Below are 55,713 nucleotides of genomic sequence, written 5' to 3' on the forward strand. Positions count from 1 at the left end.
TTCGGACGGCGGTTGTCAGGTATTCCTGACAACGTCGCAGGCATGACGCAACCGCTCACAGGAAAGATCGCGCTCGTCGCCGGTGCCACCCGAGGTGCCGGTCGGCAGATCGCCGTTCAGCTCGGCGCGGCCGGGGCCACCGTCTACGCCACCGGCCGCAGCACCCGGGCCGGTCGCTCCGAGATGGACCGGCCGGAAACCATCGAGGAGACCGCCGAGCTGGTCAGCGCGGCCGGCGGCACCGGCATCGCCGTGCAGGTCGACCACCTGGTGCCCGAGCAGGTCCGCGACCTCATCGCCCGGATCGACGCCGAGCAGGGCCAGCTCGACGTGCTGGTGAACGACATCTGGGGCGGCGACCCGCTGGTCACCTGGGACAAGCCGGTCTGGGAACAGCCGCTGGACGCCGGCTTCCGCACCCTGCGGCTCGCCGTCGACACGCACATCATCACCAGCCACTTCGCCCTGCCACTGCTGATCCGCAAGCCCGGCGGCCTGGTGGTGGAGATGGGCGACGGCACCAAGGCGTACAACGACGAGAACTACCGGCTTTCGGTCTTCTACGACCTGGCCAAGGTCTCGGTCAACCGGCTCGCCTTCAGCCAGGCACACGAGCTGAAGCCGCACGGCTGCACGGCGGTGGCGCTCACCCCCGGCTGGATCCGCTCCGAGGCGATGCTTGAGCACTTCGGCGTGACCGAGGAGAACTGGCGCGACGGTGCTGCCACCGACCCGAACTTCCTCATCTCGGAGACCCCGGCCTTCGTCGGCCGCGCGGTGGCCGCGCTCGCCGCCGACGAAGAGAAGGTCCGCTGGAGCGGCAGGTCCGTCGACGCTGGCACGCTCTCCAAGGTGTACGGGTTCACCGACCTCGACGGCAGCCAACCCGAGGGCTTCCGCTACATCACCGAGGTGGTCGACGCGGGCAAGCCGGCCGACGTGACCGGCTACCGGTAGAGCGCGCCGAGCCGCTCGGCGCTCTCCGCGAACAACTGCCGCAGCTCGGGTGGACCGAGGACCTCGACCTCGGGGCCGAGCCCCAACAGTTGGTGGTACGCCACCTGGACCGACTCGACGGGCAGCCGCGCCACCACCCAGCCCTGCCCGTCGGGTTCGCTGGCGGCGGCGACCAGCTCGTCGTACACGGTGGGGGCATCGACCAGGTGCCGGAGCTGGCGCAGGCCGGCGGGGCTCAGCCGGACGGTGACCTCGGCCCGCAGGATGGTCCGCAGGAACGACCCGGCCTGCTCGCGCCAGTGCCCGGCCAGGTCGAAGCCCTCGTCGCGGTCGAAGTGCTCGTCGCCCACCTCGACCCCGGTGACCCGGTCCACCCGGTAGGTGCGCACATCGTCGCCGACCCGGCCGACCAGATACCAGACTGCGCTCTTGAGCACCAGGCCGTACGGCTGAACCTGGCGGGTCACCTCCCGATCGCCGCGTCGGTAGCGCAGCTCCACCACCCGGTCCGCCCAGACCGCCCGGGCCAGTTCGGGGAGCCAGAGCGGCGGCGTGGTCTCCCGGAACCAGCCCGGCACGTCCAGGTGGAACCGCTGTCCGGCACGGGCCGGCGCGTCGCGCAAGGCCGGCGGCAGCGCGGCGAGCACCTTCAGCTCGGCGGACGCCACCGCGTCGGCGAGTCCCATATCGCCGGCCGGTCCGGGCAGCCCGGCGAGGAAGAGCGCCTCCGCCTCGTCCCGGGTCAGCCCGGTGAGCCGGGTGCGGTAGCCGCCGAGCAGGCGGTAACCGCCGGCCCGCCCCCGGTCGGCGTAGACCGGCACACCAGCCGCGGAGAGCGCCAGGACGTCCCGGTAGACGGTCCGCTCGGAGATCTCCAGCTCCCGCGCCAGCTCGCTCGCGGTCATCGACCCGCGCGCCTGCAACAGCAACAACAGCGAGATCAGTCGGGAGGCGCGCACCCGCCCATCCTGCCCTGCTCATCGTCAGGCGGATTCGATCACCGCTCGCTAGGCTGCTCGATCGTGGATGTCAGCAAAATCGCCAGCCCGGTGACCGGGGCCGTCGGACGCTTCTTCGCCGGGGCGGGTCTGCTCCTGCGGGGGCTGGGCCTCTACGTTCGTAGCCCGGGGTTGATGCTGCTCGGCATCGTACCGGCGTTGATCTCCGGCGTGCTCTTCCTGGCCGCGCTCGCCACACTTGTGTACTTCGTGGACGACCTCGCCGCGCTTGTCACCCCGTTCGCCGACGACTGGTCGAGCACCGGCCGCAGCCTGGTCCGGGTGATTGCCGGGCTGGCCTTCCTGGGGCTCGGCGGCCTGCTCGGCGTGCTCACCTTCACCGCGGTCACCCTGGTCATCGGCGACCCGTTCTACGAGAAGATCTCCGAGCAGGTGGAGCAGCGGTACGGCGGCACACCCGGCGCGGTGGAGGTGCCGTTCTGGTCGTCGCTGCGCCGCAGCCTCGCCGACTCGGTACGCCTGGTGGCGCTCACGGCGCTGGTCGGCATCCCGCTCTTCCTCGCCGGCTTCATCCCGGTGATCGGCCAGACGGTCGTCCCGGTGATCGGGGCGGCGGTGGGCGGGTGGTTCCTCGCCGTGGAGCTGGTCGGCGCACCGTTCTACCGGCGCGGAATGCGGCTGCCGCAGCGCCGGACGATCCTGAAGGCCGACCGACCCGCCGCGCTCGGCTTCGGAGTGGCCGTCTTCCTCTGCTTCCTGATCCCGCTCGGCGCCGTGCTGATCATGCCGGCCGCGGTCGCGGGTGCCACGCTGCTGGCCCGTCGCTCGATGGGCCAGTCGATCGAGGAGAGCTGACATGGAGATCACCCTGGTCGAGGGGGACATCACCACCCAGCGGGTGGATGCCATCGTGAATGCCGCGAACTCGTCCCTGCTCGGCGGCGGCGGGGTCGACGGTGCCATCCACCGGCGCGGCGGACCAGCCATCCTGGCCGAGTGCCGGGCGTTGCGGGCCTCCCGCTATGGCAAGGGCCTGCCCACCGGACAGGCGGTGGCGACCACGGCAGGTGACCTGCCGGCCCGCTGGGTGATCCACACCGTCGGGCCGGTCTGGTCGGCCAGCGAGGACCGGTCGGCGCTGCTGCGCGACTGCTACGCCAACAGTCTCCAGGTGGCCGACGAACTTGGGACGTCCACTGTGGCGTTCCCGCTGATCTCCGCCGGCATCTACGGCTGGCCGCTCGACGACGCGGTCGGTCAGGCGCTGTCGGTGCTGCGCGCGGCCACCCCGGCCACGGTCAGCGAGACGCGCCTGGTGCTCTTCGGCGCCGACACCCACGCTGTAGCCCGCCAGGTGTTCGAGAAGCGCCCCGCCCCTTGATCACTTGCCGCTGAGTAGTCCCCGGGGGGGCGCGCTGACTCGTCGATCATGGAGTTGTGGTGGGTGACAAAGCGCCCTTGCTCCACCAAAGCAGGCACCATAACTCCATGATCGACGCGTTCGGGCTCGCCCATTCCGCGATCTTGCACTCTCTGTCGCGGCATAGTGGGGCATTTCACGCATTCCGGCGACAGGAACTGCAAGATCGGCGCCGGGGTGGGGAATCACTCTCGACTACTCAGCGTCAAGTGATCACGGCAGGCCAGCCGAGGCGAAGTCTGGACAGGCGTAATCGCGCGGCTTGACGCGGTTACGGTTGCTCGGAGAAGTCCGCGATGAAAGCGCGCCAGGCTGCCGGCCCGAAGGTCAGAGTCCCGCCATCACGGGCCTTGGAATCCCGGACCAGCACGACGCCGGGCAGGTTGTCAGCGACCTCGACACAGTTGCCACCGTTCGTCCCGGACTTCGTCGACTTGCGCCAACGGGCGTCGGTCATGTCCATGTCTTCGCCGCTTCCTTGATCAGATCTAGAGAGGGTCGGCGGGGGAGTGCGTCTCGCAGGACGGCCTCCCACGTCTTTTGGAGCGTAGCAATCTCGCCCGCGCCGCTGACGGTCTGCGATCGCACCTGGTAATCCGTATGCCCGACGACCGTGTCGTCGGGCATCGTGGCGAGGATGAACCCGCCTTGAAGGCCAGGGTAGAGCCCCGCATCATCCGGCACGACATGAATTTGTACGTGCGGCAGCTCGGCGACGGCTGCGAGGTGTTCGAGCTGCTCACGTATTAGCGTGCGGTCGTCGTTCACGGTCCGTCGGAGCACTGCCGCGTCAAGCACGATCACCACGTGAGGCGGGTCCTCGCGATTGAGTACCGCCTGCCGGTCCATCCGCGACCGGACCCGCTGCCTAGTTTGTTCAACGGTGAGAAGCCCACCGGCTTGAAGTGTCGCCCGCGCATATGTCTCGGTCTGCAGAAGCCCAGGTACGAAGGCCGGCTCGTACCACCTCAGGGCCTTCGCCTGATCCTCGAAGGTGATCCATTCCCGCAGCCATACAGGAGCCATGTCGAGTGCGGCGAGCCTTTCGAGTAGCCGCACGAAGATCCCGCCCGTCTTCAGTGCTTTGTCGATGGCGGCTACGTAGTCGCTGGTGGGCGGGCGGGCGCCGGTCTCTACGGCACTGACATGAGTGCCGGAGTAGCTGATGAACCTGCCGAATTCGTCTTGGTTCATTCCCCGGACGGTCCGCGCATGGCGCAGCTCGTCGAGCAGGATTTCTGCCGCCGTAATGCTCACGTTCCCCAACCCTCCCCCAACCTGTCAACCCGGCCCCTCGTGGGTCCTCATCAGCGGCAACGCATCCGGCCGAGGCCGCTCCATCAGGGCCCATTCGCTATCGAGGTTAGGCGGTTACCGAGAAGAGTTCCATGAACAGGACCGCTTTCGGAGAACTGGCCGGGACGGTCCCCTCTGGATCTGCGGATAGGGGGATCCCTTGCCCAACAACGAACCCGGATCTGTGGGTGAGGTGAAGTCGGGCGATGTCTTGCACCTGACCCGCGCGGCGAGTGTGCAGTTCCTCCGGCCGATCTTCGTCCGCGTGATCAGGCTTCCCGACTGGGTGACGTATGACGGCTGGCTCTGGATTGAGGGCTACGAGTTAGGCCCGAAGGGTGAGGCCGTTGTCCGGCGGTCGCTGTTCGTGCAGAAGGCGGGCCTGATCTGGCAGGCCCCTCCGGCACCGGCTGCCGGGCCGACGGCCCGCCGGCAGGTACGCCGCGGACCGGTGCGGGTCGGATGACCGCCCGGCCTCGGCCGCACCTGCCGATGCGTCCCGCATGGCTGTGTCGCAACTGCGCTGCGCCGTGGCCCTGCGGTCCGGCTCAACTCGACCTCATTGCCGAGTTCTACGGTCACTCGATCGCGCTGGCGTTCTACCTGGCCTCGTCGATGCAGGAGGCCGTCGATGACATGTACGGCCTGGGCGGTCGCCCGGATCCCGCCGTGATGCACGCCCGCTTTCTCGGGTGGCTGTCCCTGGCCCGTCGACCGCGCCGGGCAGGGTGATTGATGGTCAGGTCAGGTCAGGTCGGCTAGGCAGGTCCATTGGGATGCCACCGGGCGGTAGCCCAGCCGGGCGTTGATCGCGAGCATCGGCGCGTTCGCCTCGTCGTTCGAGGTGTACGCGACACGCACGCCGTGCGCGGCAGCCAGGTGCAGCGCGGCGGTCTTGGCCAGCCGGGCCAGCCCTCGACCCCGGTACGCCGGGACGGTGCCGGTGTAGTCCGACCACATTCGGTCGCCGTCCCGTTTGACCAGGCTGAAGGCGGCCACCTCACCATCGATCTCGGCGGCGATGCTGGCCGCCTTGTCCAGGCCGAGGTTGTCCCAGACGTCGTACTGCCAACTCTCGTAGCTCTTGCTGTCGACCGGCACGTCGCTCGGCTCGTCGACGGCCGAGGCCACGTCAGCCGCGTACAGCAGGTGCGGGTCCAGCTCGGCGATCGGGCGCAGCCGTACGCCCGGGGGTGGGTCGGGTAACGCGGGTGCCGGATTCAGATCGAGCGCCGAGTAGCGCACCTCGCGGCTGGGCTCGTAGCCGTGCCGACGCGCGAACGGCAGCGCCTCTGGTTGTGCCACGGCACGCACCCGGCGGATGCCCAACGGGCGGAGGTAGTCGGTCGCGGCGGTCAGCAGCGCCGTGCCAACGCCGCGCCGCCGATGTTCCGGGTGTACGTGCAGCAGGTTGATGCCACCGACGTTCGCCATCGACGTCGAGCCGATTCGTTCGGCGGACACCCAACCGACCACCCGGTCGCCGACCTCGGCCACGAAGGCGGTCCAGTCCTCCTCCGGCGGGGGCTCGGCGATCATCTTCCGGGTCGACTCGACCCCGCGCACCAGATACGGGAAGACCGTCGCTCGAAGGGCCACCACGCCCGGTGCGTCGTCCGGCTGCGCCACTCGGATCCGCATGTCAGGCCCCCATCCGTACGGCGGCGACCGCCTCGACCTCGACGAGTTGATCGGTGTAGCCGAGCACGGCCACCCCGAGCAGGGTGCTGGGCGGGTCGTGGTCGCCGAAGAAGTCCCGTACCACCTCCCAGACGGTCACCAGGTCAGCCTGTTTCGACGACGCCACATAGACCGTGGTCTTGACGACGTCGGTCAGCCGCGCGCCGGCCGCGTCGAGGGCGGTCGCCAGGTTCGTCATCACCTGCCGGGCCTGCGCGGCGTGATCGCCCGGCGCAACCGTGCGCCCCTCGGCGTCCAGCGGGCACGCCCCGGCGGTGAACACCAACCGGGCGGGTGGCTCGACAGTGGCCGCGTACGCGTACTCGGCTGTGTCGGAGAGGGCGGGGACGTGCAGCAGCGCGACAGGATCCGGCATGTCGGCGAGGCTAACCAGGATCGCCCGACCGAGCGACGCATTAACCACGCACTCCCGCAGCCTGCGCGACCGACCAGCAGGCAGCAACTTCAAGGAAATAGTGGCTTCCCGGCGCGCGGAGGCCACCATTTCCCTGAAGTTGTGCGGATCTTGCCCCGCGCCGGGCGCCGCGCGTCAGGCCGACGCGCGGCGGATCAGCTCGGTGGGGAGCATGACTGACTGCTCGATGGTCTCCCCGGCGGCCAGCCGGAGCAGTTGCCGGGTCATCCGGCGGCCCAGCTCCACGATCGGCTGCCGGACGGTGGTCAGCGGCGGCTCGGTGTAGGCGGCGGTCTCGATGTCATCGAAGCCGACCACCGCCACGTCCTCGGGCACCCGCCGACCGGCCTCGCGCAGCGTACGTAGGGCGGCGTGTGCCATCAGGTCGGAGGCGGCGAAGACGCCGTCCAGGTCGGGGTGCTCGGTGAGCAGTCGGCGCATCGCGGCCGATCCGGATTCTCGGGTGAAGTCACCGACGGCGATCAGTTCGGGCAAGCCCGCGTCGGCGACCGCGCTGCGGTAACCACGCAGCCGTTCGATTCCGGCGACCATGTCCTGTGGCCCGGCGATGGTGGCGATCCGTCGACGACCGTTGTTGATCATGTGTCGGACGGCGGCGGTCACCCCGCCGACGTGGTCGACGTCGACGTACGGGACGGGCACGTCGCCGAGTGGCCGGCCGCTGACCACCACCGGGATGCCGAGTCGGGCCAGCGTGCCGGGCAGCGGGTCAGCGCCGTGCAGCGACGCGAAGAGCACGCCGTCGACGTGCCGGCCGGTGGTGTACCGCTCGACCCGTTGGTGCCCGGCCGGCGAGCCGGCGAGCATCAGCACCAGTTGCTTGTCGGCCGCCTCCAACTCCTGGCTGACGCCCCGGATGATGCCGGGGAAGACCTGGTCGTCGGAGAAGACCCGGGTGGCCGCCTCCGGCATGACCAGGGCGATCGAGTCGGTGCGCTGGGTGACCAGGCTGCGGGCGGCGAGGTTGGGGACGTACCCCAACTCGGCGACCGCCCGGGTGACCGCCTCGCGGATCGGTTCGGCGACGGTGGTGGAGCCGTTGACCACCCGGGACACGGTCGCTCGGGACACCCCGGCCCGCGCCGCCACCGCTTCGAGCGTCGGCCGCTGCGCTGTCGTCATCGCGCCTTCCCCCCCCCGCTCGTCACAGCCCGTTCCGGGAGATCACCTCCTGGTACCACCGGGCGCTGGCCTTCGGTGTGCGCCGCTGGGTCAGGTAGTCGACGTGCACGATCCCGAACCGCTTGCGGTAACCCTCCGCCCACTCGAAGTTGTCCAGGAATGACCATACGAGATACCCACGCAGGTCCACGCCCCGGGAGATCGCCTCGTGCGCCGCGCGGAGGTGCCCGTCGAGGTAGGCGATGCGATCGGCGTCGATCACCTGCGCCGGAGCGTCGGGCGAGTCGACGCCCGGCTTGTCGGGGAAGGCCGCGCCGTTCTCAGTGATCAGCAGCGGCACCCCGGGGTAGTCGGCGGCGATCCGCTCCAGCAGCCGGGTCAGCCCGGCTGGCTCGATCATCCAACCCATGTCGGTGAGCGGCCCGGCCGGTGGCAGGAAGTGCACCGCACCCTCGGTCCCCGGATAGGCGGCGTTGCCGGCGCCGTCGGGCCGACCGGCCACGTAACTCGGGGCGTAGTAGTTGATGCCGAGCAGGTCGATCGGGGCGGCGATCAGCTTCTCGTCGCCGTCCCGGATGAATGTCGGCTCGACGATGCGTGCCACGTGCTCGCGGACGTCGTCCGGGTAGCCGCCGGCCAACAGCGGGTCGAGGAAGATCCGGTTGTGCAGGCCGTCGACCAGGCGGACCGCTGCGGCGTCGGCCGCGCTCTGTGGGTCGGCCGGGCGTACGTCGGCCGGGTTGACGGTGATACCCACGCTGCGCGCGCCGGCCGCCCGCAACGCCCGCGCCGCCAGGCCGTGCCCCAACAGCAGATGGTGTACGGCGGTGAAGGTCGCCGCCGGGTCCTGCTCGCCCGGAGCGTGCACCCCGTTGGCATAACCGAGGTAGGCCGAGCACCACGGCTCGTTGAGCGTGGTCCACACGTCGATCCGGTCGCCGAGGCGCGCGTACACCGCCGTGGCGTAGGTGGCGAAGTGCTCGGCGGTGTCCCGGTTGGTCCAGCCGCCCCGGTCACCCAGGGCCTGGGGCAGGTCCCAGTGGTAGAGGGTGACTATCGGGTCGATGCCCCGAGCCAGCAATGTGTCGGTGAGCCGGTCGTAGAAGTCCAGCCCCCGTGGGTTGGCCGGGCCGGTGCCGTCCGGTTGGATCCGTGGCCAGGCGACCGAGAACCGGTACGCCCGCAGCCCCAGCTCGGCCATCAGCGCCACGTCATCGGCGTACCGGTGGTAGTGATCGCAGGCGACGTCGCCGGTGTGGCCCTGGTAGACCTTCCCCGGCGTACGGCTGAAGGTGTCCCAGATGGACGGACCGCGACCGTCGTCGCGGGCGGCACCCTCGATCTGGTACGCGGCGGTGGCCGCCCCCCAGAGGAAGTGCTCGGGAAAAACGATCTCATTCACGCCTTGACCGCACCTTCCATGATCCCGCCGATGATCTGCCGGCCGAACAACACGAAGACCAGTAGCAGGGGCAGCGTCGCGATGGCTGTCCCGGTGAACACCTGCGACATGTCCTGGTAGTACCCGTCCGAGAGTGCCCGCAGGGAGAGTTGCACTGTCGGATTCGCCGGATCGTTCAGCACAGCGTACGGCCACAGGAAGTCGTTCCAGGTAGTCATGAACGTGAGCAGGCCGAGCACTGCGGCGGCGGGGCGCAGGGCGGGCAGCACGACGTGCCACCAGATCCGAGCGGTGCCACAGCCGTCCATCCGGGCGGCCTCGATCAGCTCGTCACTTACCGCCTGGCCGGCGTACTGCCGCATCATGAACACCCCGAAGCCGGTGACCAGGGCCGGCACGATGACCGCGGGCAGCCGGTCGTTCCACTGCAATTGGGTCATCAGGAGATACAGCGGGATCACGCCGAGTTGGGTCGGCACCATCATGGTCGCGATGATGACGAGCAGCAGGGCGTTGCGGCCCCGGAACCGCAGCTTGGCGAAGGCGAACCCGGCCAGGCTGGAGAAGAACACCACGGACACGGTGACAGTGGTGGCCACGATCGCCGAGTTGATCAGGCCGGTCAGGAAGTACGCGTCGGTGTTGTCGAAGAGCCGGGCGATGTTGGCGCCCAGGTTGCCGCCCGGCGTCATCGGCGGCGGCAACTGCCCCATCGCGTCGCTGGATCGGCTGGCCACCACGAACATCCACCAGATCGGAAAGACCGACAGGCCGGCGGCGACGACCAGGGCCAGGTAGGTGAGCGGGCTGGCCCGCCAGAGTCGGCTCATCGTGCCGTTCCCTTCCGATGGCGGTCCGAGCCGCCGAGGCGGCGCAGGAGCAGCACGTTGACCGCCGCGACGATCGCGATGAGCGCGAAGAGCAGCCAGGCCACGGCCGAGCCGTACCCGAAGTTGTAGTGCGGCGCGAAGGCGTTCTCGAACATGTACATGGTCAGCGTCTGCGACTCGCGCATCGGCCCGCCCCGGATCGGGTTGGTGCCGGAGTGGAACAGCCGGGGCTCGGTGAAGAGCTGCAAGCCGCCGATCGTGGCGATGATGGCGCAGAAGATGATCGTCGGTTTGAGCAGTGGCACGGTGATCGACCAGAACTGTCGGGCCCGGTTGGCGCCGTCGATGGATGCCGACTCGTACAGGTCGCGGGGGATGGCCTGCATCGCGGCCAGGAGGATCAGCGCGTTGTAGCCGGTCCACCGCCAGTCGACCATCGCGGAGATCGCCACCCAGGAGGCGAACCGGTTGGACTTCCACCCGATCGCGTCCAGCCCGACCAGGTCGAGCAGCCAATTGATCATGCCGAACTCGCGGCCGAAGATCACCCCGAACACGATCGCCACCGCGGCGGTGGAGGTGACGTTGGGGACGAGCACCGCCATCCGCCAGCCGGTGCGGGCTCGTAGCCCGCGGTTGAGCAGGTTGGCCAGCCAGAGCGCGGCGAGCAACTGCGGGACGGTCGAGATGACGAAGATCCCCAGCGTGTTGACAAGCGCGTGCCAGAAGTCGGCGTCGGCCAGCAGCCGGGTGTAGTTCTCCGCCCCCACGAAGGGGTGGTCGGCTCCGAGCAGGTCCCAGTCGTGCAACGAGACCCAGAAGGTGTACGCCAGCGGGTAGACCCCGAAGACCGCGAAGAGCAGGAAGAACGGGGCGATGTAGAGGTACGGCGAGAGCCGGGTGTCGAGCCGGCTGAGCCGACCTGACGAGCGTGCAGGTGCCGGTACGACCGGCGGGCGGGCGTCGAGCTGGACGGTCATGCCCGGGGACTCCTTTCCGCCGTACGGGCGGGACTCCGGTCGTCGAAGCCCGCCCGCACGCTGGTTTGGGCTACTTGGCGGCGGCCTTCTTCGCGTTGCTCACCGCGTCGGTCCAGCCCTGCGCGGGGCTGCGCTGGCCCAGCTCCACGGTCCGTACGGCGTTCTCCACCTCGGTCCGTACGGCCTGGTTCTTCGGGCCCATGTAGACCGGCTTCAGGCTCTTCGCGCCGGTGCCGAAGATCGCGCCGACGGGTGCCCCCGAGAAGTAAGCGTTCGTCGCGCCGGTGATCGCCGGGTCGTCCAGCGCCTGCGGCGAGGAGGGCAGTGGGCCCTTGGCCTTGAACGCCCCGATCTGCCCCTTGGCGCTGGTCAGGAACTTGGCCAGCGCGATCGCCTCGGCCTGGTGCTTGCTCTGCTTCGGCACGGCAAGGTGCGACCCACCCCAGTTGCCGCCGTTGCCGGGCACCCGGGCGATGTCCCACTTGCCCTGGGCGGCCGTGCCGGCGTTGGCCTCGATGACACCCGTCATCCAGGCCGGGCAGGCGATGGTGGCGAACTTCGACTGCTTGAAGGCGGAGACCCACTCCTCCGACCAGGAGCCGTACTTTCCGGAGAGGCCCGAGTCGATGATGTCCATCGTGGTGTCCCACGCCTGCCGTACCGATGGGTTGCTGTCGACGACCAGGTTGCCGCTGGTGTCGTAGTAGCTGTAGCCGGTCGTGTTTCCAGCGGTCTGTAGCAGGATCGTGTTGAAGGTGTTGGTCGCCGCGTCGAGGAAGGACGCGCCGGTCTTCGCCGCGGTGAACCGCTCGCCGGTGGCGATGTAGTCCGGCCAGGTCGGCCAGAGCTTGGAGACCTCGTCCCGCTCGGTGGGCAGGCCAGCCTTGGAGAAGAGGTCCTTGCGGTAGCAGATGGCGATGCCGCCGACGTCGGTGCCGAGGCCGATGAGCTGCTTGCCGTCGGCGGTCAGGCCGGCGTTCCACTTCCATTCCAGGAAGTTGCCCTTGAGATCGGCGGCGCCGTGGTCCAGCAGGTTGACGAAGTTCGCCGGGTTGGCCTTGTACTCGACAAGCAGCCCCTCCTCGATGGCCACCACGTCGCCGGCGCCCCGGCCGGCGGCGAGCCACTGGGTCAGCTTCGGCGAGTACTCGTCGAGGTTGGTGCCGGTCCCTCGCTCGACGATCTTCACGTCGGGGTTCGCGGCCATGTACTCCTGGTAGAGCTGCTCGTAGCCGAACTGGCCGAAGACGTCGACGGTCAGGGTGACCGGTCCGTCGCCGCCCTCGTCGTCGCCGCCGCAGCCGGCGGTGACGAGCAGGGCGGTGGCGGCGACGAAGGCCATCGCGGCGAGGCGGCGGCGCGGGAAGACAGCCATGGATTTCGACCTCTCTCAAAGGTGGACGGGGTCAAGAGAGCGCTCTCACGACAGCGTGGTGGGTGGCTCAGCTACTGTCAAGAGAGCGCTCTCTCCCGCCACCTCTACCCGGACGCGGACGAGGGCGTCACCCCGGTTGGGGTGGCGCCCTCGTGGTCGGTGAATCAGTCAGCCGGTGCGCAGACCGTTCAACAGGGTGCGGTCGCCAGCGATGTCCAGCGTCTCGAAGCTCACCCGGCCCCAGAGGGCCAGCAGCAGATCGCTTGCGGTGCCGCTGACCTGGGCGCGGGCATGGTGGTCGTCGTGGTCGAAGATGGTCGCGGTGTCGAGCAGCGCCACCCCCTCGCCGCGCAGCCGCAGATACCACTCCTGAGCCGCATCGGTCGCGGACAGCTGCACCACCCCGTGCCAGTCACCCGGCACCTGCCGCCGGCCCGCGGGCAGCCAGGTGTCCAGCACCTCGCTCACCCCGTCGGCCGCGAGCTTCGCCTCCACCGGGTCACCAGCCCCGATGGCGAGCTGGGCGTCCCAACGGTGCACAGCCGTCTCGTGCGCCATCCGACGCGGCCAGAAACCAGCCTTCTTCGGCTGCGGGGCCCAGTTCCACGCCGGTGCCTCCGGGTCGAGCCCGTCGAAGAGGGCCATCAGCCGGTCGTACCCCTGCTGCCACAGCTGAAGCGGGCTCACGCCCGGGTCCGCCGCGACCTCCTCCCGGCGGGGTGGCTGGGTGGTCAGGCCGGAGCCGGCGAACGACGAAACCCAGTGGTAGATGCCGGCCAGGTGCAGGGTGAGGTCGTTGACCGTCCAGCCCGGACAGGACAGCACCGGTGTCTCCGGCGGCGCCTCGGCCACCGCCGCCGCGAAAGCCGGACCCTCCGTCCGGAGCGCCCCGATCCAGAAATCCTTGCTGCCCTGCAGTCTGCTCATCGCCATCCTCCCGGGGGTGCCGGGCGACCAGTGGGTGCCACGGCTATTTGTCAGCCTAAGGTGAAGGGCGTGCCAGACGCCTCCGCCCAGCCGACAACCGACGCCGATCGTGCCATCCCCGGTCCACTCGCCGGCTACACCACTCTACGAATGGGTGGGCCAGCCGAGCGGATCGTGGCCGCCGACAGCGCCGACGAGATCGTCCGGGCGGTCCAGGCCGCCGAAGAGCCGGTCCTGATCCTGGCCGGGGGTAGCAATGTGGTGATCGGCGATCTGGGCTTCCCTGGAACCGTCGTCCTGGTGCGCTCTCGTGGCCTGCGGGTCGTCGCCGAGGACGCCGGGTCGGTCACCGTACGGGTCGACGCCGGTGAGCCGTGGGACGACCTGGTCGCCGCCACCGTCGCCAACGGCTGGGCCGGGTTGGAGTGCCTCTCTGGCATCCCCGGCTCCACCGGGGCCACCCCGATCCAGAACGTCGGCGCGTACGGCCAGGAGGTCGCCGAGACGATCACCGGCGTCGAGGTGTACGACCGGGTCGAGGGTGTCCGCCAGGTCATCCCCGCCGCCGACTGCGGGTTCGCCTACCGGGGCAGCATCTTCAAGTACGTGGACCGCTGGGTGGTGCTCTCGGTCGACTTCCGGCTCACTCGGTCCCCGCTCTCCGGGCCGGTGCGTTACGCGGAGCTGGCCCGAGCCCTCGGTGTCGAGGTGGGCGACCAGGTGCCGCTGGCGGACGCCCGAGCTGTGGTGCTGCGACTGCGTGCCGGCAAGGGCATGGTGCTCGACGCCGCCGACCCGGACACTCGCTCGGTCGGCTCCTTCTTCACCAACCCGGTGCTCGACCGTGCGACGTACGAACTGCTCCTGGAGCGCTCCGCCGAGCTGGGCGACCCGCCCGCCTGGCCCGGGGCGGACGGCCTGGTCAAGGTGAGCGCGGCCTGGCTGATCGACAAGGCCGGCTTCAGCAAGGGCCACCCCGGCGAGGGTGGAGTGGCGATCTCCAGCAAGCACACCCTGGCCCTGACCAACCGCAGCGGCACCGCCCGCACCGCCGACCTGCTCACCCTGGCCGGCACCATCCGCGACCAGGTCCACGCCCGCTTCGGCGTAACCCTCCACCCCGAACCGGTCCTAATCAACTGCACCCTCTGATCCCGCCCTAACTCTCCACCCCGCCCACCCGCCCCGCGATCTTGCACTTTCTGCGGGGTGCGGGTGCGGGGTTAGGGGAGGGGCCAGGGGAGGGTTAACTCGCCTTGGCGCCAGCGGGTGGGGTTGTCGCGGATGGGCCAGCCTGTCTCGCGCAGGCGGGTCACCGCTCGCAGCCAGCGTTGGCGGGGGCCGAAGGTGGCGTACGGGGCGGCGGCCTGCCAGGCGTCGTCCAGTGCGCGGATCAGGTCGTGCACCGGCTCACCGGGGACGTTGCGGTGAATCAGCGCCTTGGGCAGTCGCTCGGCCAGCTCGGCGGGGCTGCCCAGCGTGGTGAGCTTCGCGGCCAGGGTCAGCGTCCGGGGTCCGTCGGCGTCGATCAGCAGCCAGCTGGCGAGCCGCCCCAACTCGTCACACGTGCCCTCGACGAGCAGTCCACCGGGGGCGAGCGCGGCGGTCATCGTCCGCCAGGCGTCGGGCACCTCGCTCTCGTCGTACTGTCGCAGCACGTTGAACGCGCGGACCAGCACCGGCCGGAGCCCGGCCAACTCGAACCCACCCCGGGCGAACGTCAGGCCGGGTGGGTCGGCGGCCGGTGCCGCGGCAGCCACCCGGGCCGGGTCGATCTCCAACCCGACCAGCCGTACGTCCCGACGTACCCCGGCCGCCAGCCGAGCGCGCAGCTCGACCGCGGTCACCGGGGTCGCGCCGTAACCGAGGTCGACCACCAGGGGGTCGTTCGCCGCCAACAGCCGGTCGGCACAGGTGGCGACGATCCAGTTGTCCACCCGGCGGAGTCGGTTCGGGTTCGTGGTGCCGCGCGTGACCACGCCGAACGGCCGGCGCCGTGCCGCGCTGCTCATGCGACCCTCACTGTCCCCTCTGTTCGCGACTGCGGGGCTCGCAAACCCGGCTCACTCCTCGCGCTTCACTGTGCTGCTTTGTTCGCGACTGCGGGGCTCGCAAACCCGGCTCACGCACCTTGTGCTGGGCGGCCTGCGCTCGTGGCCGGACCACCAGCCGGTCGATGTTGACGTGCTCCGGGCGGGTGGCGCACCAGGCGATGCAGTCGGCGACGTCCTCGGCGACCAGGGGCCCCGGCACCCCGGCGTAGACGGCGGCCGCCCGTTCCGCGTCGCCCTCGAAGCGGACCAGGCCGAACTCGTCGGTCTTCACCATGCCCGGGTCGATCTCGATGACCCGCAACGGTCGGCCACACAGCTCCAAACGGAGCGTGCCGGCGATGGCGGTCTGGGCGTGCTTCGCGGCGGTGTAGCCGCCCCCGCCCTCGTAGACGGTCAGGCCGGCGGTGGAGGAGACCACCACGATGGTGCCGGAGCCGGACGCCTCCAGCGCCGGCAGCAGCGCCTGGGTGACCCGCAGGGTGCCGAGTACGTTCACGTCGTACATCCACTGCCAGTCGGCGATCGAGCCGGACTCGACCGGGTCCAGCCCGCGCGCTCCGCCCGCGTTGTTGACCAGCAGGGTGACCGGCCCGGGTGCCGCAGCGGCGGCCTCGGCCAGCCCGGCCACCGACTCGTCCGAGGTGATGTCGCAGGTCACCGCGGTGGCCTGCCCGCCAGCGGCGGTGATCTCGGCGACCAGCTCGGTGAGCCGTTCGGCACGGCGGGCGGCGACGAGCACGTGGAAGCCCTCGGCGGCGAGCCGGCGGGCGGTGGCCGCGCCGATTCCGCTGGACGCTCCGGTGACGATGGCGACTGAGGTCATTGCGACATTGTCACCCAGGCGTGCGGCAGCCATTGGCGGGCGTTCGGTGATGAGGTCCGTCACCCCGAGGGGCCGCGCCGGGGAATTTCCGAAGCCCGATGGGGAAGATGACATCCGGCGTACAGGTTGAGCGAGAAGCGCCGGTCGTGCGAGACGGCATTAACCGTGAAAAAGGAGCGGATGTGGCGGAAATGCACACCGGTGTCGGGCGTCAGCGAGGTGCCCAACCGTGGCCCCGGCCTCGCCGTATCGCCACCCTGTCGGTACACACCTCCCCCCTGCACCAGCCCGGCACGGGCGATGCCGGCGGAATGAACGTCTACATCCTCGAAGTCGCCCGGCGGCTCGCCGAGGCCAACGTGGAGGTGGAGATCTTCACCCGGGCCACCTCCGGTGACCTCCCCCCGGTGGTCGAGATGGCGCCCGGCGTGCAGGTCCGACACATCACCTCCGGACCCCTGGAAGGTCTCACCAAGGAAGAGCTGCCCGGCCAGCTCTGCGCCTTCACCGCGGGGGTGCTGCGCGCCGAGGCGTCCCGCCCGCCCGGGCACTACGACCTGATCCACTCCCACTACTGGCTCTCCGGCCAGGTCGGCTGGCTGGCCAAGGAGCGGTGGGGCGTGCCGCTTGTGCACACCGCGCACACCCTGGCGAAGGTCAAGAACGCCCAGCTTGCGGCCGGTGACCGGCCAGAGCCCAAGGCCCGGGTGATCGGCGAGGAGCAGGTCGTCGCCGAGGCGGACCGGCTGGTCGCCAACACCCGGTTCGAGGCCAGCGACCTGCTCGACCGGTACGACGCCGACCCGACCCGGGTGTCCGTCGTGCAACCCGGCGTCGACCTGGCCCGCTTCCGGCCCGCGCCGGGCGACCGGTCCGCGGCCGCCCGCCAGGCCCGCCGTCGGCTGGGGCTTCCAGTCGACGGGTACGTGGTTGCCTTCGTCGGTCGAATCCAGCCACTCAAGGCCCCCGACGTGCTGATCCGCGCGGTCGCCGCCCTGCGGGAGCGCGACCCGGCGCTGGCCGAACAGGTCACCGTGGTGATCTGTGGGGGGCCCAGCGGCAGCGGGCTGGACCGGCCGACAGCCCTGATCGAGCTGGCCGCCAAGCTTGGGGTCACCGACGGGGTGCGGTTCCTGCCACCGCTCACCGGGGACGATCTGCCCGACCTGTACCGGGCGGCAGACCTGGTCGCGGTGCCGTCGCACAACGAATCGTTCGGGCTGGTCGCCCTTGAGGCCCAGGCCTGCGGTACGCCGGTGCTGGCCGCCGCCGTCGGGGGTCTGGTCACCGCCGTGCGGGATCAGGTCAGCGGCGTACTGATCGACGGGCACGACCCGGTCGACTGGGCCCGTGCGCTGGGCCGCCTGCTGCCGAACCGGGCCTTCCGGACGGTGCTGGCCAGGGGTGCCGAGCAGCACGCACGGCACTTCTCCTGGGACCGTACGGTCGCCGGCCTGCTCGGCGTCTACGGCGAGGCGATCGCCGCGCACCGCGCTCGGCTCGCAGCCGACCTGGCCGGCGGCCCAGCCCTCTCCTGCTCCTGGTGACCGGGGGCGTCGCTCGCCAACCGGTGCGCAGGCCGGGTCGGTCGTAGAGTGGGTCCGGTGAGCCCGAAGAGCGATCTCGCGACCCTGATCGAGTCGGTCTGCGCCGAGCGGGACCTGGCCTGGGAGTCGACCGGCCCCGGCTCGTACGCGGTGACGCTGCCGGGCACCCACAAGCTCAAGACGGTCTGCAACCTGATCGTCGGGGAGCACGCGCTGCGGATCGAGGCGTTCGTGATGCGCCAGCCGGATGAGCGCCGCGAAGAGCTGTGGGCCTGGCTGTTGCAGCGCAACGCCCGGATGTACGGCGTCTCCTTCTCCACCGACACGGTCGGCGACGTGTACCTGACCGGGCGGGTCAACCCGGCCGGCGTGGACGCCGACGAGTTGGACCGACTGCTCGGCGCCGTACTCACCTACGCCGACGAGTCGTTCGACACGATGCTGGAGATCGGCTTTGGCAGTTCGATCCGTCGGGAGTACGAGTGGCGGGTCAAACGCGGCGAGTCGACCGCCAACCTGGCCGCGTTCGCCCACCTCTTCGAGCCCTCCGGCGCCACCCCCGACCCGGCCTGACGCCCCCCACGCTCCGCGCCGCCGCCCCCGCTGCGTCGCCCCGCCGCCGCGCCACGCGAGCCGACGGTGGTTCGGAGTGCTCCTGACGGGTATGCCGCACCGCGCGGTGCGGCAAAGGGACCCCCGCGCGCCGAGGACGGAGTGTCAAGGAGCGGAGCGTCCCATGGCTCAGCGGATCAGCTCAGGTCGCGGCGCGACTGCGACCAGGACGAAGCGACAGACTGGCAACCAGACGCCGGGTACTCCCGGAGTCTCCGAGTCGGAGATTTCCCGGATGCGGGTGGACGACATCCGCGGGCAGCTACGCAAACGCGGGGTCTCCGGGATCTCCGCACTGCGTAAGCCTGAACTGGTGAAACAGCTGGTGCGATCAATGCGGGCCGGCGCGGGTAGGAGTAGCACCGGCCCGACCGGCCGGGCCACTGGCACCCGGCCGTCGGCGGGTCGTGCCGCCGCCACCAAGAAGTCGGCGGCCAGGCCGGCGTCGAGCCGCGCGAAGGCTGCGCCGGCGAACAAGAGCGCGCCCGCGAAACGGGCCGCCGCGACGAAGGCCACCGCCGCCCGAAAGGCGACCGCGAAGGCCACCGCCGCCAAGAAGACGACCGCCGCCAAGAAGACGACCGCAGCGAAGAAGACGACGGCGGCACGCAAGACCACTGCCGCCCGTACGACCACGGCAGCGCGGAAGACAACGGCGGCGCGGAAGACCACGGCGGCCCGCAAGACCACGACGGCGCGTACGGCGCCCGTGCGGAAGGCACCCGCGAAGAAGGCACCGGCGCGGCCAGCGGCGAAGCGCGCGGCACCGGCCAAGACGGCACCGGCCAAGAGGGCGGCCGCCAAGCGTGCGGCACCGGCAAAGAGCGCGTCGGCAGCGGGTGGGATTCGGACTGGACGGGGCACCGGGCGGTCGGTCCGCAGCTCGCAGGTGATCGCGTCGATCATGGACCGGCCGGAGCGGCCGGGGCGGAGCCTGATTACGACGAACCACGAGGTGATCCAGCGCTGGGCCCGGGAACGCGGTGCGAAGCCGGCGACCATCGCCGGGACCGAGCGGGATGGCCGGGCGGGCGTGTTGACCTTCAACATTCCCGGATATCGGGAAAGCAGCCGGATCCGCGAGATCACCTGGGATGAGTGGTTTTACACGTTTGACCTGCGCCGGCTGAACTTGATTTATCAGGAACAGTTGCGGGACGGCCGGCAGAGCAGCTTCTTCCGGACCGAGTCACCCGATCGAGAAGACGGTTGAGGTGTTTACGGGAATGGTCGACGGGTACGCGGCTGTTGCCAACGAACGAGTCCGGAGCAGCGGATACTCGCCAGTTGTGACCGGCGAGACAGCCGTTCTGGGTTGAATCCAGAATCCGGGCGAACTAGCTTTATTGCACCGCGCCACGTTTGGAAACGTTCGGGGGAGCGGCGGATCGATCAGATCCGCGCACCAGACGAGGCGCGAGGGGACGGGTGGATTAACCGTTGGGGGACGGTTCCCACCTGTTTGGACCGGCGGCGTGAGCGGGCGATGCTTACGGGGGTGAGCGTTGCCCGCCGCCGCCGGCCCCTTGGCGGGCGCCCATCACGACCTTCGGGAAGTGGTGGGCGCTTTGCGTTGGTTATGCGGTCGGGACGCGGTCTGCGCGGGCAGCCCGATCGGTAGCCTGGCGCAGCGCGGCGACGTGCCGTTCCCGGGGTGGTCCGGCGAGCAGGTGCCCGAGCGCGGCCAGCAGCCCCAACCCCGCCACGATCAGCCAGTGCCGGTCGCCGAGGTGCTGAAGGCTCACCCCGCCGAGGGTGGGCGCCACGAAGGCCGCAGCCGGGAACGTCAGGTAGAAGACCGACTGGTAGCGCGCGCGTAGCTGTGGTGGCGCCAGGTCCGCGTTGATCTGCGCGTTCGGCGGGGCCGCGATCATCGAGCCGACCGTCCAGACCACTGCGGCACCCAGGTAGATGGCGAGTTCGTCGGCGATGGCGAGCACCCCGAAGCCGAGCGCGAGCAGCGCGGTGGAGGTGGCCAGTACGACGTGCTTGCGGTGTCGGTCGATGAGCCGGGGCACGAACAGTTGCCCGACCACGATCAGCGCGCCGCCGAGCGCCACCACCAGCCCGTACGCCGATGGGCCCAGGCCGTCCGCGCGCATGGCCAGCGGCATGATCGTCGAGGTCTGCATGGTGAGTACGGCGAGCACGAAGGTCAGCCCGACGAAGACCAGGAAGGTCCGGTCGGTGAGCGCGGTGCGCAGTCCCGGTCGGCGGGTCCGGACGGATTTCGGCCCCGGGAGGCCCGGAGGGTGCGGGATGCCCGGGAGGGTGGACGGCGCCGGAGCGGCAAGTCGCAGGGTCTCCGGCACCTTCCAGGCGATCACGGCGGCGGCGGTCAGGGTGGCACCGGCGTCGACCAGGAACAGTGCGGTGAAGCTCGCCTCGGCCAGGACCCCGGCGAGCAGCGAGGCGACCGCCATGCCCAGGTTGAACGCCCAGAACTGAAGGTTGAACGCGCGGGAGCGGCGCTCGGCGGGCACCACGTCGACGATCGCCGCCACGAACGCCGGGCCGGGCATCGAGTGGACCACGCCGGTCAGCGCGGCGAGCACCGCGATCAGGAGCAGGGGTCGACTGAAGGCGAGCGCCACCATCAGACCGACCGTGGCCAGGTGTGCGGCGAGCAGGGTCGCCCGCCGGCCCCACCGGTCGGCGAGCACCCCGCCGAGCAGTACGCCGGCCGCCCCACCAGCCCCGTACGCGCCGACCACGGTGCCGGCCAGACCTTCGCTCGCGCCGCGTACGTCGGTGAGGTAGAGCGAGAGGAACAGCATGGCGAACGCGCCGGCCCGGTTGATCAGCAGACCGGCCCAGAGGTACCAGAAGGTGGCGGGGAGGCCGCCTGCGGTGTCGTGCCACCAGCGCCGCAGGGCGTGCACCCGACCTCCCGACAGTTCAGGTTGTTAACTGTTTCTACGGCAGAGTAGGAGACTCCGCCACCGCCGCGCCAGCCATCAAGCCTCGGCGGGCTGCGGCGCCCGGGTGGCGGTGACCGGGGCCAGTGCCTCACCGGAGCGGCGCAGCGCGGTGGCCCGCCGCTCCCGGGCCGGCCCGGACACCAAATGGGCCACCGCGGTCAGGAAGCCGAGCGCGGCGCAGCCGTACCAGAGGGCGTCGTTGCCGACGTGTTCGCGGACCAGGCCGCCGAGGATCGGCGCGCTGGCCCCGGCGATCTGCCACGAGAGGGAGAACACGCCCTGATAGCGACCGCGCAGCTCGGCCGGGGACAGCTCGGCGATCAGCGTGGAGTTGGAGGGCGAGTTCAGCATCTCGCCGACCGTCCAGATCAGCACGGTCAGCCCGTAGAACCAGGCGGTGCCGGCGAACGCGGTCAGCCCGAACCCCACGCCCATCACCACGGATGCCAGCGCGAGCACGTGCGAGCGACTCCGACCCCGGATCAGTCGAGGTACGAAGAGTTGGCCGACCACGATGAGGATGCCGTTGAGCGCGATCACCGAGCCGTAGGTGGCCGGGCTCAGGCCGTCGTCGCCCATCGCGATCGGCAGCATCGAGATGTGCTGGAGGAACACCAGCGCGGCGAACAGGTTGAGCGCCACGAAGCCGAGGTAGACGCGGTCGCTGAGAATCGTGCGCAGGGCGCCGCGCGGGGCCTCCTGCGCCGTGCTGGGGACCACGGAGCCGGCCCGTCGGGTCTCCGGCACCTTGCTGAAGATGATCAGCGCGGTGATCAGCATGGTGGCGGCATCGACCACGAACAACAGCAGGTAGTCGGCCTGCGCGGCGAGGCCGGCGAGGACGGCGGCGCAGGCGAAGCCGAGGTTGATCGCCCAGTAGTTGAGCGAGAAGGCGCGCAGCCGGTCCTTCGCCGGCACCACGTCGATCATCATCGCCCCGAACGCGGGGCGGGCCGCCTCGGCGAACGCGCCGAGCAGCAGCGCGCCCAGCGCCACCGCCCAGAGATCCCGGGCCAGCCCGAGCGCGAGCATCATGGCCGCAGCGCCCACGTGGGCGGTCAGCAACGTCGGTCGGCGGCCCCACCGGTCCGCGAGGGTCCCGCCGACGGTCGTGCCGAACGCTCCGCCGACGCCCCAGAGGCCGATCACCAGGCCGGCCTGCGAGGCCGAGAAGCCACGTTCCTGGGTCAGGTAGATGGCGAGGAAGACGAGGACGAACGAGCCGAGCCGGTTGATCAGGGTGCCGGACCACAGGTACCAGAAGGTGATCGGTAGGCCGCCGGTGGTGTCCCGGAACCAACTCCGCATCGTCCGCATCTGGCGCCCCGCTTGCAAGTAATGACCGATCTGACTGGCGTGCCTTACAACCCTAGTGGTGGGCGGATCCGCTGGTCACCCGCTTTTTCACGTGGTGGTCGTCACGACGGGTGCCCGCGTGTCCGCCGGGCGGTTGAGGCAGGATGATCCGCATGACTGTGAGCGAAGGGCCCACCGTGGGGACGCTGGTCCTGCTGCGGCACGGTGAGAGCGACTGGAATGCCAAGAACCTCTTCACCGGCTGGGTGGATGTCGACCTGACCGAGAAGGGCGAGGGCGAGGCGCGCCGCGGCGGCGAGCTGCTGCGCGAGCACGGCCTGCTGCCGGACGTCGTGCACACCAGCGTGATGCGCCGGGCGATCCGGACTGCCGAGCTGGCGCTCAACGCCGCCGACCGGCACTGGATCGCCGTGCGCCGGTCGTGGCGGCTCAACGAGCGGCACTACGGCGCCCTGCAGGGCAAGAACAAGAAGCAGACCCTGGATGAGTACGGCGAGGAGCAGTTCATGCTCTGGCGCCGGTCGTACGACACGCCGCCGCCGCCGATCGACGACAACGACGAGTGGTCGCAGGTGGGTGACCCGCGCTACGCGCTGCTGCCGACCGAGCTGATGCCGCGTACCGAGTGCCTCAAGGACGTCGTCGACCGGATGCTGCCCTACTGGTACGACTCGATCGTGCCGGACATCCTGGCCGGCCGGACGGTGCTGGTGGCCGCGCACGGCAACTCGCTGCGCGCGCTCGTCAAGCACCTCGACCAGATCTCCGACGAGGCGATCGCCAAGCTGAACATCCCGACGGGCATCCCGCTGCGCTACGACCTCGACCCGCAGCTGCGCCCGCTCACGCTGGGCGGCACCTACCTCGACCCGACCGCCGCGAAGGCAGCCGCTGCCGCGGTGGCAAACCAGGGTCGCTGACTCGCGAAGAAGGGCCCCTCGGCATCGCGGCGAGCGATGACGAGGGGCCCTTCGCTGACCTGGGTCAGTTGCTGCTGGGCGCGCTCTGCCCGGTGATCAGGAAGATCACATGCTCACCGGCGTTGACCGCGTGGTCGGCGAAGCGCTCGTAGAAGCGACCCAGCAGGGTGGCGTCGATCGCCGTCTCCACCCCGTACGGCCAGTCGTCGCCGAGCAGCGTCGCGAACAGGTTCTTGTGCAGCTCGTCCATGGCGTCGTCGTCGTGGTCCAGTTCGCCGGCGAGGTCGGCGTCGGGCTTCGCCAGCACCGAACCAATCTTCACGGCCATCCGGTCAGCGATCTCGGACATCTCGGTGAAGACCGCCCGCAGCTCGGCCGGGACGGCGGGAGAGGGGTGCCGGCGCAGTGCGGTCTTCGCCACGTGCTCGGCGAGGTCGCCCATCCGCTCCAGGTCAGCGGCCACGTGCAGCGCGGTGATCATCGCCCGGAGGTCGGAGGCGACCGGCGCCTGTCGGGCGAGCAGGTCGCAGACCCGCTCCTCGACGTGCCGGTAGAGGTCGTCGATCTCGGCGTCCCGCTCGATGACCGTCTCGGCGGCCTGCCGGTCGGCGGTGAGCAGGGCCCGGGTGGCCTGGCGCATGGCGGCGCGGACGCCCTCCGCCATGTCCACCAGCAGTTGGCTCACGATCTGGAGGTCGGCCCGAAACTCGTCGCGCATCATCACGTCCTGTGGTCGGTCGCCGCCGACAGGGTGCCGGCGCAGGGGGGTTGAGCAGGTACGACGCCAACGGTAGGGCGCGCGGACGGACCCTGGATGAACCACGGTGAACGACGCCAGACGTGGGGGTGAACACTTTCGGAAGTGAGGGTATTTCGTCCTGATCTGTGTAGTAGCTAGGTTAACAATGACCCTACGATCGCCGGGTGGAGTGGACGGTGGCGGTCGTGGTGGCCGTGGCGTTGGTGGCCGGGATGGCCGCCGGTTTGCTGCTGCCCCGGTTCGTGCCGAGGCGTGGCGGTCGCTCCACGTCGACGGGGAGCGACAGCCCCCGCTGGAGCAGTGGGAGGCCCGCGATCGCCGACGAGCAGCAGGCCGGGCTCGGCCGCCGGACGATCGACTCGCTTCGGGCCGGTGTCGTGGTTCTGGACAATGATGACGTCCCCGTCCTGATCAACCCGGCTGCCCGCGCGATGGGGCTTCTGCGTACCGGCAGCACACCCGGCTCGATCGCCGCGCACCCACTGATCCGTACCCTTGCCGGCCAGGTGCGACGCACCGGCGTGCGGCGCGAGATCGAGCTCGACCTGCCCCGGGGCCGCGACAGCGCGGGGGAGAACCCGCTCGGCGTGCACCTTCGGGCGATGGGTCTTGGCAACGGCTTCATCGCGGTCGAGGCGGTCGACGTGACCGAGTCGCACCGGTTGACCCGCGTGCGACGCGATTTCGTGGCCAACGTGAGCCACGAGCTCAAGACCCCGATCGGTGCCCTCCAGCTGCTCGCCGAGGCATTGCTGGACGCGACCGAGCCGGCCGACGCCGCAGCGCCCGATCTCTCCGAGGACCTGGTGGCCGCCCGCCGGTTCGCCGAACGGATCCAGCACGAGTCGACCCGGCTGGGCCGGCTGGTGCAGGAATTGCTGGAGCTGACCCGGCTGCAGGGGGCTGAACCGCAGCCGCCACCGGAGCCGGTCGCGCTGGACTGGGTGATCGCCGAGGTGGTCGACCGGACCCGCACCACGGCGTCCGCGCGGGGCGTGGAGGTGGCCGTGGAGGGTGCGCGTGGCCTCACCGCGTACGGAAGCGACTCCCAACTCGCCACGGCGGTGGCGAACCTGGTGGAGAACGCCATCAACTACTCGGGCGAGGACACCACGGTGCGGGTGACCCTCCGGGGCGACGACGAGTACGTCGAGGTCGCCGTCGCCGACCAGGGCATCGGCATCGCCCCCACCGACGTGGACCGGATCTTCGAGCGGTTCTACCGGGCCGACCAGGCCCGCTCGCGTGCCACCGGCGGCACCGGGCTCGGCCTGGCAATTGTGAAACACATTGCGAGCAACCATGGCGGACGGGTCGAGGTGTCGAGCACTCTTGGTGGTGGATCGACGTTCACCCTCCGGCTGCCCGCCAGCCCACCGGACGACCTTCTGGCGACACTGCCGCCGGTTGGGATCGAACCCGGACCGACTGGGCTACGGCAGGTCTGACAGCAAATGGAAAGGAAATCCCCGTTGAGCCGCGTTCTGGTGGTCGAGGACGAGGAGTCGTTCTCCGACGCCTTGTCGTACATGCTCCGTAAGGAGGGCTTTGAGGTTTCGGTCGCCGCGACCGGCACCGACGCCCTCACCGAGTTCGACCGGACCGGCGCCGACATCGTGCTGCTCGACCTGATGTTGCCCGAGATGTCGGGGACCGAGGTCTGCCGTCAGTTGCGGCAGCGGTCCGCCGTGCCGATCATCATGGTCACCGCCCGGGACAGCGAGATCGACAAGGTGGTCGGGCTGGAGATCGGCGCCGACGACTACGTCACCAAGCCGTACTCGCCGCGCGAGCTGGTCGCCCGGATCCGCGCGGTGCTGCGCCGGCAGAGCCCCGAGGTGGCTGAGGCGGGTGCGCCGACGTTGGCCGCCGGGCCGGTGCGGATGGACATCGAGCGGCACGTGGTGACCGTCGACGGTGGGGCCGTGCAGCTGCCGCTGAAGGAATTCGAGCTGCTGGAGCTGCTGCTGCGCAACGCGGGCCGGGTGCTCACCCGCGGCCAGCTCATCGATCGGGTCTGGGGCGCCGACTACGTCGGTGACACCAAGACGCTTGACGTGCACGTCAAGCGGCTGCGCTCCAAGATCGAGCCGGAGCCGTCGGCGCCGCGCTTCATCGTGACCGTCCGGGGCCTGGGCTACAAGTTCGAGCCGTGATCGGCGTACCCGAAGGGGCCCGCGCTCAGCGCGGGCCCCTTCGGGCTTTCCGGCAAGAGCCGTCAGAGTTCGTCGGCGGGGTGCGGGGCGATCATGCCCTGCTTCGTCCTGGTCGCGCACAGCTCGGCCAGCCGCTCGTAGGCGGCAGCACCGATCAGCGCGGTCAGCTCCGGCCCATACGACAGGTACATCGGCTCGGTGCCGACGTGGGCGTCCGTCGAGGAGGTGCACCACCAGTCCAGGTCGTGCCCGCCGGCTCCCCAGCCTCGCCGGTCGAACTCGGACAGGGTGGAGACCAGCACCTTGCTGTTGTCCGGCCGATTGACCCAGTCCTGATCGCGGCGGATCGGCAGCTGCCAACAGACGTCCGGCTTGTATTCCAACGGGTGCACCCCGTCGCGCAGCGCCTGGGCGTGCAGCGCGCAACCGCCCCCGCCGACGAAGTCGGCGTCGTTGAGGAACACGCACGGGCCGTCGGCGCCCTGGGTGGCGGTGCGGCGAGCCGGGTTCTTGCCGTCGATGGTGTCCTCGTCGGTCCAGTTCTTGAACCCACGCCGGAAGTGCTGCCAGGTCGACGGGGTGAGCCGCTTGACGGCGGTGCGGACCCGCTTCTCGTCGTCCGAGTCGGTGAAGAACGCCCCGTGCGAGCAGCAACCGTCGGCGGCCCGGCCGGCGATGATGCCGTGGCAGCCCTTGCCGAAGATGCAGGTCCAGCGGGAGAGCAGCCAGGTCAGGTCGGCCCGGATCAGGTGCGTCTCGTCGGCCGGGTCGGCGAACTCGATCCATTCCCGAGGGAAGTCCAAGGGCACCTCGCGGCTGCGCGGGTCGCCCGGGTCGTCCACCAGCACACGGAGCTCCATCGTCACCCGGCCCAGCGTACGCGCGGTGCGGTCCGCAGGCCGGTGAGCCGCGCAAACGTGTTGCGCCTAGGGTCATCACCATGCGACTGGGTGTCCTTGACGTCGGATCCAACACGGTGCACCTCCTTGTGGTGGACGCGCACCACGGCGCGCACCCGTGGCCGGCGCACTCTGAGAAGGTGGTGCTTCGGCTGGCCGAGCAGATCGGCCCCGATGGCGCGCTGACCGAGGCGGGTGCGGATGGCCTGGTCAAGGCGGTGGGCATGGCCAAGGCGGCGGCTGCCGGGCTGGAGGCCGACGACCTGATCGCGTTCGCCACGTCCGCCGTGCGCGACGCCACCAACGCGGCGGACGTGCTGGGTCGGGTCCGTGACGAGACCGGCGTACGCCTGGCGGTGCTCTCCGGGGCGGACGAGGCGCGGATGACGTTCCTGGCCGTGCGGCGGTGGTTCGGGTGGTCGGCCGGTCGGCTGTTGGTGCTGGACATCGGTGGCGGCTCGCTGGAAATCGCCGCCGGCATCGACGAGGACCCGGACGCCGCGGTCTCGCTGCCGCTGGGGGCCGGTCGGCTGACCCGCGAGCGACTCAAGGTCGAGCCGGGCAGTATGACTCCGCCGTCGGCGGAGGCCGTGGAGAAGCTTCGGGAGTACGTGGACGGCCGGCTGGACAAGGTCGTCGACCAGCTGACCGAGGTGGGCTGGGGTCGGGTGGCGGCCACCTCGAAGACGTTCCGCACCCTGGCTCGACTGGCCGGGGCGGCACCGTCGGGTGCCGGGCTGTGGACACGACGGCGCCTGACCCGGGCCGGGTTGCGGCAGGTCATCGGCTTCATCCGGCACATCCCGCCGGCGCAGCTGATGGAGCTGGAGGGCGTCAGCGCGGGCCGGGCCCACCAGTTGCTGGCCGGTGCCGTGGTCGCCGAGGCGGTGATGCGTCGCCTGGATCTCGACTCGCTGGAGATCTGCCCGTGGGCGCTGCGGGAAGGTGTCATTCTCCGCCGGCTCGATCAACTCGAACCGCTCTGACCCAGTGGCCGTTTTCGGTTGGTTTGCCGGCGCTCGTCACGATGCCCCGGGCACTGCCGGGCTACGCTGGCTGATGTGACTTCCGGCGTTCCCGTGCTCCTGTCCAGCTCGTCGGTCTTTCCCGAGCCGACCGCGGCGGCGTTTCAACTGGCTGCGGCGCTCGGCTACGACGGCGTCGAGGTGATGGTCTGGACCGACGTGGTCAGCCAGGACGCGGGAGCGCTGCGCGGCCTCTCCACGCACTACGGCGTCCCGGTGCTCTCGGTGCACGCGCCCTGCCTGCTGGTCACCCAGCGGGTGTGGAGCCCGGACCCGTGGGAGCGCCTGCGCAAGGCCGGCGAGCTGGCCGAGACGCTGGGGGCGCCGACAGTCGTGGTGCACCCACCGTTCACCTGGCAGCGCGACTACGCGCGTAACTTCGCGGAAGGGCTGGCCACTGTCGCGGACCGGTTCAGCGGGCTGCGCTTCGCGGTGGAGAACATGTACCCGGTGCGGATGGCGGGCCGGCAGTTCGTCCCGTACGTGCCGGGTTGGGATCCCACCGACGCTGGCTACCCGTCGTACACCCTGGATCTGTCGCACTGCGCGGCCTCGCACAGTGACCCCCTGGAGATGGCCGACCGGATGGGCACCGGGCTGGCCCACGTGCATCTCGGCGACGGCACCGGCGAGGGTCGCGACGAGCACCTGGTGCCCGGTCGCGGCACCCAGCCCTGCGGTGAGCTGCTCTCCTCGCTGGCCGGCCGGGGTTTCACCGGGGCGGTGGCGGTGGAGGTCGCCACCCGCGGCGCGAAGAGCCGCGCGGTGCGCGAGGCGGATCTGCGCGCCGCGCTGGAGTTCGCCCGTCAGCACCTGACCGCGTCGTCCCCGGTCGACGCCTGACCTCCTCCGCCCGCGATGGGCGGTGGCGGTGTCAGCTGACCGGTGAGAGGGAGTCGACGCTGGAGGTCGGCTGCGCGGCCACCGTCACCTGCTCGCCGACCGCCGCCCGCTTGCGGGCCCGGTGCGCGGCCACGTGCGAGCGGGTGGCGCAGCGCTCCGAGCAGAACCGCCGGCAGCAGTTGGACGACGTGTCCAGGTAGACGTTGCCGCACCGCTCGTCGGCGCAGACCCCGAACCGGGCGCTGCCGTACTCGCAGAGCCAGACGGACAGCCCCCAGACCGCGCCGGCCAGGTATTCGGCGCTGACCGAGGCCCCCCGACTGGTCACGTGCATGTGCCAGTCGCTGGAGTCGTGCCCGGAGATGCGCGGCTGCACCGGGAACGCCTCCAGCAGCCCGTTCAGCTCGGTGACCGCCTGGGCGTCCCGCCCCGAGGTGCCGTACTCGAAGACGTCACGGAGTCGTTTCTGCGCCCGGCGGAAGATGGCGACGTCCCGGTCCGCGACCTCGTCGCCCATCCAGGCGTGGTCGTCGGTGAAGAGGGCTCGCAGGTCGTCGAGGTCGTCCAGGCGGGCGTTGACCAGGTCAACACCGGTCCGGGCGTACGCGTCGAAGTTCACGCCCCCAACGGTAGACGACTCACGAGGCGCGTGGCGCGTCGATGTAGTGCGGCAGGAACCGCGCGTAGCCGTCGGTGATCAGACTCGCGCTCTCCCGCACTCCCACGCCGGCCGACTCGCCGTCGACGATCCAGCTGCCCAGTACCACCCGGTTGCCGGCGAACTGCGGCAACGCCCGGAACTCCTGGTAGCACCAGCCCTCGTCGCCGTAGATCCCCGGGTTGGTGATCTCCTCGTCGGCGGTGACGATGCGTACCGAGCCGCCCTCGCGGCCGAGCAACGGCTTGGCGACGTACTCCGGCATGCCGCGCGGCGAGTCGAGGTACGCCGGGAGCAGGTACTCGTGGCCGGGGTACAGCTCCCAGAGGACCGCGAGCAGCGCCTTGTTGGAGAGCAGCAGCTTCCAGGCCGGCTCGATCCAGGTGGTCGGGGTGCCCGGGGCCAGGGCCGCCGGCCCGTACGGCTCGGCCAGCATCCACTCCCACGGGTAGAGCTTGAAGCAGGTGGTCACCGGGCGGTCGTCGGCGTCGACGAAGCGTCGGCCGTCCCAACCGATCTGCTGGATGGGTTGCAGCTCGACGCTCAGACCGGCCTGTCGGGCGGTCTCGGCGAGGTAGCCGGCGGTCATGTGGTCCTCGCCGGACTCCTCCTCGTCAGACCAGAGCACGTGCACCCGGGGGTCGTGCAGCCCGGCCCCGATCTTCGCCCACGCGCCGACCAGCCGCTCGTGCAGGCTGTTCCACTGGTCCAGCTCCGGTCGGGTCTGCTCCAGCCAGTACCACTGGATGATGCTCGCCTCGACCAGCGCGGTGGGGGTGTCCGCGTTGTACTCCAGCATCTTCGGCGGCCAGGTGCCGTCGTACGCGAGGTCGAAGCGCCCGTAGAGGGTCGGTGGTGCCTCCCGCAGCGACCGGGCCACCGCCTCGGCCGCCCACTGCGGGATGCCGAACTCGGCGTACCGGCGCTGCGCCACCACGTGCTCGGCGGCGGCGACCGACATCCGGTGCAGTTCCTCGGTGGCCTCCTCCAGCCGCAGCACCTCGTCCAGGTCGAAGGCGTACGCGGCGGTCTCGTCCCAGTACGACATGATCCCGCCGTCGGGCAGCTCGGTGTCGACGTAGACCAGCCCCTGCGACCGGATGGTGGCGTCCCAGTCGGGGCGTGGCGTGACCGTCTCGCGGCGCATCTCAGCCGCCGCAGGAGGCGAGGTGGGTGCCGAATCCGCCGCGTTCGGGCACTGCGGTGGTGGTCGGTTCCGGGGCGGCGCGACCGGCGGTCGGGTCGGCGACCCGCATTGCCAGCGCAACGGTCTCGCCGCCGCCGACCGGCCCGAGGGCGCAGTCGTCGTCATCGTCGTCGTCCGAGGTCATGTTGCAGCCGGAGAGGGCGAGCGCCAGAGCGGTGAGCGCGCCGAGCTGCACGGAGGCCGACCGGAGCCGGCGGCGGGGGCGTTGGTCCACGGCATCGTTGTAGCTGATCGACGCCACCGCCGCCGCCCCGCCCCCATGTCGAGGTGGCCCAGCCGCCCCCCGGCGGGGGCCCTGGCAGGGGCGTTACGCTCGGCTCATGCTCCGTTCCGTCATCCTCGCCGCCTCCCGGTCATCCCAGGTCGAGCGGCTCGTCGCGACCGCCCCGTACACCCGGGACGTCGTCCGCCGGTTCGTCGCCGGCGCCGCCACCGACGACGCGTTGCGCGCGACCCGCGGGCTCGTCGACGACGGTCTTGCGGTCACCCTCGACCACCTCGGTGAGGACACCGTCACCCCCGAGCAGGCCACCGCCACCCGGGACGAATACCTGAGACTGCTGAAGATGCTCGCCGCCGCGGGGCTCACCCCGGCCGCCGAGGTGAGCGTGAAGCTCTCCGCTCTCGGCCAGATGTTCGACGAGCAACTGGCGTACGACAACGCGCGGGCGATCTGCGCGGCGGCCGACGCGGCGGGCACCACTGTCACCCTGGACATGGAGGACCACACCACCACCGACTCGACGCTGGAGGTGCTGAGCCGGCTGCGCAAGGACTTCCCGTCGACCGGCGCGGTGCTCCAGGCGTACCTGCGCCGGACCGAGTCGGACTGCCGGGAGCTCTCCTCGGCCGGATCCCGGGTGCGGCTGTGCAAGGGGGCCTACAAGGAGCCGGAGTCGGTGGCGTACCAGTCGGCCCGTGAGGTGGACAAGTCGTACGTGCGCTGCATGAACATCCTGCTGTCCGGTGACGGGTACCCGATGCTGGCCACCCACGACCCTCGGATGATCGCCATCGGTGAGGACCGGGCCCGGTGGTTCGACCGGGGGCCGGAGCGTTTCGAGTTCCAGATGCTCTACGGCATCCGCCCCGAGGAGCAGGCTCGGCTGGCCGGCGAGGGCTACACCGTGCGCACCTACGTCCCGTACGGCGACGAGTGGTACGGCTACCTGATGCGCCGGCTCGCCGAGCGCCCGGCCAACCTGGTCTTCTTCGGCCGTGCCCTGATCTCCAAGAAGTAATCTCCCCGATTCGGCCGACGGGCCGGCGGCGACCCCCACGGGTCACCGCCGGCCCGTCTTCGCGTACCGGTCCGCCGACGATGGCTAGGTGTCTTAGCTTTAGCGCCATGACGACTAGCCAGGTGCGGCGGGACGGCGGACACATCGCGTACGAGGTGCACGGTGCGGGGCCGTTGGTCGTCCTCGCGCACGGCATGGGGGAGAACAGGGCGAGCTATCGGCACCTCGTGCCCCTGCTGGTGGCTGGTGGTCACCGGGTCGCCTCGGTCGACGTCCGGGGGCACGGCGAGTCCAGCGTCGGCTGGCCCACGTACGCCCCGGCGGAGGTCGGCGCGGACCTGCTGGCCGTGGTCCGCGACCTCGACGCCGGGCCGGCCGTGCTGGTCGGCAGCTCGTCCGCGGCGGCGGCGGTGGTCTTCGCCGCGACCGACGCGCCCGAGCTGGTCACCGGCATCGTGCAGATCGGCGCGTTCGTCGGTCAGCCGAAGCTCAACCCACTGCTGCGCTCGGCGATGTGGGCCGTGCTGCGCAGCCCGCGACTGTTCGGGAGGTTCCACCACACGCTGTTTCCGGTGCACCGGCCCGCCGATGATGCCGCGTACCGCCGCTCGATCGTGGCCAACCTGCGCGAGCCCGGCCGGATGGCCGCGATGCGCGGCGTGATCGCACCGGCCGAGCCGCACTGGACGGCCCGTGCCCCGCAGGTGCGGCAACCGGTGTTGGTGCTGATGGGCGCCCAGGACCCGGACTTCCCCAACCCCGGCGCCGAGGCGCGGGCCGCCCGGCGGCTCTTCGGCACCGCCGAGGCCCGGATGATCGAGGAGTCCGGGCACTACCCGCACGCCGACCGGCCGCAGCGCACCGCCGAGGAGCTGCTCGGCTTCCTGGCGGTGTGCGCCGGCGCCTAGGGGCATCGGTGGGTGAGCGGGTGGCCGGTCCGATCGGCCCGGGGCGGTCTCGCCGCATCCGCCGATTGGTCGTACCCTTCGGCGGGTGACTGACGGGGTGCAGCAGCTAGCACCACGGCGGCTTTGGCCGCTGTGGACAGTGCTCGTGGTGGTCTTCCTGCTGCTGGGCTGTGGCCTGCCGGCGGTGCTCGTCGTTGGCGTGATCCGGGAGACAGGCGCTCGCCCCACGATCAGCCGGGCGGGCGTCTCGGCGACCGACGATCCGGCGACCGCCGTGGCCCGGGGGTTGTCCGACCGGATCACCGCCCAGCTCCACCGGCAGTCCGCGGCACTCCTCGGCGGCGACCGCGCGGCGTTCCTCGCCGTCGCCGATCCCGCCGCCCACAACGACCTGCGCCGCCGCTTCGGCGCGCTACGCGAGCTCAAGGTGACCGGCTGGCGAGCCGAGCCGAGTGGCCTGCCCGTGCCGATCATCGGCAAGCCCGGCGAGTGGCGTCTTCTGGTGCGCTTCCAGTACTGCTTCGTCACACCGAACTGCCGGCCCAGCCCGGTGCTGATCGGCACCCGGTGGCGGGAGAATGGCGACCTGCCCCGGTTGGTCGCCATGGAGGAGTCCAAGTCGGTGGAGACCGGCACCCGGCCGTGGGAGATCAGCGACCTGGCCGTCGCCATCGGCGAGCGGACCATCGTCGCCACCACCCCGGCGTTGCGCGGCAAACTGCCCAGCCTGCTCACCCAGGCCGAAGCTGCGGCCAAGGTCGCCGACGGGTACGGGGTGGCCGGATCGCGGCCGGACCGCTACCGGATCTTCTACGCCGGCCGCACCGAGTGGCAGCGCTGGTACGGCGGCGAGCGACCAGAATGGACCGGCGGTTACGCGGTGACTGTGGGTGGCGGGCACCACGAGGTGGTGCTCAACGCCGAAGGGCTCTCCAGCAGCGGCACCGACGACCTGCTCCGGCACGAGCTGACCCACGCGTCGTCCCTGCCCGAGCGCGGCTATCCGGGCAAGGACACCTGGTGGCTGGTGGAGGGGCTGGCCGAGTTCGCCGGCGCCGGCGACCAGGCGGTCGACCGGTACGAGGGGATCGCCGAGGTGCGCAAGCTGGTCCGGGGCGGGTGGGATGGCAAGTTGGCGGGCATCAACCCGGCCGACGACGCCTCCGCCGAGCGGGTCGCCGGCAGCTACGGCGTCGGCTACCTGGCCGTCCGGCACCTCGTCGACAGGTACGGGCCGCAGCGGCTACTCACCTTCTTCAAGAGCGTGGTGCACGATCGCAGGACCCTCGACGCGGCCGCCGAGACGGCGTTCGGCGAGCAGTGGTCGACGCTGCACGACGAGTGCGTCGCGTACATCCGCGCCACCGCCGCCTGACGCAGCTCGGGGGTGGTCTGCCGGTGCGCCGTACCATCGATGGGTGCGCCGTCCTCAGTCGTCACGGCCCGCCAGCACCACGCGGCCCCGCCTGCTCATCGCCCTGACCGCCGTCGCCGTCCTCACCGCCACCACCGCCGCGTCCTGCGGCGACGAAGACCCCGACCTCGCGCTCGCGTCGGCCGCCCGTAACGCGGTCATCGAGGTGATCGACGCGCCGGCAACGGTGACCGCGCGGGCCGCCGCCACCCTGACCGCTCCCGCCGACGGCACCCTGGCGAGTCTGCGCGTCCAGCCTGGACAGCCGGTGAAGCGTGGCCAGGTGCTCGCCGTGGTCGACTCTCCGACCGCCCAGCAGCGGCTCCGTCAGGCGAAGGAGGCGCTGGCCGCCGCGAAGCGCGCCGGTCGGGGCAGCAGCGTGGGCGACCTGACCAGCAGTCGACGCGGCACCGACAAGGCCGCCGACGAGGCGTTCGACGCCGCCCGGAAGGCCGCCGAGAAGATCGCCGACCCGCAGTTGCGGGACGCGCTGTCGACCCAGGTGACGTCGGCGCAGCGGCAGTACGCCGCCGCCGCGCACAGCGCCGACCAGGCCGTCCGGGCGGTGCAGCGGGGGATCAACGGGTTGAGCTCCGCCGTCGGCGCGCTCTCCGCGGCGCAACGGCTCCAGGCCCAGCAGGCGTACGACCTGGCGAAGGCGACAGTCGACGCGCTGACCCTGCGCGCACCGATCGCCGGGGTGGTGCAGCCGGGTGGCACCCGGGCCGGCGGTGGCGCGAGCGGTGGCCTGGCCGGGCTGTTCGAGCAGGCCGGTGCTGCCGGCCTCGACCCGTCCGTGCTGGCCCCCAGCCAGAGCGGGCCGCCCGCCGGGGTGGACGACGCGGTAGTGGTCGGCGGGTTGGTCACCGCCGGTACGCCGGTGCTGACCGTGGTGGACACCGGGCAGTTGGGTCTGCTCGCCGAGGTGGACGAGACCGATGTGCTGCTGGTCAAGGCCGGCGTGTCGGCCACGGTCGAGTTCGACGCGGTGACCGGTGCCAGCTACGACGCCACGGTCCGGTCGGTGGACGTGCTGCCCACCAACTCCGCGCAGGGCGGGGTCACCTATCGGGTACGCCTCGCGCTGGGCACCGGGAAGTTGGCCGAGGACGAGCCGGCGCCGACGCCCCGCCCCGGCATGAACGCGATCGTGCACCTGCGGGTACGCGAGGCCGCCGACGCGGTGACCGTCCCCGCCTCGGCGGTGTTCTCGGCCGACGGCCGGGACGCGGTCTGGGTGGTCCGTGACGGCAAGGCTGGCCGAGCCTCGGTGACCGTGGGCGTCCAGGGGTCCGATCTGGTGCAGATCCTCAACGGGGTCCAGCCCGGCGACCGGATCGTGGTGCGCGGCACCGACCAGGTGCGCGACGGTCAGGACGTGCGATGACCGGTGCCCCGCCGGCGATCGAGGCGGTGGATGTCTCTCGGACGTACCAGCTCGACGGGGTGTCGGTGGAGGCGCTGCGTGGGGTGTCGCTGGTGGTGCAACCGGGGGACTACGTGGCCCTGGTCGGCCCGTCCGGCTCGGGCAAGTCCACCCTCATGCACCTCCTCGGCGGGCTGGACCGGCCGACCGGCGGCCGATTGGTGATCGGCGGGCGGGACGTCAACGCCCTCGCCCCGCCGGAGATGGCGACCCTGCGCAACGAGACGATCGGCTTCGTCTTCCAGGCGTTCCACCTGCTGCCGCGTACCTCGGCGGTGGAGAACGTGGCCCTGCCGCTGGTCTACCGGGGCGTGTCGGCCCGGCAGCGTCGCGAGCGGGCAGCGGCGATGCTCGGCCGGGTCGGCCTCGGTCACCGGCTGGACCACCGGCCCAACCAGATGTCCGGCGGTGAGCAGCAGCGAGTGGCGATCGCCCGCGCGTTGGTCACCGAGCCGACGGTGCTGCTGGCCGACGAACCCACCGGCAACCTGGACAGCGTCACCGGTGCCGCCGTGCTGGAGCTGTTGGAGCAGTTGAACGCGGAGTCCGGGGTGGCGCTGGTGATGGTCACCCACGACCAGGAGGTGGCGGCCCGGGCTCAGCGGCGGATCACCATGCGCGACGGCGTGGTCGTCGCGGACAGCGCCGACCCGCGCTCCACCCATGATCGACCGCCGTCCGTTGATCACGGTCGACCTGCGACACTGGTCCCCGCTCCCAGCGCGGAGCCCCGGTCCGCGTCCGGAAGCGGTCCGGGGCACCCGTCCGGTGGCTCCGGTGGCGCCGCCGGAGCCACCGGGCGCCTTCCGCGCGAGGCCGAGAGCAATCCCGGAACCAAACCCGGGGGTACGGCGTGAGGGTCGCCGAGGCGTGGCGGGTGGCGCTGGACGCCCTACGGGCCAACCGGCTGCGCAGCGCGCTGACCATGCTCGGGGTGATCATCGGGGTGGCCTCGGTGGTCCTGCTGGTGGCCATCGGCACCGGCACCAAACAGAAGGTCGAGCAACAGGTCGAGGGCCTCGGCTCCAACCTGCTGCTTGTCGTCCCCGGCCGGATCGAGGTGGGCAACGCGCCGGTGGTCTCGCCGCTGACCCTCAAGGACGTGGACGCCGTCACCCGGGTGGTCGGCGACCCCGATCGGGTGGCGGTCACCGTCGCCTCCGGGGCGACCGCGCGAGCCGGTGCGCGCTCCGACTTCACCACCGTCCAGGGCGTGCTGGAGACCACCCCGACCGTGTTCACCCGGGAGTTGGCCCGGGGCCGCTACCTCACCCGCACCGACGTGGACACCGGTCGACGGGTGGCGGTGCTCGGCGACTCGGTGGCCCGTGCGCTCTTTCCCGACCGCGATCCGCTCGGCCAGCAGGTGGCGCTGGCCGGGGTGCGGTTCCGGGTGATCGGGGTCTTCGCGCCACTCGGGCAGAGCCTCGGCGTCGACCGCGACGACGAGGTGCACGTGCCGGTGACCGCCGCGCAGCGACTCTGGGGCACCCAGCGGGTCGACGGCATCGCGGTGAAGGCACCCGACCGGGAACGGATCGACGAGTTGGGCGAACAGATCGTCGCCGAGCTGAACCGCCGCCACCCGGACACCGAGTTCAGCGCGGTCACCCAGCAGCAGATCCTCGGCGTGCTCGGCGACATCCTCGGTGTCCTCACCGGTGTGCTGGCCGCCATCGCCGGCATCTCGCTGCTCGTCGGTGGCGTCGGCGTCTCCAACATCATGCTGGTCAGTGTTCGGGAACGGACCCGGGAGATCGGGCTGCGCAAGGCCGTCGGCGCGCGTCCCCGCGACATCGGCGTGCAGTTCCTGCTGGAAGCGGTGCTGCTCACCACGATCGGTGGGCTCACCGGGATGGCGCTGGGCGTGGGAACCGCCCTGCTGGTCGACGCGCTGTCGCCAATTCCGGCCGCGATCACCTGGTGGTCGTTGGCGCTCGCCTTCGGTGTGTCGGCGGTGGTGGGCATCGTCTTCGGGGTGGTCCCCGCGCAGCGCGCCGGTCGTCTCGACCCGGTGGTCGCGCTGCGCACCGAATGAGCAGCGCCGCAACAACCGGACAGCGGACGCGGGCGGGCGGATACCGGGAGCGCGGATCGGGTGAACCGACCACCGAAACATGATCAGTTGCAGGAAGGGATCGCGCCGGTCACAACCGCCCCGCTACCGTACTGGTAACACGCGCGTCGCCGGCCCGGCCCGGAGCATCCGTCGGGTTGGCACGCGCCGGGCATGGGATGGGTCGGTGAGCCATGGCCGGGTCACAGTCCGACGGACGGCTGTCGGAGGTCAAGTTCCTGACCGTTGCGGAGGTGGCGACGGTCATGCGGGTGTCAAAGATGACGGTCTATCGCCTGGTGCACAGCGGTGAGCTCACCGCAGTGCGGGTCGGCCGGTCGTTCCGGGTGCCTGAGCACGCGGTGCACGAATATCTCCGGGGTGCTTTCCAGGAGACCGCCTGAGCTTCCGCGCCGCCCCCCGGTCGCCGAAAGGCGGCCCCGATGGGGGCGCGTTGGTCCGGCTGACGCCCTCCGGCTACCCTGGAGCCCGACCGAGACCCCACCGGTGCGCCCTGCCGCCCAGACTGGTCCGGTCCGTTGTCCGCAAGCGGTCGCCGTCGCCACCTGCGTGGTGTCATCCGGTCCGCCCCGCACGTTGTATCGAAAGGCAGTCGTATGGGCTCGGTGGTCAAGAAGCGCCGTAAGCGCATGGCTAAGAAGAAGCACCGCAAGCTGCTGCGCAAGACCCGCGTCCAGCGTCGCCGTCTCGGCAAGTGATCGCCGCCGGGCTCATTGCCCGGCGTTCGGCGTCACTTGCCTAACTGTCGACCTCCGGAGGCTCAGGTGATCAGGCCGTGGTCGTCGTCCCGGCTCGGTCCCTCCTGCCGGGGTAGGTGCGTCAGATGACCCCCGGTGGCACCCCAGGTGCTCCGGGGGTCGTCGTCGTCACCGGGGTGGGCCGCTACCTGGGTGCCCACGTGGCGGCCCGACTGGCCGCCGACCCGCGCATCGAACGGGTCATCGGGGTGGACGCACCGGATTCCGGTGCCGAGTTCACCGACCTACTGGACCGGGTCGAGCGGATCCGCGTCGACGCCGGTTCGCTCGGTGGCCTCCTCGCCGACCTGGACGTCGACGCGGTGGTGCACCTCGCGCTGGTCACCTCGCCCGACCCCCAGCATGGTGGCCGGTCCGCGATGAAGGACCAGAACGTCATCGGCACCATGCAGATGCTCGCCGCCTGCCAGCGGGCACCCCGGCTGCGCAAGCTCGTGGTCCGTTCGTCGACCGCCGCGTACGGGGTGTCGTTCCGGGATCCGGCGGTCTTCACCGAGGAGACCGAGCCCCGCGAGGTGCCGCGCGGCGGTTTCGGCCGCGACATCCTCGACCTTGAGGGGTACGTCCGCGGCTTCCGGCGCCGCCGATCCGACGTGACTGCCACGGTGCTGCGCTTCGCTCCGTTCATCGGCTCGACCGCCGACACGACGTTGACCCGCTATTTCTCACAGCCGTTCGTGCCGACCGTCTTCGGCCGCGATCCTCGTCTGCAGTTCCTGCACTTCGACGACGCGTTGGAGGTGCTGCACCGGTCGATCGTGGAGAACCATCCCGGCACATACAACGTCGCCGGCCCCGGAGTGCTGTCGCTGTCCCAGGCGATCCGACGCGCTGGTCGGGTGGCCGTGCCGGTGCTGGAGCCGAGCCTCTCCGGTGCCGCCGCGCTGGCTCGCACCATGGGTTTCGGCCGCTACGGCCTGGACCAGGTCGATCTCTTCGTGCACGGCCGGGTGGTCGACACCAGCCGGCTCGAGCAGGAGTACGGCTTCACGCCCCGGTCGACCGCCGAGGCGTTCGAGGACTTCATCCGAGCCCATCACGGTGGGAGGGTGATCACCCGGGATCAGCTGGCCGCTGCCGAGCAACTCGTCCTGGACGGCATCCGGCAGGTCCGCTCGGCAGCGCGGGAGCGGTCATCATGAGCGCGAGGAGTGAGCCGGTTTTGCGAGCCCCGCAGTCGCGAACCAAGGTAGCGCCGTGAGCGCGAGGAGTGAGCCGGTTTTGCGAGCCCCGCAGTCGCGAACCAAGGTGGCGCCGTGAGCGGGTCGGAGGAAGGGCGGGACCCGCAGTCGGTCGGGCGGTTCGACGTACCGCAGCAGTCGCCCGCGCCGGACGCGGAGCCGGCGCGGCGCAACGGACATCGACCGGCCGCGCAGGTCGCGCCGACCCCGACCCCGACCCCGATGCCACCTCCGACGTCTGGCGACGCCGGGGTGTCCGGTGGCACCGAGCCGGCGGTGTCGGACCGGCCGGGGGACCACTGGGACCGCAAGGTCGCGAACGGGCTGGCGTTCCTGCGTCGGCGGCTCTCCGGTGACTACGAGGTCGACGAGTTCGGCTTCGACTCGGAGTTGACCGACGCGGTCTTCCACCCCCTGCTGCGGCTGCTCTACCGGGACTGGTTCCGCACCGAGGTCAGCGGGGTGGAGCACGTGCCCCTCGACGGGCCCGCCCTGGTGGTCGGCAACCACTCCGGGACGGTGGCTCTGGACGCGCTGATCCTCTCGGCGGCGCTGCACGACAAGCACCCCGCGCACCGCTACCTGCGGCTGCTCGGCGCCGACCTGGTCTTCCGGATGCCGGTCGTCTCCGAGTTGGCCCGCAAGACCGGCGGCACGGTGGCGTGCAACCCGGACGCCGAGCGGCTGCTCGGCGGCGGCGATCTGGTCGGTGTGTTCCCCGAGGGCTTCAAGGGCGTCGGCAAGCTCTACGCCGACCGGTACAAGCTGCAACGCTTCGGGCGGGGCGGGTTCGTCTCGGCGGCGCTGCGCACCGGCACGCCGATCGTGCCGGTCGCCATCGTCGGCGGCGAGGAGATCTACCCGATGCTCGCCGACATCAAGCCTCTGGCGCGGCTGCTCAAGCTGCCCTACTTCCCGGTCACGCCGACGTTCCCGCTGCTCGGCCCACTGGGCATGGTGCCGCTGCCCAGCAAGTGGCTGATCGAGTTCTGCCCGCCGATCCCCACCGCCCACCTGACCGACTCGGCGGACGACCCGCTTGTCGTCTTCAACCTCGCCGACCAGGTGCGGGAGACCATCCAGCAGACCCTGCACACGCTGCTGGAGCGACGGCCCGACCCGTTCGGTCCGTAGCTCAGCCGGCGCGGCGGCGGCGCTGTAGGGCCAGGCCGGCGGTGACCGCGCCGGCGACCAGCCCAGCCGCCGCCGTCGACGGTACGGCGATCTTGACCGCCCGCCGGCCGGTGCGGAAGTCCCGCACCTCCCAGCCGTGCTGGCGGGCCTGCCGCAGCAGAGTGCCGTCCGGGTTGACGGCCACCGCCCGGCCCACCGCGCGCAGCAGTGGCAGGTCGTTCGCCGAGTCGCTGTAGGCCGCGCAGCGGGCCAGTTCGAGCCCTTCCACGGCGGCGAGTTGGGTGACCGCCTCGGCCTTGGCCGGCCCGTGCATCAGGTCACCCACCAACCGCCCGGTGTACGCCCCGTCCAGCACCTCGGCCACCGTGCCGATGGCACCGGTCAGGCCGAGCCGGGCGGCGATCACCCGCCCGATCTCGACGGGTGCGGCGCTGACCAACCAGACCCGCTGGCCGACGTCCAGGTGACGCTGAGCGAGTTGGTGGGTGCCGGCCCAGATCCGGGGGGCCATCAGCTCGTCGAAGATCTCCTCGGCGAGGCGCGCGACCTCGTCGACCCGCCAGCCCTCGACGAAGGCCAGCGCCGCCTCCTTGGCCAGGGACATGTCACCGGCGTGCTCCCGGGCCAGCAACCGGAAGCGGAGCTGCTGCCAGGCGAATCGGGCCAGGTCGGCGGTGGTGACGTAGTTGCGGGAGGCGAGCCCACGGGCGAACCAGTAGATCGACGCGCCCTGCATCATCGTGTTGTCCACGTCGAAGAACGCCGCAGCGGTCGAGTCGGGTGCGGTGACCGGGGCCAGGTCAGTCTCGGCCCAGCCGGCGGTGTGCCCCTCGGCGTCGGTGCTGACCGTCACCTTACGGCTACGCGCCACGCGATTCCCTTCCTCACCGGTACGACGGATGCTCCTTCGCGAGGGTAGCCGCCGTAAACGGTCGACCGGCCGGGCACACAGCGAACTGTGGCGCGGCCGGTCGGACGTGCGGTATAGGGGTGCTGGTCAGCGAGCCCCTGGGCAGGCGCCCGGGTCCGGGCCGAGGGCGTCGCTGGCGGTCGGTGCCGGCAGGCCGCAGGCGATCGCTGCGCGCAGGTCGTCGGAGCGTTCCCGGATGCTGTCCAACAGCAGCAGCGAGCGCTGGGTCCGTTCCCGGTCGACCCGGGTGCTTCCGTCGAGCAGGCCCCGCACCAGCCGGCGCTGGCTCGTCACGAAGGTGTTGAGCGTGTCCAGGCTGCCCGGCTCGGCGCGTTGCACGGCGGCGGAGGTCAGCAGGCGCACACCCTGCCGGGTGTCGGCGTCCATGTCGTCGAGGACCGCGCTGTAGCCGATCCGGTCGCCGCGCAGCTTGGCGGCTTCGCCGAGCCTGGTCCGGGCGAAGTCCAGGAAGAGTTGGCCGCGGCTGATGTCCGAGCTGGCCAGGGCGAGTTGTGCCCGTTCGGTCGAGCGCTTCATGCCGTACAGCGCGTCACCGGGCACCGCGTTCTCGCTGGCGGCGGAGATCCCGGAGACGGCGATGGCACCGGCGGCGATGCCGACCAGGATCGCACCTCGGGCTCGGGCTCGCCGGGCGGTGACCGCCGGCAGTAGTCGCCCGCGGGTGGTCGTGGCGGCGGGTTTGCTGACCGCCGCCGGTGTGGTGCCCAGCCCTTCCCGCTCAGCGGTTGCGAGCAGCATCGCCCGCAGGCCGGTGCGGAAGTCCGGGTCCACCTCGACAGCCGGGGGGTCGACGCTGAGTCGCTGACCCACTGCGACGAGCGGCGCGAGCTGACCGTCCACACGGGATCGGACGTGGTGTCGCCGAGCGCCGTTCGCCTCGTCGAGAAGCTGCGCGAAACGCTCCGCGCGCCGGCGGGAGAAGAGGGTGTTGTCCACCGCAGGCACCTCCTCTCGCTGGTCACGGCCGGTCGGCCGCCGTCGTTGCCAGCGACCGGGCGGCAGTGTGACACCACGGAGGTGAGGTGTCGCCGGCGTGCCGGTCGGACCTCGGTGACCCGGGCTGCCGGGACCTCCACCAGTCGCACCCGGAGAAACGCGGCGGACCGGGCACGGGTTACGGGCCTGGCGGAGCCGAAATTACAGAAAGTGATCGCCATCACCGGGCGGGACCGACTCTGAGCTGCGCGAACGTTGATCGACGTCCATCGGTCCCGCCGTAACAAACTACGGCTGGAAGCCGTCGGGCAGGAGCCGGGCCAAGGCGCGAACGGCGCGGTACTGGAGGGCCTTGATGGCCCCCTCGTTCTTGCCCATCGACCGGGCCGTCTCGGCGACCGAGAAGCCCTGGAGGAAGCGGAGCACGATGCACTCCTGCTGCTCCGGGTTGAGCTGCTTCACAGCGGTGAGCAGCGCGACGTTGGTGATGTGCTCCACCACCGCCGCCTCCGGGCTGCCCTCCGGGCCCCGGTCCTCCCGGTCGGCGTCGAGCACGTCGCCGGTGGTGACCTCCAGCCGGTACCGGCCCGACTTGAAGTGGTCGGCGACCAGGTTGCGGGCGATCGTCACCAACCAGGCGCCGAGGTCGCGGCCCTGCCAGGTGAAGCTGCCGATCCGCTTGAGCGCGCGCAGGAAGGTGTCCGAGGTGAGATCTTCGGCGAGTTGCCGGTTGCCGACCCGGAAGTAGACGAACCGGAACACGGTGTCCACGTACCGGTCGTAGATCAGACCGAACGCTGCGGACTCACCGGCCTGGGCCCGCTCGATAAGCGTCCAGACCTCGGTCGCCGGGTCGGACGGGTCCGGGCGGCTCGGGAAACCGGTCGGGGTGGTGACGGTGCTGGCCGGCACTGCCGGGATCACCGCTGTCTCACCCGCCGCCGGGTCGGTGGTGACCGCCGGTGTGTCGCTTATCCGACGACCCTGCACGGGCATTCGGGGCGGTACGGCGACTCGTCCGCCGCCCGGCTTCGAGTTCCCGCCGGGTGTCGCGGGCCGCTGCGGCGGCTCGTTGTGGTGTGGCCGGCTGCGGGTCCGCTGCGCCGCGCCGTCGCCGCCGTGCTGCTCGTCCATGGGGGCACGGGCTGCTGGCCGCTCGTTGACGTGGGAGCGAGCCGGCTGACCGGTCAGGCCGATCGGGCGTTCCGTGTAACCGAAGGTGGTCACCGAGCTTCCCCCGTCCCGTCGGTCGCCGGGCGGGCCGGTCTAGGTCTCGTGGGGGCGGGCCGACCGGGCAACCGGTCGGGCAGGACGGTCGCGGGGGTTGCCGACGCGCGGCAATTCCCCTGGAGGTGCTGGTCCAATGCGCTCACAGGCACGGGGGCCTCCTCGGGCTGAGGGGTGTCGACTCACGGCAAATGGGGTGACCCGACCCGAGTGATGATAGGGCCAACGTCACCCGCGCGTGGCAAGTCCGTTACACAAGGCGGAAGTATTTCCCGCTCCGTCGCACCGGCGGCGGACCGGTTGTCCGTCGTGTGCGATTGACTTTCCGCCGACCCGGTGTTCCAGGATGGATGCCCAGGTCGGGGGCGTGTCGACCGTTCGGCTGACCCGCCGCGCCGGGTGGTCGGGCGGGGGCGGCCGAATCGCCCGTGGAGGGCGTCGCCCGTCCCATCGGCAGGACCTGATCGGATCGCCGATGGCACAGGAGACAGTCTCGTACATGGGACTGCCGCGCTGCGGTCCTCCGGGCGTTGCCCCGACCGTCGGGCATGGCCCGTCCTCGTCCGCTGTGCCAGACTCGATCACCGTGCAGGACTTCTCGGCAAACCCCGCGCCGAACCTCGCCGACCGGGTCCGCCGGGCGGCTGTCGACCGCGCCGACCGGCCCGCGCTGCACTGGCGCGAGCACACCCTCAGCTGGTCGGAACTGGATGCCGCGGTGGACGCCGCCGCGCGCGGCCTGACCGCCGCCGCGCCACCCACCGACCCCGGCGGTACGCCGCCCCGCGTCGCGATCGCACTGCCCAACACGCCGGACTTCGTGATCGCCTGGCTCGGCACCCTCCGCGCTGGGCTGGTCGCCGTGCCGGTCAACCCCGGCTTCACCGCCCCGGAGCTACGGCACGTGCTGGCCGATTCCGGCGCGTCGGTGCTCATCGCCACCGATCAGGTCCGTGACCTGGTCGCCGACGTGACCGCCGAGCTGCCCGCGCTCACCGCCGTGCACGCCACGCCACCGACCGCCGAGGCGCCCGGCCCGGCATCCCGCCCGCGACGAGGTGGCACCGACCTGGCTGTACTGCTCTACACCTCCGGCACCGAGGGGCGGCCCAAGGGTGCGATGCTCTCGCACCAGGCGCTGCTCGCCAACCACGACCAGGTCGCCGGGATCGAGCCACCGGTGGTCGGAGCGGCAGACACTGTTCTGCTCGCGTTGCCGCTGTTCCACGCGTACGGGCTCAACTCTGGGCTGGGTGCGGTCGTGCAGCACGGCGCGACCGGCGTGCTGCTCGGCGAGCTGGGCCCGACGGCAGGGCTGGACGAGATCGCGCGGCACCGGGTCAGCGTGCTGGTCGGCGTACCGTCGATGTTCCTGACCTGGGCCGGTGCGGCCGAGGCCCGCGCGGCGACCGCGTCGGTGCGGGTGGCGGTCTGCGGCGCGGCGCCGCTCGAACCGGCGGTCGCGGCGCGCTTCACGGAGGTCACCGGCCATCAGGTGCACATCGGGTACGGCCTCACCGAGACCGCGCCGGTGCTCACCTCCACTCTGGTCGGCGGCGTGGCCAAGCCGGGTTCGATCGGCCGGCCGCTGCCTGGCGTAGGGCTGCGCCTGGTCGGCGCCGACGGGGTGGACCTGTGGCGCGACGGGCTGGCCGTCCCCGACGAGGACCCGGATGAGCTGGACATCTCCGACGTGGCACCGGGCACCGACCCGGGGCAGATCGTGGTGCGCGGTCCCAACCTCTTCGCCGGTTACTGGCCCGACGGTCGAGGCGGCCCGGATGCCGACGGCTGGTGGGGCACCGGTGACATCGCGTACGCCGACGAGGACGGGGATCTCTTCCTGGTCGACCGGCTCGGAGAGTTGATCCTGGTCAACGGGTTCAACGTCTATCCGCACGAGGTCGAGCTGGTGCTCACCGGGCACCCCGGGGTGGCCGAGTCGGCGGTACTGGGTGTGCCGCACCCGCGGACCGGCGAGACTGTGCGGGCGTATGTGGTGCCGGCGCAGGGTCGACCGGTGACCAGCGAGGAGTTGCTCGCCCACTGCGCACGGAACCTGGCCCGGTTCAAGTGCCCGACCGCCGTCGAGTTCGTCGACGCCCTGCCGCACTCGGCGATCGGCAAGGTACGCAAGACTCAGCTCCGGTCGGCAACGCCGACCGACCCGCCGGCGATCGCCGACACCCGCACGGAGGTAACCGATGGCCAGTGACGCCCGACTCGCCCTGATCACCCGACCCGGCTGCCACCTGTGCGACGACGCCAAGGCCGCGCTCGACCGGGTGGTGGCGGTCACCGGCGACAAGTGGGTCGAGTGGGACGTCACCGGCGACGAGGGGTTGGAGCGGGAGTACGGGGACCGGCTGCCGGTGGTGATGCTCGACGGCAAGGAGCACGGCTACTGGCGGGTCGAGGAGGACCGGCTGCTGCGGGACCTGACCACGCCGCAGCTCTGAGCGGTGCCTAAGGTGCTCTGATGACCCCTGCACCCCCGCACCTCGTCTGGGACTGGAACGGCACCCTGCTCAACGACCTCAGCCTGGTGGTGTCCGCCACCAACGTGGCGTTCGCGAGTCTGGGCGGGCCGACGGTCACCCCCGAGGAGCACCGGGTGCGGTTCCGCAGGCCGATCGCCGAGTACTACGCCGAGGTGCTCGGGCAGGCCGTGGACGACGACGAGTTCGGCCGACTGGACCGGATCTTCCACGACGCGTACCGCACCGGGTTGACCACCTGTGAGCTGGCCGCCGACGCCCGTGCCGCGATGGCGGCCTGGCCGGGCAGCCAGAGCCTGCTCTCCATGTGGTTCCACGAGGAGCTGGTCCCGACCGTGCACACGTACGGGTTAAGCGGTCATTTCACCCGCGTCGACGGGCTGCGGGCCACGGTCGGCGGCGACCGCAAGGCCGAATCGCTCAAGCTGCACCTGGCCGAGCTGGGCGTGGACGGCGCCTCGGTGGTGCTGATCGGCGACTCCATCGACGACGCGGACGCGGCGCTCGCGGTGGGTGGCCGTGCCGTGCTCTACACCGGCGGGTTCACCGATCCGGCGCGGCTGCGCGCCTCCGGTCACCCGGTGGCCGACACCCTCACCGACGCGGTGGCCCTGGCCGGGGAAATCAGTTTCGTAGATAGGTGAGGACGGCCAGCACCCGCCGGTGCTGCTCGGTGTCCGGTGGAAGGGTGAGCTTGGTGAAGATGTTGCGCACGTGCTTCTCCACCGCGCCGTCGCTGACCACCAGGGCTCGGGCGATGGCGGTGTTCGAGCGCCCCTCGGCCATCAGGGCGAGCACCTCGCGCTCGCGGGGGGTCAGCTCCCGCAGCGGGTCGTCGCGGCGGCGGCGAGCGAAGAGCTGACCGACCACCTCCGGGTCGAGCACCGTGCCACCGCTGGCCACCCTGCGCAGCGCGTCCAGGAACTCGTCGATCGCGGCGACCCGGTCCTTGAGCAGGTAGCCGATCCCGCCGCCGGCGCCGCCGGTGGTGGCGAGCAGATCATCGGCGTACGAGACCTCGACGTACTGGGAGAGCACCAGGATCGGGGTACGCGGCACCAGCCGGCGTGCCTCCACCGCAGCCCGCAGCCCCTCGTCGGTGTGCGTGGGCGGCATCCGGACGTCGACGATCGACACGTCGGGCCGGTGCTCGACCACCGCCTCGACCAGGGCGTCACCGTCCCCGACGGCGGCCACCACCTGGTGCCCGCTCTCGGTCAGTAGCCGGACCAGCCCCTCCCGGAGCAGGACGGCGTCGTCGGCGATCACGATGCGCATGGCTGTGTTGTCTACCACGTCCGGCCCGTCGTGCGGGCTCTGCGCGGTGCCGGATCGGTCACAGCATTTCCCTTATTCGCGACTGCGGGGCTCGCGGACCCGGCCCACTCCTCGCGCTCACAGGGGCAGCTCCGCGCGGATCTCGGTGGGGCCGCCGGTCGGGCTGACCACCATCAGTTCGCCGCCGGCGGCCCGGACCCGGTCGGCGATGCCGGCCAGCCCGTGCCCCTTGGCCAGGTGCGCGCCACCCTGCCCGTCGTCGCCCACCCGCACCTGCAGGTGGGTGTCGTGGCGGGCCACGGCCACCGTGGCCTCGGTGGCCCGGCTGTGCTTGGCGACGTTTGTCAGCGCCTCGGACACCACGAAGTACGCGGTGTTCTCCACCGCCGGGTCGAGCCGCCCGGCCGGGGTGCCGAGCTGCGGGTCGACCTGAAGCTCGATCGGGATCAGCCCACGGCCGGCGATCGCGGCCAGGGCGCTGGGCAGGCCCCGGTCGACCAGGATCGGCGGCGCGATGCCCCGGGACAGCGCCCGCAGCTCGGCCAGCGTGTCCCGGGTCTGGGCGACCGCCTCGTCGATGGTGCGGCCGGCCGCCTCCGGGTCCGAGGCGAGCTGCATCCGGGCCCGACTGAGGTCCATCGCCAGGCGGACCAGGCGCTGCTGGGGGCCGTCGTGGATGTCGCGTTCCAACCGGCGCAGCGCGGAGGCCTCGGCGGACACGGCGGCCCTCTTCTGCTCCTCCAGCACGGTGATCCGGTCGCGCATCTCGGCCACGCCGGTCAACATGGCCTTGGCGAAGCTGGCCTGGAGCAGCGCACAACCCCGCACCACGATCGGCAGGGTGATCAGGAAGAACACCCCGAGCGCGGTGTACAGGCCGATTCGGGCGGTGGTCGAGTCACCCAGGCCGAGCAGTTGCGCCAGGTCCTGGTCGCCCTCGCCGTCGGCTCGGGGCAGGGCCCAGTCGTAGGCCCAGTAGAGCGAGCCGGTGATCGCGGCGGCCCACCACGCCACGGCCACCACGAAGGTGCCCACCGCCGCGATCAGCCGCAGGATGCCGTGCGCCAGGTCGAGCCAGGACTGGGCGTCCCGCATCGGCACGAAGATCCGCCGCCAGGCGTTCGCGCCGGCCTCGGGCAGCCGGTAGTGCGGCCGGATCCGGGGCTGCCGGAGCACCGCGGGCAGCCGCAGCCGCTCGATGTCGGCCAGCCCACGGGCGGCGTACAGGGTGCCGCTGAGGATCGGCAGGCCGATCACCGTGACCACCAGACCGATACCGACCGCGAGGCCGACGATGAGGACGATGAAGCTCGCCACCGCCAGGGGCAGGCCGAGCAATAGGTACCCGGAGTCGACGAAGAGCTGGCGAGGGATGCTCGGTGCCAGCGTCGGTCGGTCGCTGGTGGCGGCAACGGCGGTCATGCCCAAAGGCTAGGCAGCTGGGCTCGGTGTCCCCATCCCGAAGTCCCGCCTCTCCCTCGTAGTGCTGTCCCTACCACCACCGGCACGACCCCGAGCCAGGCCCGGCGCGGGATTGGTCAGAGAAGTCGGGATTGAGCAATAATCGCCCGGGCGGTGAGCCGACCGAGCCGTTAAATCGATCTTGTGGAATGGAGGTGCTGGTGAGGTCGCGTCACGCAGCGGCAAGATCGCGATTTGTGCACGTCTTCACAAGCGCCTACGCTGTGACTCCGACGCGCCCTGCTAGCACAGCCGGCAACCTCGGTCGCCAGCGGGAGTCCACTAACGGCCGACCAGCAGAGTTGGCCGAGGATCGCACCGCACGGAGTCTCATGAGTCAGCACCGTCACCCAGGCGCGCCCGGCCGCGCCGGTGCCGTACCAGCGCTCCCGGATCTGCCCGAGGCGACCGTCGCTCGGCTCCCGGAATATCTGCGCGCGCTGCACAACCTCGCCGACACCGGGCATGAGACGGTCTCCAGCGAGGGTCTCTCGGCCGCCGCCGGGGTCAACTCCGCCAAGCTTCGTAAGGATCTCTCCCACCTCGGCTCGTACGGCACCCGGGGCGTCGGCTACGACGTCGCGCTCCTGATCGAGCAGATCGAGTATGTGCTCGGGCTCACCCAACGTCGGGCGGTCGCCCTGGTTGGCGTGGGTAATCTCGGTCACGCTCTGGCCGGCTACGACGGCTTCGCGAGCCGGGGCTTCCGGATCGCCGCACTGCTCGACGCCGATCCCTCCCGGGTCGGCGAGGAGATCAACGGCCTGGTAGTCCGGCATGTCGACGACCTGCCGACGGTCGCGGCGGAAGAATCCCTCGCGATCGGCGTGATCGCCACCCCGGCTGCCGCAGCCCAGCAGGTCGCCGACCAACTGGTCGCCGTCGGCGTGACGAGCATCCTCAACTTCGCGCCGTGCGTACTCTCGGTTCCGGAGGGGGTCGACGTGCGCAAGGTCGACCTCGCCATCGAGCTGCAGATTCTGTCCTTCCACGAGCACCGCAAGGCGTCGCTGACCGCGCTGCCCGCCACCGGCGGGTCCGCTCTCACCGCCCTGCCGGGCGGGTTCGCGGCCACCGACACCCAGGAGGCGATCGGCACGTGAAACTGCTCGTCGTCGGCGCGTCCTACCGGACCGCCCCGGTCGCCACGCTGGAGCAGCTGGCCGTGCCCCCCGCCGACCTGACCCGCACACTCGACCGCCTGGTCGCCCAGCCGTACGTGGCCGAGGCGGTGATCGTCTCTACCTGCAACCGGGTGGAGGTCTACGCCGCCGTGTCCGGTTTCCACGGTGGGCTCGGCGACGTGTGCGCCGTGCTGGCCGAGCAGGCCGGCAGCACACCCACGACGCTCGCCAGTCACCTGTACGTGCACTACGACACCGCCGCCGTGGACCACGTCTTCCGAGTCGCCACCGGTCTGGACTCGATGGTGGTCGGCGAGGCGCAGATCCTCGGCCAGCTGCGTGACGCGTACCACTGGGCCACCGGCGCCGACTCGGCTGGTCGGCTGTTGCACGAGCTGATGCAGCAGGCGTTGCGGGTCGGCAAGCGGGCCCACGCCGAGACCGGCATCGACCGGGCTGGCCAGAGCGTCGTCACCGCCGCGCTGGAGCTGGCGGCCGGGCACCTCGATGGCGACCTCGTCGGCCACCCGGCCCTGGTGGTCGGCGCCGGCGCGATGGGCTCGCTCGGGGTGGCCACGCTGTCCCGACTGGGTGCCGGGCCGCTCACCGTCAGCAACCGGGGCGCCGACCGGGCAGTCCGGCTCGCCGAGTCGTACGGGGCGAGCGCCGCGCCGATGGCCGAGCTAGCCGCCACCCTCTCCACAGTGGACATCGTAGTGGCCGCCACCGCGTCCACTGAACCGGTCCTCACCCGGGCGGTGGTCAGCGGGGCGCTGGCCGATCGCGACCCGGCCCGGGGTCCGCTGGTCCTGCTCGACCTGGCCGTCCCGCGTGACGTCGAGGCGGGGGTCGCCGAGCTTCCCGGCGTCGAGGTGATCGACATCGACCGGATGGCGGCGCTGCTCGCCGACGGTCCGGCGGCTGCCGACGCCGCCGCCGTCGAACGCATCGTGCTCGGCGAGGTGGAGAGCTTCCTCACCTGGTTGCGCGGTGCCGACGTGGCACCCACCGTGGCCGCGCTGCGCGGCCGGGCCGACGACGTGGTCACCGCCGAGCTGCGCCGGCTGGCCCAGCGTCGCCCCGACCTCGGCGACGACCTGCGGGCCGAGGTGGCCCGCACGGTGCACCGGGTCGTGCAGCGGCTGCTGCACCAGCCCACCGTCAAGGTCCGCCAGTTGGCCGCGGAGCCCGGTGGCGACCAGTACGCGGCACTGCTGCGTGAGCTGTTCGACCTTGAGGTGCCGCAGACCTCGCCGGTCGACACCGTCCCGGACGTGCTGATCCCCGACCTCGGCCTGGCGCTGCCCGGCACCAACCCGGTGTCCGGAGCCGACGCCACCGAGCCGACCCCACCAACCGGAGGTGCGCGATGACCGCCCCCCTGCGCCTCGGCACCCGGGGTAGCACGCTGGCGATGGCCCAGTCCGGCCAGATCGCCGAGGCGTTCACGGCCGCCACCGGCCGCCCGGTCGAGCTGGTCGAGGTGGTCACCGCAGGCGACCGCTCCAGCGCGCCGGTACACCGGCTCGGCGTCGGGGTGTTCGTCTCCGCGCTGCGCGACGCGCTGACCGCCGGGACGATCGACTTCGCGGTGCACTCCTACAAGGATCTGCCCACGGCTGTCGCCAATGGGCTGCACATCGCCGCGGTGCCGGCCCGGCTGGACCCGCGCGACGCGTTGGTCGCCCGCGGCGGCCGGACGCTCGCCGAGTTGCCGCCCGGGGCCACCGTCGGCACCGGCGCGCTGCGCCGGATCGCCCAACTGCACGCCCTCGGCCTGCAGTTGGACGTCACCCCGATTCGCGGCAACATCGACACCCGCCTCGCGCGGGTGCTCGGCCCCGATGCCGACCTAGACGCCGTCGTTCTGGCCCGGGCCGGTTTGGCCCGAATCGGTCGGGCCGACGCGATCACCGAGACGCTGGACCCGATGCTCATGCTGCCCGCCCCCGCTCAGGGTGCGCTGGCCGTGGAGTGCCGGGTCGACGACCAGGATCTGGTCGAGCTGCTGGCAGTGCTCGACCACGCACCGTCGCGTGCCGCGGTCACCGCCGAACGCGCGTTTCTGGCAACCCTGGAGGCCGGGTGCAGCGCACCCGTCGCCGCCTACGCCGAACTCGCCGAAGGCGACGACGGCGATGAGATCTACCTGCGCGGGGCGGTGATCAGCCCGGACGGCACTCGTGACCTTCGGCTGTCCCGCACCGGAACGCCCGCCGACGCGGCGGAGATCGGTAAGGCACTCGCCGCCGAACTCCTCGACCTCGGCGCCGACTCGATCCTCGGCCACGAAGGACACACCGGCCCGGGGACCCAGCAATTTGGGAGCACAGAATGACCCGCACCCGTAAGCCCGTCGGCCGTATCGCGTTCGTCGGGGCTGGCCCCGGCGACCCCGGCCTGCTGACCCGTCGGGCCCACGACGCCCTGGTCGACGCCGACCAGGTGATCTACGACCGGGGAGTCCCGGAGTCGTTGCTCGCCGTCGTGCGCGCCGAGGCCTCCGACGATGCCGAGTTCACCCCGGCCGAGGGCGCGCCGGGGGACGTGGCGAAGGTGCTGATCTCCGCGGCCCGTTCCGGGCTGAACGCGGTGCACCTGGTCGCCGGCGACCCGTTCGGGCACGACTCGGTGGTCAAGGAGGTGCAGGCCGTGGCCCGCACCGCCGCCCACTTCGAGGTGGTGCCCGGCGTCGGCCAGGCCGAGGGTGTGGCCACCTACGCGGGCGTCCCGCTGCCGGGTGTGCGTACCGCCGCCGACGTCGAGGACGTCAGCGCACTGGACTTCGAGGCGCTGGCCACGGCCGTCGGCCGGGGCTCGCTCGCGCTCGCCGTGGACGCCGGTGACCTCGCCGCCGTCCGGGACGGGCTGCTCGCCGCCGGGGTCGACGGCACCACCGGTGTCGGGGTGACCGGCGACGGCACCGGCGAGACCCAGTACACGACCACGTCGACCGTGGACAGCTTCGTGGCCGCCGCGCTCGGCTTCACCGGCCGGGTGGTGCTCACCGTCGGTGTCGGGGTGGGGCAGCGCGACAAGCTGAGCTGGTGGGAGAACCGCCCGCTGTACGGCTGGAAGGTGCTCGTACCCCGTACCAAGGAGCAGGCCGGTGCGATGAGTGCCCGGCTGCGCGCGTACGGGGCGATCCCGTGCGAGGTGCCGACCATCGCGGTCGAGCCGCCGCGTACCCCGGCGCAGATGGAGCGGGCCGTCAAGGGCCTGGTCGACGGCCGGTACGCCTGGGTGATCTTCACGTCGGTGAACGCGGTCCGCGCGGTCTGGGAGAAGTTCGCCGAGCACGGCCTCGACGCCCGGCACTTCGGCGGCGTCAAGATCGCCTGCATCGGTGAGGCCACGGCGGACGCGGTCCGCGCGTTCGGCATCCAGCCGGAGCTGATCCCCGCCGGGGATCAGTCCTCCGAGGGGCTGCTGGCCGAGTTCTCTCCGCACGACGAGATCCTCGACCCGGTGGGCCGGGTGCTGCTGCCGCGCGCCGACATCGCCACCGAGACGCTCGCCGCCGGGCTCACCGAGCGTGGCTGGGAGGTCGACGACGTGACCGCGTACCGGACGGTGCGGGCCGCGCCGCCGCCCGCCGAGATCCGGGACGCGATCAAGTCGGGCGGGTTCGACGCGGTGCTCTTCACCTCGTCCTCCACCGTGCGCAACCTGGTCGGCATCGCCGGGAAGCCGCACGCCCGGACCGTTGTTGCCGTCATTGGGCCCAAGACGGCGGAGACCGCGACGGAGTTCGGCCTGCGGGTCGACGTCCAGCCGCCGCACGCCTCGGTGCCCGACCTGGTGGAGGCGCTCGCCGCCTACGCCGTTGAGCTGCGCGAGAAGCTGGCCGCCATGCCGGCCAAGCAGCGCCGTGGCTCGAAGGTGCAGGGGCCGACCGCTCTGCGCTTCCGGTAGTCGTTCGAGGAGGGCCCGCCATGTCGTACCCCGAGATCCGGCCCCGCCGGCTGCGCCGCACCCCGGCGATCCGCCGGCTGGTCTCCGAGACCCGGGTCGACCCGGCCGAGCTGGTCGTGCCGATGTTCGTCAAGGAGGGGCTGACCGAGCCCCGCGCCATCGCGTCGCTCCCGGGAGTGCTCCAGCACTCCCGGGACTCGCTGCGCAAGGCAGCGGTCGAGGCGGTCCAGGCCGGTGTCGGCGGGATCATGCTCTTCGGCGTGCCGGAGCAGCGGGACCCGACCGGCTCCGGCGGCATCGACCCGAACGGCATCCTGAACGTCGCCATTCGCGACGTGGCTGCCGAGGTAGGCGACGCCACGGTGGTGATGAGCGACCTGTGCCTGGACGAGTTCACCTCGCACGGGCACTGCGGGCTGCTCACCGGAGACGGTGAGGTCGACAACGACTCGACCCTGGCCGCCTACGCCGAGATGGCGGTGGCCCAGGCCGCCGCCGGGGTCGGCATGGTCGGGCCGTCCGGGATGATGGACGGCCAGGTCGGCGTGGTACGCAGGGCGCTCGACGCCGCCGGGCACGAGGACGTCTCGGTGCTGGCGTACGCCGTGAAGTACGCCTCCGCCTTCTACGGCCCGTTCCGCGACGCGGTGGAGTCGGCGCTGGAGGGCGACCGGCGCACCTACCAGCAGGACCCGGCCAATCTGCGCGAGTCGCTGCGTGAGGTGGCGCTCGACGTCGCCGAGGGCGCCGACCTGGTGATGGTCAAGCCGGCGCTGCCCTACCTCGACGTGGTGTCGGCGGTGCGGGCTGCGGTGGACGTTCCGGTCGCCGCCTACCAGGTCTCCGGCGAGTACGCGATGGTCGAGGCGGCCGCTGCGAACGGCTGGATCGACCGGGAGCGGGTGATGCTGGAGACGCTCACCTCGATCAAGCGGGCCGGCGCGCAGGTCATCCTCACCTACTGGGCGGTCGAGGCCGCCAACCTGCTCCGCCAGCGCTACTGAGCGGCCCGCCCCGCCGTGCGGCCCCGCGCGGCCCTGACGGCTGGACGCGGCCCCGACCGAGGTGAGCCGCCCGG

Annotated in this window: 56 protein-coding genes and 1 pseudogene; 32 read left to right on the top strand and 25 right to left on the bottom strand. The window is 71.3% G+C overall.

The features are described from left to right. Positions 1-42: 42 nt before the first annotated feature. Positions 43-957, top strand: a complete 915-nt coding sequence (locus IF46_RS0121365; protein WP_030490128.1) for an SDR family oxidoreductase — start codon at positions 43-45, stop codon at positions 955-957. Here IF46_RS0121365 and IF46_RS0121370 read toward each other — a convergent pair. After that, positions 948-1,916: a helix-turn-helix transcriptional regulator gene (locus IF46_RS0121370; RefSeq protein ID WP_030490129.1), complete on the bottom strand. Its 969-nt coding sequence runs from the start codon at positions 1,914-1,916 to the stop codon at positions 948-950. The genes IF46_RS0121365 and IF46_RS0121370 overlap by 10 nt on opposite strands. 63 nt (positions 1,917-1,979) lie before the next feature. On the opposite strand from IF46_RS0121370, the gene IF46_RS0121375 reads away from it, so the two are divergent. Both IF46_RS0121375 and IF46_RS0121380 read left to right on the top strand, forming a co-directional pair. Further along, the gene (locus IF46_RS0121375) at positions 1,980-2,771 is read left to right on the top strand and encodes an EI24 domain-containing protein (RefSeq protein ID WP_030490130.1); all 792 of its coding nucleotides are present in this window, start codon (positions 1,980-1,982) and stop codon (positions 2,769-2,771) included. A gap of 1 nt (position 2,772) precedes the next feature. Further along, on the top strand, positions 2,773-3,297 hold the full coding sequence (locus IF46_RS0121380) for an O-acetyl-ADP-ribose deacetylase (RefSeq protein ID WP_030490131.1): 525 nt from the start codon (positions 2,773-2,775) through the stop codon (positions 3,295-3,297). Between the two features lie 310 nt (positions 3,298-3,607). Here IF46_RS0121380 and IF46_RS0121385 read toward each other — a convergent pair whose 3' ends face one another. Next, positions 3,608-3,799 carry a DUF397 domain-containing protein gene (locus IF46_RS0121385; protein WP_030490132.1) on the bottom strand — a complete coding sequence of 64 codons (192 nt, stop codon included), beginning with the start codon at positions 3,797-3,799 and terminating at the stop codon, positions 3,608-3,610. Further along, positions 3,790-4,602 (bottom strand): Scr1 family TA system antitoxin-like transcriptional regulator, encoded by an 813-nt coding sequence (locus tag IF46_RS0121390; protein WP_030490133.1) that lies wholly within the window; start codon positions 4,600-4,602, stop codon positions 3,790-3,792. Before IF46_RS0121390 ends, IF46_RS0121385 begins: the two co-directional genes overlap by 10 nt. A gap of 190 nt (positions 4,603-4,792) precedes the next feature. On the opposite strand from IF46_RS0121390, the gene IF46_RS0121395 reads away from it, so the two are divergent. Together IF46_RS0121395 and IF46_RS0121400 are read left to right on the top strand one after the other, a co-directional pair. After that, the gene (locus IF46_RS0121395) at positions 4,793-5,098 is read left to right on the top strand and encodes a hypothetical protein (RefSeq protein WP_232234104.1); all 306 of its coding nucleotides are present in this window, start codon (positions 4,793-4,795) and stop codon (positions 5,096-5,098) included. Next, the gene (locus tag IF46_RS0121400) at positions 5,095-5,364 is read left to right on the top strand and encodes a hypothetical protein (protein ID WP_030490135.1); all 270 of its coding nucleotides are present in this window, start codon (positions 5,095-5,097) and stop codon (positions 5,362-5,364) included. Before IF46_RS0121395 ends, IF46_RS0121400 begins: the two co-directional genes overlap by 4 nt. A gap of 12 nt (positions 5,365-5,376) precedes the next feature. On the opposite strand, the gene IF46_RS0121405 is transcribed toward IF46_RS0121400, so the two are convergent. From IF46_RS0121405 to IF46_RS0121440, 8 genes are all read right to left on the bottom strand, one after another. After that, positions 5,377-6,273 carry a GNAT family N-acetyltransferase gene (locus tag IF46_RS0121405; protein ID WP_030490136.1) on the bottom strand — a complete coding sequence of 299 codons (897 nt, stop codon included), beginning with the start codon at positions 6,271-6,273 and terminating at the stop codon, positions 5,377-5,379. 1 nt (position 6,274) lies between these two features. Continuing rightward, positions 6,275-6,688 (bottom strand): RidA family protein, encoded by a 414-nt coding sequence (locus tag IF46_RS0121410; protein WP_030490137.1) that lies wholly within the window; start codon positions 6,686-6,688, stop codon positions 6,275-6,277. Between the two features lie 174 nt (positions 6,689-6,862). Next, on the bottom strand, positions 6,863-7,870 hold the full coding sequence (locus tag IF46_RS0121415) for a LacI family DNA-binding transcriptional regulator (protein ID WP_030490138.1): 1,008 nt from the start codon (positions 7,868-7,870) through the stop codon (positions 6,863-6,865). 22 nt (positions 7,871-7,892) lie between these two features. Beyond that, positions 7,893-9,272 (bottom strand): GH1 family beta-glucosidase, encoded by a 1,380-nt coding sequence (locus IF46_RS0121420; RefSeq protein ID WP_030490139.1) that lies wholly within the window; start codon positions 9,270-9,272, stop codon positions 7,893-7,895. After that, the gene (locus IF46_RS0121425) at positions 9,269-10,102 is read right to left on the bottom strand and encodes a carbohydrate ABC transporter permease (RefSeq protein WP_030490140.1); all 834 of its coding nucleotides are present in this window, start codon (positions 10,100-10,102) and stop codon (positions 9,269-9,271) included. The genes IF46_RS0121420 and IF46_RS0121425 overlap by 4 nt, the downstream gene beginning before the upstream one ends. Beyond that, positions 10,099-11,082 carry a carbohydrate ABC transporter permease gene (locus IF46_RS0121430; RefSeq protein WP_030490141.1) on the bottom strand — a complete coding sequence of 328 codons (984 nt, stop codon included), beginning with the start codon at positions 11,080-11,082 and terminating at the stop codon, positions 10,099-10,101. Before IF46_RS0121430 ends, IF46_RS0121425 begins: the two co-directional genes overlap by 4 nt. Before the next feature lie 70 nt (positions 11,083-11,152). After that, complete coding sequence (locus tag IF46_RS0121435) at positions 11,153-12,457, bottom strand: ABC transporter substrate-binding protein (RefSeq protein ID WP_030490142.1); 1,305 nt, start codon at positions 12,455-12,457, stop codon at positions 11,153-11,155. Between the two features lie 168 nt (positions 12,458-12,625). Next, positions 12,626-13,384 (bottom strand): maleylpyruvate isomerase family mycothiol-dependent enzyme, encoded by a 759-nt coding sequence (locus tag IF46_RS0121440; protein WP_030490143.1) that lies wholly within the window; start codon positions 13,382-13,384, stop codon positions 12,626-12,628. 114 nt (positions 13,385-13,498) lie between these two features. On the opposite strand from IF46_RS0121440, the gene IF46_RS0121445 reads away from it, so the two are divergent. After that, on the top strand, positions 13,499-14,536 hold the full coding sequence (locus tag IF46_RS0121445) for a UDP-N-acetylmuramate dehydrogenase (protein WP_269639703.1): 1,038 nt from the start codon (positions 13,499-13,501) through the stop codon (positions 14,534-14,536). Between the two features lie 71 nt (positions 14,537-14,607). Here the strand turns inward: IF46_RS0121445 and IF46_RS0121450 are convergent, their stop codons facing one another. After that, on the bottom strand, positions 14,608-15,396 hold the full coding sequence (locus IF46_RS0121450) for a hypothetical protein (RefSeq protein ID WP_030490145.1): 789 nt from the start codon (positions 15,394-15,396) through the stop codon (positions 14,608-14,610). A gap of 103 nt (positions 15,397-15,499) precedes the next feature. Further along, positions 15,500-16,261, bottom strand: a pseudogene (locus IF46_RS0121455) (SDR family oxidoreductase); the annotation flags it as partial. A 182-nt stretch (positions 16,262-16,443) separates the two neighbouring features. On the opposite strand from IF46_RS0121455, the gene mshA reads away from it, so the two are divergent. From mshA to IF46_RS35650, 3 genes are all read left to right on the top strand, one after another. Further along, the gene (gene mshA / locus IF46_RS0121460; RefSeq protein WP_030490147.1) at positions 16,444-17,808 is read left to right on the top strand and encodes a D-inositol-3-phosphate glycosyltransferase; all 1,365 of its coding nucleotides are present in this window, start codon (positions 16,444-16,446) and stop codon (positions 17,806-17,808) included. 57 nt (positions 17,809-17,865) lie between these two features. After that, a complete protein-coding gene (locus IF46_RS0121465) occupies positions 17,866-18,381 on the top strand; it encodes a YbjN domain-containing protein (RefSeq protein WP_030490148.1) in 516 nt (171 codons plus the stop codon). Positions 18,382-18,754: 373 nt separating this feature from the next. Continuing rightward, positions 18,755-19,633, top strand: a complete 879-nt coding sequence (locus tag IF46_RS35650) for a hypothetical protein (RefSeq protein WP_420063584.1) — start codon at positions 18,755-18,757, stop codon at positions 19,631-19,633. 364 nt (positions 19,634-19,997) lie between these two features. Here the strand turns inward: IF46_RS35650 and IF46_RS0121475 are convergent, their stop codons facing one another. Both IF46_RS0121475 and IF46_RS0121480 read right to left on the bottom strand, forming a co-directional pair. Continuing rightward, positions 19,998-21,302 carry an MFS transporter gene (locus tag IF46_RS0121475; RefSeq protein ID WP_030490150.1) on the bottom strand — a complete coding sequence of 435 codons (1,305 nt, stop codon included), beginning with the start codon at positions 21,300-21,302 and terminating at the stop codon, positions 19,998-20,000. Between the two features lie 75 nt (positions 21,303-21,377). Then, the gene (locus IF46_RS0121480; RefSeq protein WP_030490151.1) at positions 21,378-22,658 is read right to left on the bottom strand and encodes an MDR family MFS transporter; all 1,281 of its coding nucleotides are present in this window, start codon (positions 22,656-22,658) and stop codon (positions 21,378-21,380) included. Positions 22,659-22,810: 152 nt separating this feature from the next. On the opposite strand from IF46_RS0121480, the gene IF46_RS0121485 reads away from it, so the two are divergent. Continuing rightward, positions 22,811-23,578 (top strand): phosphoglyceromutase, encoded by a 768-nt coding sequence (locus IF46_RS0121485; RefSeq protein ID WP_030490152.1) that lies wholly within the window; start codon positions 22,811-22,813, stop codon positions 23,576-23,578. Between the two features lie 64 nt (positions 23,579-23,642). Here the strand turns inward: IF46_RS0121485 and phoU are convergent, their stop codons facing one another. Beyond that, positions 23,643-24,296 carry a phosphate signaling complex protein PhoU gene (gene phoU / locus IF46_RS0121490; protein WP_030490153.1) on the bottom strand — a complete coding sequence of 218 codons (654 nt, stop codon included), beginning with the start codon at positions 24,294-24,296 and terminating at the stop codon, positions 23,643-23,645. A 206-nt stretch (positions 24,297-24,502) separates the two neighbouring features. Between phoU and IF46_RS0121495 the strand changes: the two genes are divergently transcribed. Together IF46_RS0121495 and IF46_RS0121500 are read left to right on the top strand one after the other, a co-directional pair. Further along, positions 24,503-25,786 carry a sensor histidine kinase gene (locus IF46_RS0121495; RefSeq protein ID WP_030490154.1) on the top strand — a complete coding sequence of 428 codons (1,284 nt, stop codon included), beginning with the start codon at positions 24,503-24,505 and terminating at the stop codon, positions 25,784-25,786. A gap of 24 nt (positions 25,787-25,810) precedes the next feature. Continuing rightward, positions 25,811-26,494, top strand: a complete 684-nt coding sequence (locus tag IF46_RS0121500; protein WP_030329696.1) for a response regulator transcription factor — start codon at positions 25,811-25,813, stop codon at positions 26,492-26,494. Positions 26,495-26,556: 62 nt separating this feature from the next. On the opposite strand, the gene IF46_RS0121505 is transcribed toward IF46_RS0121500, so the two are convergent. Continuing rightward, on the bottom strand, positions 26,557-27,354 hold the full coding sequence (locus IF46_RS0121505; RefSeq protein ID WP_030490155.1) for a hypothetical protein: 798 nt from the start codon (positions 27,352-27,354) through the stop codon (positions 26,557-26,559). An 80-nt stretch (positions 27,355-27,434) separates the two neighbouring features. Here IF46_RS0121505 and IF46_RS0121510 point away from each other — a divergent pair, with 80 nt between their 5' ends. Together IF46_RS0121510 and IF46_RS0121515 are read left to right on the top strand one after the other, a co-directional pair. Beyond that, positions 27,435-28,379, top strand: coding sequence for a Ppx/GppA phosphatase family protein (locus tag IF46_RS0121510; protein WP_030490156.1), 945 nt, complete (start codon positions 27,435-27,437; stop codon positions 28,377-28,379). 75 nt (positions 28,380-28,454) lie between these two features. Beyond that, the gene (locus IF46_RS0121515) at positions 28,455-29,261 is read left to right on the top strand and encodes a sugar phosphate isomerase/epimerase family protein (protein WP_084597984.1); all 807 of its coding nucleotides are present in this window, start codon (positions 28,455-28,457) and stop codon (positions 29,259-29,261) included. Between the two features lie 31 nt (positions 29,262-29,292). Here IF46_RS0121515 and IF46_RS0121520 read toward each other — a convergent pair whose 3' ends face one another. Genes IF46_RS0121520 through IF46_RS0121530 form a run of 3 tightly spaced genes read right to left on the bottom strand, consistent with a single transcriptional unit; the run spans position 29,293 to position 31,340 of the window. Beyond that, on the bottom strand, positions 29,293-29,880 hold the full coding sequence (locus IF46_RS0121520) for a CGNR zinc finger domain-containing protein (protein ID WP_030490158.1): 588 nt from the start codon (positions 29,878-29,880) through the stop codon (positions 29,293-29,295). A 19-nt stretch (positions 29,881-29,899) separates the two neighbouring features. Then, complete coding sequence (locus IF46_RS0121525; RefSeq protein ID WP_030490159.1) at positions 29,900-31,066, bottom strand: glutathionylspermidine synthase family protein; 1,167 nt, start codon at positions 31,064-31,066, stop codon at positions 29,900-29,902. 1 nt (position 31,067) lies between these two features. Next, positions 31,068-31,340 (bottom strand): hypothetical protein, encoded by a 273-nt coding sequence (locus IF46_RS0121530; RefSeq protein ID WP_232234107.1) that lies wholly within the window; start codon positions 31,338-31,340, stop codon positions 31,068-31,070. 106 nt (positions 31,341-31,446) lie between these two features. On the opposite strand from IF46_RS0121530, the gene IF46_RS0121535 reads away from it, so the two are divergent. The 10 genes from IF46_RS0121535 (at position 31,447) to IF46_RS0121580 (ending at position 41,265) form a co-directional block, all read left to right on the top strand. Then, complete coding sequence (locus IF46_RS0121535) at positions 31,447-32,367, top strand: proline dehydrogenase family protein (RefSeq protein WP_030490161.1); 921 nt, start codon at positions 31,447-31,449, stop codon at positions 32,365-32,367. 107 nt (positions 32,368-32,474) lie between these two features. Next, on the top strand, positions 32,475-33,275 hold the full coding sequence (locus IF46_RS0121540) for an alpha/beta fold hydrolase (protein ID WP_030490162.1): 801 nt from the start codon (positions 32,475-32,477) through the stop codon (positions 33,273-33,275). Between the two features lie 85 nt (positions 33,276-33,360). After that, a complete protein-coding gene (locus tag IF46_RS0121545) occupies positions 33,361-34,650 on the top strand; it encodes a hypothetical protein (protein WP_030490163.1) in 1,290 nt (429 codons plus the stop codon). A 43-nt stretch (positions 34,651-34,693) separates the two neighbouring features. Then, positions 34,694-36,076, top strand: coding sequence for an efflux RND transporter periplasmic adaptor subunit (locus tag IF46_RS0121550; RefSeq protein WP_030490164.1), 1,383 nt, complete (start codon positions 34,694-34,696; stop codon positions 36,074-36,076). After that, on the top strand, positions 36,073-36,972 hold the full coding sequence (locus IF46_RS0121555; RefSeq protein WP_051724054.1) for an ABC transporter ATP-binding protein: 900 nt from the start codon (positions 36,073-36,075) through the stop codon (positions 36,970-36,972). Before IF46_RS0121550 ends, IF46_RS0121555 begins: the two co-directional genes overlap by 4 nt. Next, positions 36,969-38,153 (top strand): ABC transporter permease, encoded by a 1,185-nt coding sequence (locus IF46_RS0121560; protein ID WP_030490166.1) that lies wholly within the window; start codon positions 36,969-36,971, stop codon positions 38,151-38,153. Before IF46_RS0121555 ends, IF46_RS0121560 begins: the two co-directional genes overlap by 4 nt. Positions 38,154-38,365: 212 nt before the next feature. Then, positions 38,366-38,575 carry a helix-turn-helix domain-containing protein gene (locus IF46_RS0121565; protein ID WP_007465625.1) on the top strand — a complete coding sequence of 70 codons (210 nt, stop codon included), beginning with the start codon at positions 38,366-38,368 and terminating at the stop codon, positions 38,573-38,575. Between the two features lie 213 nt (positions 38,576-38,788). Continuing rightward, positions 38,789-38,890, top strand: coding sequence for a 30S ribosomal protein bS22 (locus IF46_RS33900; RefSeq protein ID WP_007465623.1), 102 nt, complete (start codon positions 38,789-38,791; stop codon positions 38,888-38,890). Positions 38,891-39,015: 125 nt separating this feature from the next. Continuing rightward, a complete protein-coding gene (locus IF46_RS0121575) occupies positions 39,016-40,092 on the top strand; it encodes an NAD-dependent epimerase/dehydratase family protein (RefSeq protein ID WP_030490167.1) in 1,077 nt (358 codons plus the stop codon). A gap of 261 nt (positions 40,093-40,353) precedes the next feature. Continuing rightward, a complete protein-coding gene (locus tag IF46_RS0121580; protein WP_157563301.1) occupies positions 40,354-41,265 on the top strand; it encodes a lysophospholipid acyltransferase family protein in 912 nt (303 codons plus the stop codon). Between the two features lies 1 nt (position 41,266). Here the strand turns inward: IF46_RS0121580 and IF46_RS0121585 are convergent, their stop codons facing one another. The 3 genes from IF46_RS0121585 to IF46_RS0121595 form a co-directional block, all read right to left on the bottom strand. Further along, complete coding sequence (locus IF46_RS0121585) at positions 41,267-42,136, bottom strand: HAD family hydrolase (RefSeq protein ID WP_030490169.1); 870 nt, start codon at positions 42,134-42,136, stop codon at positions 41,267-41,269. A 126-nt stretch (positions 42,137-42,262) separates the two neighbouring features. Next, the gene (locus IF46_RS0121590) at positions 42,263-43,132 is read right to left on the bottom strand and encodes a DUF5667 domain-containing protein (RefSeq protein ID WP_030490170.1); all 870 of its coding nucleotides are present in this window, start codon (positions 43,130-43,132) and stop codon (positions 42,263-42,265) included. A 288-nt stretch (positions 43,133-43,420) separates the two neighbouring features. Further along, positions 43,421-44,359: an ECF subfamily RNA polymerase sigma factor, BldN family gene (locus IF46_RS0121595; RefSeq protein WP_030490171.1), complete on the bottom strand. Its 939-nt coding sequence runs from the start codon at positions 44,357-44,359 to the stop codon at positions 43,421-43,423. 475 nt (positions 44,360-44,834) lie between these two features. Between IF46_RS0121595 and IF46_RS0121600 the strand changes: the two genes are divergently transcribed. The 3 genes from IF46_RS0121600 to IF46_RS0121610 are packed head-to-tail and all read left to right on the top strand — an operon-like array spanning position 44,835 to position 47,501. Continuing rightward, positions 44,835-46,574: an AMP-binding protein gene (locus IF46_RS0121600; protein WP_232234108.1), complete on the top strand. Its 1,740-nt coding sequence runs from the start codon at positions 44,835-44,837 to the stop codon at positions 46,572-46,574. After that, on the top strand, positions 46,564-46,818 hold the full coding sequence (locus IF46_RS0121605) for a glutaredoxin family protein (RefSeq protein ID WP_030490173.1): 255 nt from the start codon (positions 46,564-46,566) through the stop codon (positions 46,816-46,818). Before IF46_RS0121600 ends, IF46_RS0121605 begins: the two co-directional genes overlap by 11 nt. 20 nt (positions 46,819-46,838) lie before the next feature. Next, positions 46,839-47,501 (top strand): HAD family hydrolase, encoded by a 663-nt coding sequence (locus IF46_RS0121610; protein ID WP_030490174.1) that lies wholly within the window; start codon positions 46,839-46,841, stop codon positions 47,499-47,501. Here IF46_RS0121610 and IF46_RS0121615 read toward each other — a convergent pair. Together IF46_RS0121615 and IF46_RS0121620 are read right to left on the bottom strand one after the other, a co-directional pair. Next, the gene (locus tag IF46_RS0121615; RefSeq protein WP_030490175.1) at positions 47,482-48,135 is read right to left on the bottom strand and encodes a response regulator transcription factor; all 654 of its coding nucleotides are present in this window, start codon (positions 48,133-48,135) and stop codon (positions 47,482-47,484) included. The two genes, IF46_RS0121610 and IF46_RS0121615, sit on opposite strands and share 20 nt — an antisense overlap. Before the next feature lie 117 nt (positions 48,136-48,252). Continuing rightward, positions 48,253-49,557 carry a sensor histidine kinase gene (locus IF46_RS0121620; protein WP_030490176.1) on the bottom strand — a complete coding sequence of 435 codons (1,305 nt, stop codon included), beginning with the start codon at positions 49,555-49,557 and terminating at the stop codon, positions 48,253-48,255. A 371-nt stretch (positions 49,558-49,928) separates the two neighbouring features. On the opposite strand from IF46_RS0121620, the gene IF46_RS0121625 reads away from it, so the two are divergent. Genes IF46_RS0121625 through hemB form a run of 5 tightly spaced genes read left to right on the top strand, consistent with a single transcriptional unit; the run spans position 49,929 to position 55,639 of the window. Beyond that, positions 49,929-50,699, top strand: coding sequence for a redox-sensing transcriptional repressor Rex (locus IF46_RS0121625; protein ID WP_030329747.1), 771 nt, complete (start codon positions 49,929-49,931; stop codon positions 50,697-50,699). Beyond that, a complete protein-coding gene (locus IF46_RS0121630; RefSeq protein ID WP_030490177.1) occupies positions 50,696-52,093 on the top strand; it encodes a glutamyl-tRNA reductase in 1,398 nt (465 codons plus the stop codon). Before IF46_RS0121625 ends, IF46_RS0121630 begins: the two co-directional genes overlap by 4 nt. Beyond that, positions 52,090-53,058, top strand: coding sequence for a hydroxymethylbilane synthase (gene hemC / locus IF46_RS0121635; protein ID WP_030490178.1), 969 nt, complete (start codon positions 52,090-52,092; stop codon positions 53,056-53,058). The genes IF46_RS0121630 and hemC overlap by 4 nt, the downstream gene beginning before the upstream one ends. Continuing rightward, entirely contained in the window at positions 53,055-54,635 is a 1,581-nt protein-coding gene (locus IF46_RS0121640; RefSeq protein WP_030490179.1) for a uroporphyrinogen-III synthase, read from the top strand. The genes hemC and IF46_RS0121640 overlap by 4 nt, the downstream gene beginning before the upstream one ends. Before the next feature lie 20 nt (positions 54,636-54,655). Further along, positions 54,656-55,639, top strand: coding sequence for a porphobilinogen synthase (gene hemB, locus IF46_RS0121645; RefSeq protein ID WP_030490180.1), 984 nt, complete (start codon positions 54,656-54,658; stop codon positions 55,637-55,639). Positions 55,640-55,713 lie beyond the last annotated feature (74 nt).

The sequence above is a fragment of the Micromonospora chokoriensis genome (assembly GCF_000718555.1).
Lineage (GTDB): Bacteria > Actinomycetota > Actinomycetes > Mycobacteriales > Micromonosporaceae > Micromonospora > Micromonospora chokoriensis_B.

Bases quoted from the DNA above. Each gene is read 5' to 3' on its own strand.
- IF46_RS0121365 (WP_030490128.1), top strand. From the start codon at position 43: ATGACGCAACCGCTCACAGGAAAGATCGCGCTCGTCGCCGGTGCCACC.
- IF46_RS0121380 (WP_030490131.1), top strand. From the start codon at position 2,773: ATGGAGATCACCCTGGTCGAGGGGGACATCACCACCCAGCGGGTGGAT.
- IF46_RS0121385 (WP_030490132.1), bottom strand. From the start codon at position 3,799: ATGGACATGACCGACGCCCGTTGGCGCAAGTCGACGAAGTCCGGGACG.
- IF46_RS0121400 (WP_030490135.1), top strand. From the start codon at position 5,095: ATGACCGCCCGGCCTCGGCCGCACCTGCCGATGCGTCCCGCATGGCTG.
- IF46_RS0121405 (WP_030490136.1), bottom strand. From the start codon at position 6,273: ATGCGGATCCGAGTGGCGCAGCCGGACGACGCACCGGGCGTGGTGGCC.
- IF46_RS0121410 (WP_030490137.1), bottom strand. From the start codon at position 6,688: ATGCCGGATCCTGTCGCGCTGCTGCACGTCCCCGCCCTCTCCGACACA.
- IF46_RS0121415 (WP_030490138.1), bottom strand. From the start codon at position 7,870: ATGACGACAGCGCAGCGGCCGACGCTCGAAGCGGTGGCGGCGCGGGCC.
- IF46_RS0121425 (WP_030490140.1), bottom strand. From the start codon at position 10,102: ATGAGCCGACTCTGGCGGGCCAGCCCGCTCACCTACCTGGCCCTGGTC.
- IF46_RS0121430 (WP_030490141.1), bottom strand. From the start codon at position 11,082: ATGACCGTCCAGCTCGACGCCCGCCCGCCGGTCGTACCGGCACCTGCA.
- IF46_RS0121435 (WP_030490142.1), bottom strand. From the start codon at position 12,457: ATGGCTGTCTTCCCGCGCCGCCGCCTCGCCGCGATGGCCTTCGTCGCC.
- IF46_RS0121440 (WP_030490143.1), bottom strand. From the start codon at position 13,384: ATGAGCAGACTGCAGGGCAGCAAGGATTTCTGGATCGGGGCGCTCCGG.
- IF46_RS0121450 (WP_030490145.1), bottom strand. From the start codon at position 15,396: ATGAGCAGCGCGGCACGGCGCCGGCCGTTCGGCGTGGTCACGCGCGGC.
- IF46_RS35650 (WP_420063584.1), top strand. From the start codon at position 18,755: ATGCGGGCCGGCGCGGGTAGGAGTAGCACCGGCCCGACCGGCCGGGCC.
- IF46_RS0121480 (WP_030490151.1), bottom strand. From the start codon at position 22,658: ATGCGGACGATGCGGAGTTGGTTCCGGGACACCACCGGCGGCCTACCG.
- IF46_RS0121485 (WP_030490152.1), top strand. From the start codon at position 22,811: ATGACTGTGAGCGAAGGGCCCACCGTGGGGACGCTGGTCCTGCTGCGG.
- phoU (WP_030490153.1), bottom strand. From the start codon at position 24,296: ATGCGCGACGAGTTTCGGGCCGACCTCCAGATCGTGAGCCAACTGCTG.
- IF46_RS0121505 (WP_030490155.1), bottom strand. From the start codon at position 27,354: ATGGAGCTCCGTGTGCTGGTGGACGACCCGGGCGACCCGCGCAGCCGC.
- IF46_RS0121510 (WP_030490156.1), top strand. From the start codon at position 27,435: ATGCGACTGGGTGTCCTTGACGTCGGATCCAACACGGTGCACCTCCTT.
- IF46_RS0121525 (WP_030490159.1), bottom strand. From the start codon at position 31,066: ATGCGCCGCGAGACGGTCACGCCACGCCCCGACTGGGACGCCACCATC.
- IF46_RS0121535 (WP_030490161.1), top strand. From the start codon at position 31,447: ATGCTCCGTTCCGTCATCCTCGCCGCCTCCCGGTCATCCCAGGTCGAG.
- IF46_RS0121540 (WP_030490162.1), top strand. From the start codon at position 32,475: ATGACGACTAGCCAGGTGCGGCGGGACGGCGGACACATCGCGTACGAG.
- IF46_RS0121555 (WP_051724054.1), top strand. From the start codon at position 36,073: ATGACCGGTGCCCCGCCGGCGATCGAGGCGGTGGATGTCTCTCGGACG.
- IF46_RS0121565 (WP_007465625.1), top strand. From the start codon at position 38,366: ATGGCCGGGTCACAGTCCGACGGACGGCTGTCGGAGGTCAAGTTCCTG.
- IF46_RS33900 (WP_007465623.1), top strand. From the start codon at position 38,789: ATGGGCTCGGTGGTCAAGAAGCGCCGTAAGCGCATGGCTAAGAAGAAG.
- IF46_RS0121575 (WP_030490167.1), top strand. From the start codon at position 39,016: ATGACCCCCGGTGGCACCCCAGGTGCTCCGGGGGTCGTCGTCGTCACC.
- IF46_RS0121580 (WP_157563301.1), top strand. From the start codon at position 40,354: ATGCCACCTCCGACGTCTGGCGACGCCGGGGTGTCCGGTGGCACCGAG.
- IF46_RS0121600 (WP_232234108.1), top strand. From the start codon at position 44,835: ATGGCACAGGAGACAGTCTCGTACATGGGACTGCCGCGCTGCGGTCCT.
- IF46_RS0121605 (WP_030490173.1), top strand. From the start codon at position 46,564: ATGGCCAGTGACGCCCGACTCGCCCTGATCACCCGACCCGGCTGCCAC.
- IF46_RS0121610 (WP_030490174.1), top strand. From the start codon at position 46,839: ATGACCCCTGCACCCCCGCACCTCGTCTGGGACTGGAACGGCACCCTG.
- IF46_RS0121615 (WP_030490175.1), bottom strand. From the start codon at position 48,135: ATGCGCATCGTGATCGCCGACGACGCCGTCCTGCTCCGGGAGGGGCTG.
- IF46_RS0121620 (WP_030490176.1), bottom strand. From the start codon at position 49,557: ATGACCGCCGTTGCCGCCACCAGCGACCGACCGACGCTGGCACCGAGC.
- IF46_RS0121625 (WP_030329747.1), top strand. From the start codon at position 49,929: ATGAGTCAGCACCGTCACCCAGGCGCGCCCGGCCGCGCCGGTGCCGTA.
- hemC (WP_030490178.1), top strand. From the start codon at position 52,090: ATGACCGCCCCCCTGCGCCTCGGCACCCGGGGTAGCACGCTGGCGATG.
- IF46_RS0121640 (WP_030490179.1), top strand. From the start codon at position 53,055: ATGACCCGCACCCGTAAGCCCGTCGGCCGTATCGCGTTCGTCGGGGCT.
- hemB (WP_030490180.1), top strand. From the start codon at position 54,656: ATGTCGTACCCCGAGATCCGGCCCCGCCGGCTGCGCCGCACCCCGGCG.